At 60.8% G+C, this 53,394-nt stretch carries 37 protein-coding genes, 5 tRNA genes and 2 pseudogenes; 21 read left to right on the top strand and 23 right to left on the bottom strand.

The annotated features are described in order from the left end of the window. Positions 1 to 211: 211 nt before the first annotated feature. Entirely contained in the window at positions 212 to 2,425 is a 2,214-nt protein-coding gene (locus ACIP1G_RS26750) for a DNA internalization-related competence protein ComEC/Rec2 (protein WP_400742505.1), read from the bottom strand. 142 nt (positions 2,426 to 2,567) lie between these two features. On the opposite strand from ACIP1G_RS26750, the pseudogene ACIP1G_RS26745 reads away from it, so the two are divergent. Next, positions 2,568 to 3,074 (top strand): annotated as a pseudogene (locus tag ACIP1G_RS26745) (DUF2062 domain-containing protein); the annotation flags it as partial. A gap of 9 nt (positions 3,075 to 3,083) precedes the next feature. On the opposite strand, the gene ACIP1G_RS26740 reads toward ACIP1G_RS26745, so the two are convergent. From ACIP1G_RS26740 to ACIP1G_RS26730, 3 genes are all read right to left on the bottom strand, one after another. Then, positions 3,084 to 3,863 carry an ABC transporter permease gene (locus tag ACIP1G_RS26740; RefSeq protein ID WP_201206088.1) on the bottom strand — a complete coding sequence of 260 codons (780 nt, stop codon included), beginning with the start codon at positions 3,861 to 3,863 and terminating at the stop codon, positions 3,084 to 3,086. Beyond that, positions 3,860 to 4,792 (bottom strand): ABC transporter ATP-binding protein, encoded by a 933-nt coding sequence (locus ACIP1G_RS26735; protein ID WP_201206090.1) that lies wholly within the window; start codon positions 4,790 to 4,792, stop codon positions 3,860 to 3,862. The genes ACIP1G_RS26740 and ACIP1G_RS26735 overlap by 4 nt, the downstream gene beginning before the upstream one ends. 145 nt (positions 4,793 to 4,937) lie before the next feature. After that, the gene (locus ACIP1G_RS26730) at positions 4,938 to 5,561 is read right to left on the bottom strand and encodes a glutathione S-transferase (RefSeq protein WP_400742502.1); all 624 of its coding nucleotides are present in this window, start codon (positions 5,559 to 5,561) and stop codon (positions 4,938 to 4,940) included. A gap of 190 nt (positions 5,562 to 5,751) precedes the next feature. Here ACIP1G_RS26730 and ACIP1G_RS26725 point away from each other — a divergent pair, with 190 nt between their 5' ends. Both ACIP1G_RS26725 and ACIP1G_RS26720 read left to right on the top strand, forming a co-directional pair. Continuing rightward, entirely contained in the window at positions 5,752 to 6,561 is an 810-nt protein-coding gene (locus tag ACIP1G_RS26725; RefSeq protein ID WP_400742500.1) for a hypothetical protein, read from the top strand. 159 nt (positions 6,562 to 6,720) lie between these two features. After that, positions 6,721 to 9,165 carry an acyl-CoA dehydrogenase gene (locus ACIP1G_RS26720; protein WP_400742498.1) on the top strand — a complete coding sequence of 815 codons (2,445 nt, stop codon included), beginning with the start codon at positions 6,721 to 6,723 and terminating at the stop codon, positions 9,163 to 9,165. 58 nt (positions 9,166 to 9,223) lie between these two features. Here the strand turns inward: ACIP1G_RS26720 and ACIP1G_RS26715 are convergent, their stop codons facing one another. After that, positions 9,224 to 10,108 (bottom strand): hypothetical protein, encoded by an 885-nt coding sequence (locus ACIP1G_RS26715; protein ID WP_400742495.1) that lies wholly within the window; start codon positions 10,106 to 10,108, stop codon positions 9,224 to 9,226. On the opposite strand from ACIP1G_RS26715, the gene ACIP1G_RS26710 reads away from it, so the two are divergent. The 4 genes from ACIP1G_RS26710 (at position 10,107) to ACIP1G_RS26695 (ending at position 13,042) form a co-directional block, all read left to right on the top strand. Next, entirely contained in the window at positions 10,107 to 10,514 is a 408-nt protein-coding gene (locus ACIP1G_RS26710) for a PA2817 family protein (protein ID WP_400742492.1), read from the top strand. The genes ACIP1G_RS26715 and ACIP1G_RS26710 overlap by 2 nt on opposite strands. A gap of 502 nt (positions 10,515 to 11,016) precedes the next feature. Continuing rightward, complete coding sequence (locus tag ACIP1G_RS26705) at positions 11,017 to 11,571, top strand: fimbrial protein (protein ID WP_400742489.1); 555 nt, start codon at positions 11,017 to 11,019, stop codon at positions 11,569 to 11,571. Positions 11,572 to 11,636: 65 nt separating this feature from the next. Beyond that, positions 11,637 to 12,362, top strand: a complete 726-nt coding sequence (locus ACIP1G_RS26700) for a molecular chaperone (RefSeq protein ID WP_400742486.1) — start codon at positions 11,637 to 11,639, stop codon at positions 12,360 to 12,362. A 131-nt stretch (positions 12,363 to 12,493) separates the two neighbouring features. Next, positions 12,494 to 13,042, top strand: coding sequence for a fimbrial protein (locus ACIP1G_RS26695; RefSeq protein WP_400742483.1), 549 nt, complete (start codon positions 12,494 to 12,496; stop codon positions 13,040 to 13,042). An 89-nt stretch (positions 13,043 to 13,131) separates the two neighbouring features. Here the strand turns inward: ACIP1G_RS26695 and ACIP1G_RS26690 are convergent, their stop codons facing one another. The 4 genes from ACIP1G_RS26690 to ACIP1G_RS26675 form a co-directional block, all read right to left on the bottom strand. Continuing rightward, a complete protein-coding gene (locus tag ACIP1G_RS26690; RefSeq protein WP_400742482.1) occupies positions 13,132 to 16,695 on the bottom strand; it encodes a sugar-binding protein in 3,564 nt (1,187 codons plus the stop codon). 284 nt (positions 16,696 to 16,979) lie between these two features. Beyond that, positions 16,980 to 19,835: a hypothetical protein gene (locus ACIP1G_RS26685; protein ID WP_400742479.1), complete on the bottom strand. Its 2,856-nt coding sequence runs from the start codon at positions 19,833 to 19,835 to the stop codon at positions 16,980 to 16,982. Next, complete coding sequence (locus ACIP1G_RS26680; RefSeq protein ID WP_400742477.1) at positions 19,835 to 20,707, bottom strand: hypothetical protein; 873 nt, start codon at positions 20,705 to 20,707, stop codon at positions 19,835 to 19,837. Before ACIP1G_RS26680 ends, ACIP1G_RS26685 begins: the two co-directional genes overlap by 1 nt. Before the next feature lie 103 nt (positions 20,708 to 20,810). After that, positions 20,811 to 22,622 carry a hypothetical protein gene (locus ACIP1G_RS26675; protein WP_400742474.1) on the bottom strand — a complete coding sequence of 604 codons (1,812 nt, stop codon included), beginning with the start codon at positions 22,620 to 22,622 and terminating at the stop codon, positions 20,811 to 20,813. 329 nt (positions 22,623 to 22,951) lie between these two features. Here ACIP1G_RS26675 and ACIP1G_RS26670 point away from each other — a divergent pair, with 329 nt between their 5' ends. The 4 genes from ACIP1G_RS26670 (at position 22,952) to ACIP1G_RS26655 (ending at position 32,541) form a co-directional block, all read left to right on the top strand. Continuing rightward, complete coding sequence (locus ACIP1G_RS26670) at positions 22,952 to 23,527, top strand: hypothetical protein (RefSeq protein ID WP_400742471.1); 576 nt, start codon at positions 22,952 to 22,954, stop codon at positions 23,525 to 23,527. Between the two features lie 2 nt (positions 23,528 to 23,529). Continuing rightward, positions 23,530 to 28,659 carry an RHS repeat domain-containing protein gene (locus ACIP1G_RS26665; protein ID WP_400742468.1) on the top strand — a complete coding sequence of 1,710 codons (5,130 nt, stop codon included), beginning with the start codon at positions 23,530 to 23,532 and terminating at the stop codon, positions 28,657 to 28,659. Between the two features lie 239 nt (positions 28,660 to 28,898). Next, the gene (locus tag ACIP1G_RS26660) at positions 28,899 to 31,415 is read left to right on the top strand and encodes a fimbria/pilus outer membrane usher protein (protein ID WP_400742465.1); all 2,517 of its coding nucleotides are present in this window, start codon (positions 28,899 to 28,901) and stop codon (positions 31,413 to 31,415) included. 46 nt (positions 31,416 to 31,461) lie between these two features. After that, complete coding sequence (locus ACIP1G_RS26655) at positions 31,462 to 32,541, top strand: fimbrial protein (protein WP_400742462.1); 1,080 nt, start codon at positions 31,462 to 31,464, stop codon at positions 32,539 to 32,541. Between the two features lie 95 nt (positions 32,542 to 32,636). On the opposite strand, the gene ACIP1G_RS26650 is transcribed toward ACIP1G_RS26655, so the two are convergent. The 5 genes from ACIP1G_RS26650 to ACIP1G_RS26630 form a co-directional block, all read right to left on the bottom strand. After that, positions 32,637 to 32,712 (bottom strand) — tRNA-Gly (locus ACIP1G_RS26650). Between the two features lie 86 nt (positions 32,713 to 32,798). Next, a tRNA-Gly gene (locus tag ACIP1G_RS26645) sits at positions 32,799 to 32,874 on the bottom strand. Between the two features lie 3 nt (positions 32,875 to 32,877). Beyond that, positions 32,878 to 32,953 (bottom strand) — tRNA-Glu (locus tag ACIP1G_RS26640). 91 nt (positions 32,954 to 33,044) lie between these two features. Continuing rightward, positions 33,045 to 33,120, bottom strand: a tRNA-Gly gene (locus ACIP1G_RS26635). 4 nt (positions 33,121 to 33,124) lie between these two features. Then, a tRNA-Glu gene (locus ACIP1G_RS26630) sits at positions 33,125 to 33,200 on the bottom strand. A 328-nt stretch (positions 33,201 to 33,528) separates the two neighbouring features. On the opposite strand from ACIP1G_RS26630, the gene ACIP1G_RS26625 reads away from it, so the two are divergent. Beyond that, positions 33,529 to 34,296 (top strand): hypothetical protein, encoded by a 768-nt coding sequence (locus ACIP1G_RS26625; protein ID WP_400742459.1) that lies wholly within the window; start codon positions 33,529 to 33,531, stop codon positions 34,294 to 34,296. A gap of 129 nt (positions 34,297 to 34,425) precedes the next feature. Here the strand turns inward: ACIP1G_RS26625 and ACIP1G_RS26620 are convergent, their stop codons facing one another. Then, positions 34,426 to 34,908 (bottom strand): GAF domain-containing protein, encoded by a 483-nt coding sequence (locus tag ACIP1G_RS26620; protein WP_400742456.1) that lies wholly within the window; start codon positions 34,906 to 34,908, stop codon positions 34,426 to 34,428. Beyond that, complete coding sequence (locus tag ACIP1G_RS26615) at positions 34,909 to 35,796, bottom strand: ATP-binding protein (RefSeq protein WP_400742453.1); 888 nt, start codon at positions 35,794 to 35,796, stop codon at positions 34,909 to 34,911. A 200-nt stretch (positions 35,797 to 35,996) separates the two neighbouring features. Here ACIP1G_RS26615 and ACIP1G_RS26610 point away from each other — a divergent pair, with 200 nt between their 5' ends. After that, a complete protein-coding gene (locus ACIP1G_RS26610; protein ID WP_400742451.1) occupies positions 35,997 to 38,354 on the top strand; it encodes a response regulator in 2,358 nt (785 codons plus the stop codon). On the opposite strand, the gene ACIP1G_RS26605 is transcribed toward ACIP1G_RS26610, so the two are convergent. Both ACIP1G_RS26605 and msrB read right to left on the bottom strand, forming a co-directional pair. Beyond that, a complete protein-coding gene (locus ACIP1G_RS26605; RefSeq protein WP_400742448.1) occupies positions 38,344 to 38,832 on the bottom strand; it encodes a glutathione peroxidase in 489 nt (162 codons plus the stop codon). The genes ACIP1G_RS26610 and ACIP1G_RS26605 overlap by 11 nt on opposite strands. A 13-nt stretch (positions 38,833 to 38,845) precedes the next feature. Then, positions 38,846 to 39,241, bottom strand: coding sequence for a peptide-methionine (R)-S-oxide reductase MsrB (gene msrB / locus ACIP1G_RS26600; protein ID WP_196176839.1), 396 nt, complete (start codon positions 39,239 to 39,241; stop codon positions 38,846 to 38,848). A gap of 167 nt (positions 39,242 to 39,408) precedes the next feature. Here msrB and ACIP1G_RS26595 point away from each other — a divergent pair, with 167 nt between their 5' ends. Both ACIP1G_RS26595 and htpX read left to right on the top strand, forming a co-directional pair. Further along, positions 39,409 to 40,620 (top strand): pyridoxal phosphate-dependent aminotransferase, encoded by a 1,212-nt coding sequence (locus ACIP1G_RS26595; RefSeq protein ID WP_085675507.1) that lies wholly within the window; start codon positions 39,409 to 39,411, stop codon positions 40,618 to 40,620. A 583-nt stretch (positions 40,621 to 41,203) separates the two neighbouring features. After that, on the top strand, positions 41,204 to 42,091 hold the full coding sequence (gene htpX, locus ACIP1G_RS26590) for a protease HtpX (protein ID WP_016500929.1): 888 nt from the start codon (positions 41,204 to 41,206) through the stop codon (positions 42,089 to 42,091). Positions 42,092 to 42,245: 154 nt separating this feature from the next. Here the strand turns inward: htpX and ACIP1G_RS26585 are convergent, their stop codons facing one another. Beyond that, a complete protein-coding gene (locus ACIP1G_RS26585; protein WP_400742443.1) occupies positions 42,246 to 42,896 on the bottom strand; it encodes a thiopurine S-methyltransferase in 651 nt (216 codons plus the stop codon). Positions 42,897 to 42,997: 101 nt separating this feature from the next. Here ACIP1G_RS26585 and ACIP1G_RS26580 point away from each other — a divergent pair, with 101 nt between their 5' ends. Beyond that, a complete protein-coding gene (locus tag ACIP1G_RS26580) occupies positions 42,998 to 43,765 on the top strand; it encodes a DODA-type extradiol aromatic ring-opening family dioxygenase (protein ID WP_400742440.1) in 768 nt (255 codons plus the stop codon). Between the two features lie 152 nt (positions 43,766 to 43,917). Here the strand turns inward: ACIP1G_RS26580 and ACIP1G_RS26575 are convergent. Both ACIP1G_RS26575 and ACIP1G_RS26570 read right to left on the bottom strand, forming a co-directional pair. Beyond that, positions 43,918 to 45,631 (bottom strand): annotated as a pseudogene (locus tag ACIP1G_RS26575) (DEAD/DEAH box helicase). A gap of 458 nt (positions 45,632 to 46,089) precedes the next feature. Next, positions 46,090 to 46,845 (bottom strand): spermidine synthase, encoded by a 756-nt coding sequence (locus tag ACIP1G_RS26570; RefSeq protein ID WP_400742437.1) that lies wholly within the window; start codon positions 46,843 to 46,845, stop codon positions 46,090 to 46,092. 116 nt (positions 46,846 to 46,961) lie between these two features. On the opposite strand from ACIP1G_RS26570, the gene ACIP1G_RS26565 reads away from it, so the two are divergent. Further along, the gene (locus ACIP1G_RS26565; protein ID WP_400742435.1) at positions 46,962 to 48,308 is read left to right on the top strand and encodes a class II 3-deoxy-7-phosphoheptulonate synthase; all 1,347 of its coding nucleotides are present in this window, start codon (positions 46,962 to 46,964) and stop codon (positions 48,306 to 48,308) included. An 866-nt stretch (positions 48,309 to 49,174) separates the two neighbouring features. Here the strand turns inward: ACIP1G_RS26565 and ACIP1G_RS26560 are convergent. Continuing rightward, positions 49,175 to 49,393, bottom strand: a complete 219-nt coding sequence (locus ACIP1G_RS26560; protein ID WP_400742432.1) for a DUF1127 domain-containing protein — start codon at positions 49,391 to 49,393, stop codon at positions 49,175 to 49,177. Positions 49,394 to 49,489: 96 nt separating this feature from the next. On the opposite strand from ACIP1G_RS26560, the gene ACIP1G_RS26555 reads away from it, so the two are divergent. Continuing rightward, entirely contained in the window at positions 49,490 to 50,341 is an 852-nt protein-coding gene (locus tag ACIP1G_RS26555) for a LysR substrate-binding domain-containing protein (RefSeq protein ID WP_400742429.1), read from the top strand. Between the two features lie 28 nt (positions 50,342 to 50,369). On the opposite strand, the gene ACIP1G_RS26550 is transcribed toward ACIP1G_RS26555, so the two are convergent. Continuing rightward, on the bottom strand, positions 50,370 to 51,119 hold the full coding sequence (locus ACIP1G_RS26550; protein WP_400742508.1) for a sulfite exporter TauE/SafE family protein: 750 nt from the start codon (positions 51,117 to 51,119) through the stop codon (positions 50,370 to 50,372). Positions 51,120 to 51,232: 113 nt separating this feature from the next. On the opposite strand from ACIP1G_RS26550, the gene ACIP1G_RS26545 reads away from it, so the two are divergent. From ACIP1G_RS26545 to ACIP1G_RS26535, 3 genes are all read left to right on the top strand, one after another. Further along, positions 51,233 to 52,186, top strand: coding sequence for a LysR family transcriptional regulator (locus tag ACIP1G_RS26545; protein WP_400742426.1), 954 nt, complete (start codon positions 51,233 to 51,235; stop codon positions 52,184 to 52,186). A 58-nt stretch (positions 52,187 to 52,244) separates the two neighbouring features. After that, the gene (locus ACIP1G_RS26540; protein WP_400742423.1) at positions 52,245 to 52,700 is read left to right on the top strand and encodes a MarR family winged helix-turn-helix transcriptional regulator; all 456 of its coding nucleotides are present in this window, start codon (positions 52,245 to 52,247) and stop codon (positions 52,698 to 52,700) included. A 140-nt stretch (positions 52,701 to 52,840) separates the two neighbouring features. Then, on the top strand, positions 52,841 to 53,269 hold the full coding sequence (locus ACIP1G_RS26535; protein WP_013971531.1) for an organic hydroperoxide resistance protein: 429 nt from the start codon (positions 52,841 to 52,843) through the stop codon (positions 53,267 to 53,269). The last annotated feature ends 125 nt before the right edge of the window (positions 53,270 to 53,394 follow it).

Below are 53,394 nucleotides of genomic sequence, written 5' to 3'. Positions count from 1 at the left end.
GCGGTCGCGCGCGCTTGGCACAGGATGGACTGGCCCGAAACAAACGTAGGAGCGGCTTTAGCCGCGAAGCGCCGCGCGGGCGGCGCTCGATCTCACAGGCGCTGCAACTGTCATGGCGAACACCCGTGGGCGCTGCAACTGTCATGGCGAACACCTGTTGGCACTGCAAATGTATTGGCCAACACCTGCAAGCCACTCCACCTCACCCACCTCACTCCACCCGCCCCCGCCAGAACCGCCGCTGCCCCCTCACCCCCTCAACCTCCCCCCGCCCACCCAACACCAACCGCAAAGCCCCCTCCACCGCCGTATCATGCATCACCACCCCATACCGCCGATACCGCTCCACCACCTGCCCATGCGGGTGCCCGAAACTGTTATTGCGCCCCCGCGAAATCAGCACCCCACGCGGCGCCGTGGCCCGAATGAATGCCTCGCTGGACGAACTGCGACTGCCATGATGCGGTGACTGCAGCCAGTCAATGCGCGGCGAATAGGTAGCCGCCAGCCAAGCCCGTTCGGCCCCAACTTCAATATCACCCGCCAACAACAACCGTTCCCCCTGCGCCTCGACCAGCAACACACAGGAGCGGTCATTACTGCTCTGCCCATCAGCCCAGCGCCACAGCGAAAAACGCACGCCATCCCAGTCCCATTGCTCGCCACTGACACAAGGCTGCAACTGAACATCGTCCAGCGCTTCCCCTCCAATTACCCGCCTGACCGGCAAGCCACGCTGCATGGCCGCAGCACCACCCGCATGATCAGCATGGGCATGGCTGACCAACATCAAATCCAGGCTCCCTACCCCCAGTTTGCGCAAGGTCGGCAGTACCACCCGCTCCCCCAGGTCACTCTCTCCCCTGGCCGGCCCCGCGTCATAAAGCAGGTTGTGATGCCGGGTGCGCAACAGCACTGCCAACCCCTGGCCGACATCCAGCTGCCAGACCTCGACCTGGCCAAACGGCACAGGCTCCCTGGGCACCCACAAGGCCAGCAGCATCACCCCACCCAACCCGCGCAGCGGCACGCCACGGGGCAGCAACACCAGCAGTGCCCCCAGGCACACCAGCAGCCAGGCCCATAACGGCAAAGCTGGCGGTACCCACGCCGGGCGCTGCTGCGCCACCAGCGCCAGCCCGCCAAACAGCACATCCAACAAGCCGCCCGCCAGCCACAACAGCGCCTCCCCTACCCCACCCAGCGGCAGCAGCAATGTGCCCAGCAACGCCACCGGCAACACCGCCAGGCTGATCCACGGCACTGCCACAAGATTGGCCAGCGGCGCGCTCAGGCTCACCGGCAAACCCGTGGCCAGCAGTACCGGTAGCAAGCCGATGGCGATCACCCATTGCGCCCGCGTCCAGGCTTGCCAGGGCCGCCAGCCACCCAGTCGGGCGCTGAAGCAATAGATGAGCGTGGCCACGGCAGCAAACGACAGCCAGAAACCGGGCAACAGCGCCGCCAGCGGCTCGAACAGCAGCACCACTACCAGCGCCAGCAGCAACGGTAAAAAAGCACCAAGGTGGCGAAAACGCAGGCGCCAGAGCAACACCACGGCCAGCATCAGGCAGGCGCGCTGCACCGGCACACCACCACCGGCCAGCCAGCCGTAGGCCAGCGCCGCCGCCATGGCCAGCCCACACGCCCATGGCAACCACGGCAGCCGCGCGGGCCACAGCCCCCAGCGCGCGAGCCCGGCGACCAGGCCATACAGCAAACCGGCCACCAGGCCGATGTGCTGGCCCGAAATCACCAGCAGGTGCACCGTGCCGGTAGCCTGCAACGTCTGCCAGTCCTCCCGGGCCAGGCCTGCCCCGTCGCCAAGCACCAATGCCACCAGCGCCGCTTGCCGACCATTGGCGTCGACGGCCAACAGGCGCTGGCGTAGCGTGTCGCGCCAGCCGCCGACAACGGGCGCCAGCAGTTGCCCAGCCTTGACCGTGCCGGTGGCGCCCACCCGACGCGCCAGCAATTGCGCCTCTCGATCCGGCCCATGGGGGTTGAGCAGCCCGCTCGGGCGCTGCAAGGTCACCGCCAGCCGCCAATGCTCGCCCGCCTGCACCGGCGGCCCGTCGAACCAGCTCAGTTGCAGGCGCTGCGGCAGTTCGGCCCGCCGCGAGCGGGCGCCTTCCAGTTCAAAGCGCACACCGTGCGCCGTGCGCGTCGGCAAGCCGACCACCCGGCCCTCCAGCCACAAGGTACGGCCATCCAGCCTGGCGGCCAGGCGATCATCCAGCGCCTGCTGCGCCGACCAACAGGCCCAACACAGGCCCAGCAGAAAACAGCCCAGCGGCCAGGCGCGGGTGAACAGGCCAGCGACAGCGACAATGGCCAGCACCAACAACCATCCGACCGATGGCAAGGCAGGGAGAAAGCCCAGGCACAACAGCCCGAGCGCGAGCGCAAACATCCCTGTGCGCATGAGGTAGAGCTCCAGAAGGCAAATCACCTTCTGAGGCATAGCCCAATTGCCGGCAAGGCTTGCTCAACAATTGTCACAAACTCTAAACGAGGCTGAACGGGAATAAGGGCATACTGCCCGGATCAACGCTCCGGGAGCCTACATGCCGCGCCGACTTTTCAAACGCTACATGCCGGACCCGACCAGTATTCGGGAACACAAGTCGTTACGCTTTTTCGGCAAGTTGCTGCATGACCCGAACCTCTGGCATCTGAACCGCCATTCGGTGGCACGGGCCATGGGTGTGGGCCTGTTTGCGGCGTTGATCCCGATGCCGGCGCAGATGCTGCTCGCCGCCGCGCTGGCCATTCCGGTGCGCGGCAACCTGCCGATCGCGGTCAGCCTGGTGTGGCTGACCAACCCGCTGACCATGCCACCGGTGTTCTTCGTCACCTACATGACTGGCGCGTGGCTGATGCAGGTGCCGCCGCGCACCCTGCCCGACGAGCTGACTTTCCAGTGGATCACCGACCAGCTGTCGACGCTGTGGCAACCCTTCCTGCTCGGCTCGGTGGTGTGCGGCGTTGTGCTGGGCATCGCGGGCTACTTCACCACCATGCTCTACTGGCGCTGGTGGGTGGGCCGGCAATGGCGCCGCCGCCAATGCCGGTGCAAGGCCTCAGGCGCGCATGCCGCGGCCGCTGACCAGCAGGCGCACGCACAACGTGTAGAGCACGGCAGTGGCCACCAGCATGAAGGTGATCGCCGTACCAATGCTGATATCCGACACCCCTAGGATGCCGTAGCGGAACGAGTTGACCATGTGCAGCACCGGGTTGGCCAGCGACACGGTCTGCCAGAACGGCGGCAGCAGGTTGATCGAGTAGAACACACCGCCCAGGTAGGTCAGCGGCGTCAATACGAAGGTCGGGATGATCGAGATGTCATCGAAGTTGCGCGCGAACACCGCGTTGACGAACCCCAGCAGCGAGAAAATGGTCGCGGTCAGCAGCACCACGATCACGGTCACACCCAAGTGGTGCACCTGCAGGTCGGTGAAGAACATCGACAGGATGGTCACGATCACGCCTACCGCCAGACCGCGCAGCACGCCACCCAGCACATAGCCGACAAGGATGGTGTGCGGCGATACCGGCGACACCATCAGCTCTTCGATCGAGCGCTGAAACTTGCTGCCGAAGAAGCTCGACACCACGTTGCCGTACGAGTTGGTGATCACCGACATCATGATCAGCCCCGGCACGATGTACTGCATGTAGGTGAAGCCGCCCATGTCGCCGATCTGCCGGCCGATCAGGTTACCGAAGATGACGAAGTACAGGACCATGGTAATGGCCGGCGGCAGCAAGGTCTGCGGCCAGATGCGCAAGAAGCGCCGCACTTCACGGTAGACGATGGTGTTCAGGGCCACCCAGTTGGTGCGCAGCTCCACACTCATACAGCCACCTTCGACAGGTTTTTTTCCACCAGGGACACGAACAGCTCCTCGAGTCGGTTGGTCTTGTTGCGCAGGCTTTGCACTTCGATGTTCTGCAGCGCCAGCTGGCCAAACAGCGCGGTGATGCCGATGTCCTTGTCCACCTGCACTTCCAGGGTGTGCGGGGTCAGCAGCCGGCACGGGTAGCCTTGCAATACCGGCGCCGTGGCCAGGTCTTGCTTGATGTCGAGGACGAAGGTTTCGACATGCAGCTTGCCCAGCAGCTGGCGCATGCTGGTGTTCTCGACGATGGTGCCATGGTCGATGATGCCGATGTTACGGCACAGCTGCTCAGCCTCTTCCAGGTAATGGGTGGTGAGGATGATGGTGATGCCCTTCTGGTTCAGCTCGGTGAGGAAGCTCCACATCGAGCGGCGCAGCTCGATGTCCACCCCGGCGGTGGGCTCGTCGAGGATCAGCAGGCGCGGCTCGTGGATCAGCGCGCGGGCAATCATCAGGCGGCGCTTCATGCCGCCGGACAGCGAACGCGATGGCACGTCGCGCTTGTCCCACAGGCCCAGCTGGGTCAGGTACTGCTCGGCGCGCGCCTTGGCGATTTTCGGCGGGATACCGTAGTAGCCAGCCTGGGTCACGACGATGTCGAAGCACTTCTCGAACTGGTTGAAGTTGAACTCCTGCGGCACCACGCCCAGGCAGCGCTTGAGCGCCGAGGGCTCGCGGTCCAGATCGTGGCCGAACACGTTGACCGTGCCGCTGGTCTTGTTCACCAGGGTGGAGAGGATGCCAATGGTGGTGGACTTGCCGGCGCCGTTGGGGCCGAGCAAGGCGAAGAAGTCACCTTCGGCGACATCGAGATCGATGCCCTTGAGGGCCTGGAAGCCGTTGCCGTAGGTCTTGGTCAGCTGTCGGATGGACAGGGCGGAACTCATAGCGGGTCACTTACCGAAGAAAAAGGTGCAGGACACGCCAGGCGAAGTCACTGGCGCAGTGAGTGCGGCCAATGGTGCTTGGCCTGGCCGCACAAGTACAGTCATGTGTATTGATAGTGACTATCGAAACAGCCGCGGTGTTCGATCAGGTCAGCGCAGTCATCACCGCAGCCTGGTAGGCCGGGCGCGCCTTCAGGCGTTCGTACCAGGCCTCCAGATGGTGCATGGCCGGGCGCTCGATGGGCATTTCGAACCAGGCATAGACGAAGCTACCCAGTGGGATGTCGCCCATGCCGATCTGGTCACCGGAAAGGTACGGTTGTTTGGCCAGGGTTTCGTCGGCAATGGCCAGCAGCTGGGCGCACTGCTTGTGCGCAGCGTTGATCGCCACCCAGTCGCGCTGGTCTTCCGGGGTGCGCAGCATGCCCCAGAACAGTGGGCGGAACGGTGTGGCGAAGGACGATGTGGTCCAGTCCATCCACTTGTCGGCCAGGGCGCGCTGGCGTGGGTCTTCCAGATACCAGCCCTGCTCTGCACCGTACTCGGCGCACAGATAGCGGACGATGGTGTTGGATTCCCACAGGGTCAGGTCGCCGTCTTCCAGCATCGGCACCAGGCCGTTGGGGTTGCGGGCGCGGTAGTGCGGCTCGTTGACCACGCCGAAGGCGCCGCCGGCATCGATCGATTCGAAGTCCAGGCCCAGCTCGTGGGCGATCCACAGCGCCTTGCGCACATTGCTCGAATTCTTGCGGCCCCAGATCTTCAGCATGGCGATGTCCTTATTAGCGGAGAAGGCACACAGCATACGTCTTGGCCGCCGGTCCCGCTTGTAAAATTCAACGACACTCGGTTTCGTCAAGTGTCTATAACCTGATAATTCTGTCAGTTGTAAGCATGCCGATTACCGAGTAGGTTCAGTTGCGAAGACTTCCACTCATGTATTTTTGAAGGTAATCCCCATGAAAGGTGAACTGAACCCGCCTTGGGCCGCAAATATAGGCTGCTTGCTGGAAACTGCCAACCGGCATTGGGCTCTCTATTATGACCGCCATTGCAGGTCTAGCCGTGATAATGAAGCTGTGATCGGAGTTCGCGATCAGACACAGGAAGTCAAAGAGTATTACAGGCTGAGTTTCGGCCCTTGCAAGCTAACGTATGCGCCGGATCTCACCAAACTAACGTTCACGCGGCTGCTTGTTAAACAGAACACGATAATCACCAAGAAACAGGGAACCTATGCACCCTCCATCATCAAGGTCGGCGAAGCCGCTGTAACAAATAACCAAGTGCTGACCGTCGAAACCAGCCTGACCAATAGTCACGCAAAACTATCGAAATCAGAAAACAACGAGCTACGATGGCACTGGCAAACCGCACCCGACGTCCGCTTTACGGGAGACAGTACCTACCAGCCCGAACTAAAAAAACACTACGATCAAACCATGAGTACCCTTGTGTGCCAAATACCTTGGTCGCAAAAACTAGACCTTTGGATTTACCCCCAAAAGGGCTGGTTACCCCATGTGATGTGGCACGCGTTCACTCAGCAACAAAAACAAGGCTTTACTGCTGACCGGCCGCAAGAAATTGATACCGATCTCACGATTTCGCTTTCGAACAAGGCGTTTCCTGAAGTATCACAGGGTAAAGTGCCTGCCGACATACAGTTTTTCCCAGGTCTCTGCCTTGCGCCCGACGGCTGGCATTTTGCAAACTCTGCGCCACTGAGTTCAGATGTTGTCATGGCGGCATTCAAGAGCACCTATTAGAAAAAGCTCAAGACGGTACAGTACCATGCTACCCGATGCCGTCGCCCCTGCAGCGAACTCCTCCAGCCACACCCTGTCACTGTTCAGGCAAGCCCATCGCGCACAAGCCGTCTAAGCTGACCGCGAAGGCATGAACCTGGGGCCCATGGAGGAAAGGCTATGTTGTTGTGGATCGTAGTACTGGTGGTTGGCGCCGCGTGTCTCCTGCACCGGCGCCTGCCGCCCTTGCAGATACTTGGCATTGTCGCGGCATATGTACTAGTGATGGGCATTTTCAGCAGCGTCCCCGTCTGGCTGCTGACGCTGATCTGGGCCGTGCTGGCCCTCAAGGCCGCCCTGCTGGTGCTGCCACAGTGGCGGCAAAAAGTATTCAGCGGCCCGGTGTTCAAATGGTTCCAGCGTACCCTGCCCCCCATGTCGCAAACCGAGCGCGAGGCAATCGATGCCGGCACCGTATGGTGGGACGGCGAACTGTTCAGTGGCCGCCCTGACTGGCGCACCTTGCTTGACTACCCGGCACCAAAGCTGAGCGAAGAAGAACAGGCATTCATCGACGGCCCGACAGAAGCACTCTGCGCCATGGTCAGTGACTGGCAGATCGGCCAGGACCTGGACCTGCCGCCCGAAGCCTGGGCGCATATCAAGCAGAATGGCTTCTTCGCCCTGATCATCCCCAAGGAATACGGCGGCAAAGGTTTCTCCGCCTACGCCCACTCCCAGGTAGCGATGAAGCTGGCCACCCGCAGCGGCGACCTGGCTTCCACGGTGATGGTGCCGAACTCGCTCGGGCCGGCCGAACTGCTGTTGCACTATGGCACCGACGAACAACGCAACCACTACCTGCCAAGGCTTGCCCGCGGCGAGGAAATCCCCTGTTTCGCCCTCACCGGCCCGCTGGCCGGCTCCGACGCTGGCGCAATGCCCGATACCGGCGTGGTCTGCAAAGGCCAATGGAATGGCGAAGAGGTCATCGGCCTGCGCCTGAACTGGGAAAAGCGCTACATCACTCTCGGGCCGGTCGCCACCCTGCTAGGCCTGGCATTCAAGGCCTACGACCCGGACCACCTGCTGGGCGATGAAGAAGAACTGGGCATCAGCCTGGCCCTGATCCCCACCGACACCCCCGGCGTGGATATCGGCAAGCGCCACCTGCCGCTGGGCGCGGCCTTCATGAACGGCCCCAACAGCGGCAAGGATGTGTTCGTACCACTGGACTTTCTCATCGGCGGCCAGGCCATGCTCGGCAAAGGCTGGATGATGCTGATGAACTGCCTGTCGGTAGGCCGCTCCATCTCCCTGCCCGCAGTAGGCACCGGTGCCGCCAAGTACACCAGCCTGGTCACCGGTCAGTACGCCAACCTGCGCGAGCAGTTCAACGTGCCGCTGGCGGCCTTCGAAGGCATCCAGGAATCGCTGGCACGCATCGGCGGCAACGCCTGGCTGATGGACAGCGCCCGCCTGCTGACCGCCAAGGCTGTGGACCTGGGTGAAAAGCCCTCAGTGCTGTCGGCGATCCTCAAGTACCACCTCACCGAGCGCGGCCGCGAGTGCATCCAGCACGCCATGGACGTGCACGGTGGCAAGGCCATCATCATGGGCCCGAACAACTACCTTGGCCGCAACTGGCAAGGGGCGCCGATCTTCATCACGGTCGAGGGCGCCAATATTCTTTCACGTAACTTGATGATCTTCGGCCAGGGCGCCATCCGCTGCCACCCGTTCGTGCTCAAGGAAATGGCCCTGGCCGGTCGTGAGGACCGCGATCAGGCACTGAGGGAGTTCGACGACCTGCTGATGAAGCACATCCTGTTCACCGCTGGCAACGCGGCCAGCACACTGGTGTTGAACCTGGGGCTGGGCCATCTGCAGAAGGTACCGGGTGATGCCTTGAGTCAAGGCTACTTCCGCGCCCTCAACCGCCAGGCCGCTGCATTCGCCCTATTGGCCGACCTGTCGATGATGTTGCTGGGTGGCGCACTCAAGCGCCGCGAACGCCTGAGTGCGCGCCTGGGCGATGTGCTCAGCTATCTGTACCTGGCGTCTGCCGCGCTCAAGCGCTACCACGACCTGGGCTCGCCCGGGCACATGCAACCGCTGTTGCGTTGGGCCATGGAGGAAAGCCTTGGCCAAGCGGAAAACGCTCTGGATCGGCTGCTCGGCAACTTCCCCAATCGCTTTGCCAGTTGCGCCCTGCGGGTGCTGGTGTTCCCCTTCGGCCGGCGACACACCGGGCCGAGTGATGAACTGGATGCCGAGGTAGCCGAGTTGATTGGCCGACGTAAGGGCGACCCGGCGCTGGAGGAGTTGCTCGCCGGTTGCTTCCGGCCGCAGGCCGATGGCGACCCCGTGGCAGCGCTGCAACGGGCCGGCGATTTGCTGGAAGAGGTGGCGCCGCTGCACAAGGCCTTGCATCAGGCAATCAAGGACAACCGCGTGCGACCAGCACCTGGGCAGTCGGCAATCGATGCAGCAGCTGAACAGGGTGCACTTCAGCCAGGTGAAGCGCAGCGCCTGAAAGCAGCGGAACAGGCACGGCGCGCGGTGATCGATGTGGATGCCTTCGACAAGGCGCAACTTCTGCCTGAACAAGGGAAGGTCCGCTAACGCGACCGGCGCGAGCCTCACCGCCCGGCTGGGCGTTGAGGTCCGCACACGTACCGGTTCATTCCTGCTGCAGGCGCACCACTTCGCTTGCGGGCAAGTAAGGCAAGGGCACTATCGTCACCGCATAACGCCACTCGGTAAGGTCACGAAGGTCCTCGGCCATGACAATGGTCGTAGCGCTCGGCGCTGTCGCGTCGGGCGTGAAAACGCCTTTTTCGGAGACCGAGCCGTTACCCGCCAGGCGATGCCATTTGACGTCCTCGTCCGCCAGTTTCTTCTCTTCCTGGTCCCGGTTGAAATAATGGCAGCTTAGAGCCAAGCCTCCCGACTGCAGGGTGAACCGGATGAAATGGGTGGGTGGAACCAGCGTCGTCACAAGCTCGGTAGTTGCCGTGTCAGAACCATTTGAAGCCATGATCCTGTCAGCCTGGGCGGGCGATACAGCGAGGCTGGTCCTGAATGCAGCAGGTATGTACGTTTCGCCATTGTTATTGTAAATAGCTGCAGGTGTTGGTTCTTTCGGCGGCTTGTAGAACCAGTCCTGGCCATCCTTGTGCAAGTCCCCGCCCGCATCGCCACTTCGGGTCCATTGCGCATTGGCAATCGCGTCCCCTGCAAAAACCAGCTTTTCACGTTCAGCCCCTGCGCGCAATATCTGGGCCAGCGGCGATAGCCTGTATTTCGACATCACAATACCCTCCTCCCGGGCACTCAATGGAGCTTCCGGTATATTTAAAGGTGCCTTGGCACATGCAAGGCGCTTCACTGGTTTGCAATGACAAGTAAGCAAATTTTGGTGATTTACTGAACTGGCATATTTATCAGTAGCCGCACCTTCGGTTTCGAGGTCACCTGCACCGTTAGTGATCGCAGCATTCCCAAAGCCCCGTGCAACCGGCGTATACTCCGCCCCCGTTTCAACCACCCCCGAGGACCGCCCCATGGCCAACCCCCACCTGGCTTACCACCTGCAACTGCTTCACCACCTGCGCACCATCCTGGTGGCCCTGGGTGAAGCCGAGCAGGTACCGGAGGAAAGCCACGCCCTGTTCCTCGAACGCTTCGACGAGCTGCTGACCCTGTTACCGCAGGACCCGCTGGAAAGCCAGTACCTGGGCCAGGACCTGATCTGCCAGGTGATCCAGCGCTACCCGCAAATCGCCCACCTGGTACCCCGCGACCTGCTGTGGTTCTTTGCCGGTGACTGCCTGCACTACATGCCCGACGAGGAACTGGCCGTGTATCAGGCGCTGGAAGAGCGGCGCTATGAAGCAGAACAGAATGACGAGCCGTTCGACTGGCAACTGGAAAAGCAACTGTTCAGTGCAAACCCGCCAACCCAGCATTAAATCGATGCAGCACCCCCGGGGCGCTCACTGCAAACAGGCGGCCCGGGCGAAGGTATTGGTGATCTTCATGCGCCAATCAAAGCGCATAAAACTTGCAACTTCCCCGCATCAGAACTCCCCTACCCCAATGTCGGTTCCGCTCTTCACCGATACCTGCAATGTATTAAAAATACAAAAATAGCACCCACTCCAGCCGACTGTGAACTGACATTTTTGCCAGTAGACACGCCACCTGCTGCCAGCCATGCTCTTTACCGTGCATTAAAAGCTGGCCGGCTCAATACGCCCTGTTGAATTGAACAATGGATGAATGCAGTACCGCAAACACTTTAATCCCGGGCTGTTGTTGCTGAGGCCTGCAGCTTTGAAGCCGATTACGATAAAAGCTCAGACTTTTCCTACATATTCTACCAGGACGCGCTTTTAACATGCGCACGCCAACCAAACCCCAGAATGGTTTGGCAAACGTATAGCCGCAGCCTCATAGCCACCCGGAGTTCACATGAAAAAAGCCTTACTTGCCCTTGCCTTGGGCATCACCAGTTCCACCGCATTCGCCGCAACAGTCAGCACGGGCGCGATCCACTTCTACGGCAGAGTCGATACCGGTACCTGCCCGATCGAGATCATCGACCCGGTCACCGGCAACCCGGAGAGTGGCAACCGTGTACTCATGGGCAATGTCGACTCTTCGCTGTTCACAGCTGTCGGCTCTGAAGCCGCTGCACGCACCTTTGGCATGCGCATCACCCCAGGCGGTGGCTGCGTCGTCAACAATGGCGACGTAGCCAACGTGAGCTTCACTGGCGCCTTTGGTGGTGCCGGCACCGGCGGTACCCTGTATGCCCTCGAAGCTGGCGGCGCACAGAACCTGGCCCTGATTCTCAAGGACGACACGGGAACTCAGATCGCCAATGGCGGCACCTCCAAGGACTATCCGCTGGACGACACCAAGCCAACCATCATGCACTTCAGCGCTGCCTATAAATCGACAGCCGCGGGAGTAACTGCTGGCGCAGCCAATACCAGCGTGCAGTTCGTCGTCGATATTCCTTGAACGACGCTACTCGGGCGCACGCCCTGCGCCCGAGAGCTTGCCTCCCCCTCCAAAGGTAATGCCAGATGAAAAATCACCTGCGCCGCCTTGCCTTGGGTGCCTGCCTGGCGGCCACCTTGTCACCCGCACAGGCAGCGTTGACCGTCAACACCACCCGCATCGTTTTCGACAGCGAAAAGCGCAGCACATCCGTGGTTATCGCCAACCCCAGCCCGCGCCCTTACGCGGTGCAAACCTGGATAAACACCAGCAAGGACGATACCGATACACCGGTGCCGCTGGCCACCTCCCCCGGGCTGTTCCGGCTGGACCCTCGCAAGGAACAGATGGTGCAGATCAGCCGCTTGCCAAACACGCTGCCCCAAGACCGGGAAACCTTGTTCTATCTGAATGTGCAGGAAATACCAGAGGCGAACCCTGACCAGACGAACGTACTCAACATTGCACTGCGCACCCGCCTCAAGCTCTTCTATCGCCCCAGTGAACTCAAGGGGCGGCCCGACGAGCGTGTGGGCGAGCTGAAGTGGTCCGTGCGCCAAAACGCAGGGCGGGTACAGCTGCTAGTGGATAACCCGACACCTTATCACTACACATTTGGTCGCCTGGAAGTGACTGCCGCCGGCAAAACCGAAGCCATTCAGGCCAAGGCCATGGCTGCACCTTTTGCACAACAGGCTTACGACCTGAATCAGGTCCGGTCGGTCAATGGGCTGCAACTGACCTTTACCACCATCAATGATTACGGCGTGGCCACCACCGTGGTGCAAACGCCATTGTCACTTCGCCCTTGAATGAGGCCAGCCGTATCGGCAGTACAGTCAACACCAGATCGGGCCGCATAGGCCCGATTTGCGTTGTTGCCGCTGCGTTCGGCATCCGTGACATCGGTGCCCTGCATGACGGAACGATCATGGAGCAATTTATGAAAAACATTGTATTTGCACTGGGACTGGGCATGACCAGTTCCGCCACATTTGCCGCGCCGGTCGCCACTGGTTCGGTTCATTTCTTCGGCAACGTCGATTCTGGTACCTGCGCGGTCGAGATCATCGACCCCTTGACCTGGCAGCCCGTCAGCCGAATTTTCATGGGCAACGTCAATGCCGCCCAGTTCAAACAAGCCGACGACGAGGCGGCTAATCGGCCTTTCGGTTTGCGCCTCACCCCGGGTGCCGGCTGCATACTCATCCCCGGTGCCAGCGCCACCGTCACCTTTACCGGCAAATACGGCAGCGCAGGTGCCGCCGGTACGCTGTACGCCCTGGCGCCCGGTGGCAGCACGGGCCTGGCATTGATCATCAGGGATGACCTCGGCACCCCAATAAGCCCCACCGTCCCGTCCAGGCAATACCCGTTGCATGACAGCAAACCCACCAACATGCTGTTCTCTGCCGCTTACAAGGCCACCACTGCCAACGTTACCGCTGGTTTCGCCAACGCCGATATCGGTTTCAACGTGGACATCCCGTAGGCACTTGCAGCGCAACCTGACACCGGGTTGGCACTTTCTTCTGCAGCAAAAAAATCGGGCCTTACGGCCCGATTCTCATTTCAGCGCACTCAGGCGTCCTGGCTCGCCAACCTGTCCAGCGGGTCGTAGCCATAACCACTGCCGTCGTAACTGGCCAGGCGGCCCAAGGCATCATAAGCCAGTACCTTGCCCTTCTCATCAAGGTCCAGATTGCCGTCCTTGTCATAATGCAAGGTGAAATCCGGGTAGTCCGGATGAGTGTTCACAACGCCGGTAAGTTGTGCCGGGTCGTCTTTATTATCGAACAGGTAAGTAGCCTCGTTATCACCGGAGTCGCCCGCCTCGTCTTCAAAGGTGGTGAACAGCCAGGTGATATTGTCGACCGCATCGAATTCGAAGTACTGCTCACGAATGGTTTTACCTGCCGGGTCTTTTGGTGCGAACACTGCCTGCCCCGTGCAGTAATAGGCTTGCAGGCGACCGCGCACATCATACTCATAGGTTTCCTTGCGTACCTCAGTGCCATTGTCCTTCAGCACCCTGCTGGTCATCTGGTCCAATACACTGTACTGCTGCACGAGTTCTTGAACACTACCATCCGAGAAGGTGAAACGTCGCAGCTCTTCCCGCCCCTGGTGATCGTATTTCAGTTCGGTTGTCAGCTTCTGCCCGCCATCTTCCGTCACGTAGCGCTCCATGTTACCCACCGCATCATACGAGAACGCACTTTTGGTAGTGCCCAAGGCAGTGACTTCCAGCCGGCCGGCGTTATCGTAGCCGTAGGTCTGCTCCTGCTCCAGCACATCCTTGTAATATAACGGTCGGCCGAGCAGGCTGGTGCCATAGTGCATGGTCCAGCTTTCTTCACCGATTGTGCGGGTTTCCAGCTTTACCTCACCGGTGCTGAAATATTCGCGCGCGAGCCCCTGGTCACCTTCTTTGCAGTGCATGAGCCGTGCGTTGGCCGGGTCGTAGACGTACTCCGCATGCTTGCCGGGGATGCGCCGCTCTTGCGGGTCTTCACCCAGCTGCGGGATGTAGTCATAGTCGATTTCCCGACCAGCCGCCGTTCTGACCTTGTTCGGTTTATTCTGCCCAGGTGCATAGAACATCAATTTGCGACGCCCACCGGTAATCGACTCGACCATCCGGTTCAGCCCATCGAACACCTGCTCACCCAGCACTTTATTACCTACCGAGATCTTGATAGGCAGGTCTTCACTGCTGTGTGCTGCGTAGTCCCGATGAACCACTGACTTGTCGGCAAGCGTTTGATCGACCAGGCGGTCGAACAGGTCATAGGCAGAGCGGGTTACCGCATTGCGCGCATCAACCTCACGCACATTACGCCCAAGTCCATCATAGAAATACTGGTGCTTGCTGTAGAGTTTGCCACCCAGGTCAAAGCGGCTGACCTGCATTGGCTGCTCGAACAGGTTGAACCAGGTGGTGGTCTTGCCCAAGCGTTGCGTGCCATCTGCCGACTCGATCCAGCTGGTCTGGGTTGGCAGGTTGCCCGCCGGATCATTGCCGCTCGGGTTGGAACCAATCGGGTCGTACAACTCGTAGTGCTTGACGCCATCCGGACCGATTTCACAGCTCTGCCGGCCCCAGGCGTCATACTCATAATGGGTAGCAAGCGGTAGTTGCCGGTCTTCCATCCAGTCGTATTCGATGGCATCGATCAACTGGCCCAGTTCATCGTAGGTGAACTTGTTACGCTCGCGAAACACCTGATGGCGCGCAGCTACTTTTGCGTCGGCGTCGTGGCGCTCTTCCCAGGCCACACGGCCCAGGCCGTCAATTACCGAACGAATGGCAACCCCCTTGACGTCCACCATGGTCTGCGAGGCCTGCTCGCCCGGCGCGCTGACCATCGCATATTGATAGGTACGTGAGGCCTTGTATTTCGGCTCGTTGGGCGAAACCGTCTCACGCGTTACCCGGCGGATGGCATCGTACTCGTAGGCAATTTCCACATCGTTGTCGTCACGGTTGAGCAGCGGCTCACCAATGAGCATCGAAGTTTCAAGCGTAATTACCTTGCGTGCATGCCGAGGCTTGCCACTTTCCGGGTCATAGCGCCCATGATCGAAGCCGGTCAAGCGCTGCTGAGTGATCAACACCGGGTGCCCATCGCGGGTTTCCTTGCGGTAGACAAAACTGGTCCTGGTGTCTTTCCCTCCCTTCTGCAACAACTGCACCAGCGGGCGGCCATGGCGCAGCAGATCGTCAGGTTTGTTGACTGGACGGGTCGAGATTACCTGCAGCGGCGCCTGCTCCACGCTATTGACCACTTCACACAAGGTTTCCTGCCGCTGTACCAGCCAGGTGGTTGCAGGCTGAGTGGCCTGGTCATCGGCGTAGCGAACCCTGGCCAGCGCTTCATAAGCGTAGGTCTTGCGCCGCACCGGTGCCGCTGTATCCCCGTTCGCTGCGGGATGTTCCGTCGCATGCTTCGCGTTGCGTACGAAGTTGTCCGGGTCTGCCGGGCAGCCTTCCTCCCCTTGTGCAGGGTAGTACTCCGTAACCGTACGCTTGCCGCTGGGCAGGACTTCTTCAATCAGGTTGCCGTACAAGTCACAGGCAGTTTTGTGAACCTCCTGCCGGTACTGCGAAGGGTCCTGATCATCCGTCAACTTCTGGCTGGTTTGCAGCGGTAACTGGAAGTTGCCTGGTTGGGCATCGAAACTGTCGCCGGCGTTACCGTGATAGAGCGTTTCGCTACTACGTGCCTTGCCGGCCTTGCGAGTAACCTCACGTACCTGCAAGTGAAAACGGTTGTACCAGCGCTGAGTGGTGCGCAGCACCGCTTCCTGGCCATCGTTCGCTTTGCCCCATTGGTGGGCGGTACTGCTGTACAGGTAGCTGGAAGGCGCCCGGTACAGGTTGTCTTCACCGTCGTCACGCCAGCTGATGCCACTGCCGTTGCCGACAAAGTTGTGATAGGCCTCCACACCATTTTGCACAATGGTATAGGTATAGGTGGTTTTTTCCGTTGGCTGCCCGGCCCCCGGGTTTCTCAAGTGAGTGGTCACCCGCGGTATCGCTACACGGCTACCGCCGCCTGGCAGCAGGTGGCCGTCGTCTTCATACTTGATGTCGTCCACGGCACCAAAAGGTGTCGAAACCTGCGTCAGGCAATTCAGTTCGCGGACTGTCTGGTACTTGAAGCGCCAGTTGCCCCCCACCTCGGCAGGCAAATCCACCCGGGTCAACTGATCGTTGACCAGTGTCAAGATGTAGCGCGCCAAGGGTTGGTTGCCATCCTTGCCGGTGGGGTGCAGGTCAAGCGTGACCTTGTCACTGGCATAGCTGATTTTCAGCAGGCTCAAACCATTGCCATCTACAATACTCTCCAGCCGCTGCGTCGAACTGGTATATCCCAGCTTTATACGGTGGCCAGTCGCCCCCCTGACTTCCACCGGCAACGCCACGGCACTCGCCCCCGTGCCATGAACATGCAGTATTTCTTCCAGATAGGACTTATGTACGACCCGGTACTGTTTCTTGTCACCGGCACCGTCATCGTGAAAGTGGAAGCTGTCGAGCTTCTTTTCCCGGATCGGGGGTTGTGCACCACTGCCGGTAACTTTGTAAGCTTCACCCGTGTGCAGCCTGAGCATATTGCTGCCCGGTACAAACTGGGTCATATCCAGGTACCAGCCCTTGCCAAAGCCGTCACTTTGCTTACTGAATGGGTTGAATACCAACCTTAGCGGCAGGCTGGGCCCGACCTGGTCGTTACCGACCAGTGACAATAAGTTGATACTCAGCGTGTATTGACCGGTACGCGGATCCACACCGTTTTGTACAAAACCGTTTGCATTGAACGCATTGGAATGAAGAACTGTTTCAATCGCCATGAATAGCCACCCTGAATGAACATGCGAAATTGGTCTGGACGCACTATTGCCCCAGACCCAGCCTGCTATATCTAACGAAGGAACAACTGCAGTTTGTCGCGCTCCGAAATCCCCTTCGTTTTATCTTCGCTGTCGACACCAAATACAAAGCGCAACGGGTGAGCATTCCCTTCGGTATCAATCAACTCGACCAGCAGGGGCTTTTTCAGGGCTGAAATGTAGGGCAGACCCGACCCCGCGCCCGCGCCGTACCTGAAGTTATCGAGCCGGTGCAAACTGAATGTCAACTGACCCGGACCCGGCCTGTGATTTTCCAACAGTTTCGGTAACGTATGCGTGCGCTGTTTGGCCATTTGGTAAAGCAGCCCATCAAACAGCAGACTGTCGTTACTGCTGCCATCCGCAGCATTGAAGGTGAAACCCGTATAACTGCAGTAATGGTCATCCAGCAGATCCGAAGCCCACAGCACACTCGATTTGTTATCGCCAGACAGAATACGTAACCTGGCAAACTTGACCAGCTTGCCCTCGCGCAAGACATGCTCGAGCCGCCAGTAGTCTGTACTGTTATCGACATAGGCAAATTCATCACCATCGGACGGCGATTCATCCCCGGCCACCCGGGTGCGCACAAACGAATAAGCCTGCTGCGTGAAACTCGGTACTTTTACCCCTGTCAACTTGAGCACCCCGTGTTCACCGGCATCTTTTGACGAGGCAAACCGAAAGGTTTCAGTATTCTGGATAGTCGCATAGATGGATTTCACACCCGCCTTGCGGCAGTGCAGGAAAAACCTGCGCCTTCTGACCTGCCCCATGGGCACATCGGGCGTGCCCGCCGTCCCGGGTTGGCGCTCGATGGTGTTTCCGTTCAGGTTGACAGCCCAGTTCTTGTTCAGGAACGGGTCAAGTGCTTCTTCATCCGGCGCCAGGAATACCAGTGGCTCATTGTCAGTCAGGTCCAGGAACCGCAAGGTGGCGAGATCCTCATCGGAAATCTCGATGGGCTCCCCGCCTGGGCCATCCGCGGCGGCCACCGCCACTTCAACTTCAATTTGTTGCCAACCATTGGCGAAACACTGAGGTGCGCTGATGGCCTTGATTTCAAAGGTGCTGATAGCCGTCCACGACATCAATGATGCCGACGCCCGACGCCCCTCGCTGAACTCGACGATGGCATAGCCGGTACGTTCGTCACCGTCATCAGCCGCAACCACTGCAATGGGCATGACTGCCTCCGCCGGTGGCTGGTAAAGGCCAGTGAGCCTATCAACAATGCCTTCACCGTAAACACTCCAACTGACCGAGTTTTCAGTAATGGCCTGGAACTGCGTCGGTTGCACCGACTGCCGCTGCGGCACATGGAATGGCTCAAGGTTCAGGCTGGCAGCCCACTGGATGATCACGACCGAACACTCTGCACTTGCACCGCTCTGTCGGTTGGCCACCTTGATGCGCTGGATGCGAATGTCAGGGCGCCCCGCCGGGGGGGAATTTGGCGTAAAGCGTGCCCGCCCGTTGCCCAGGTCTTCAAGTTTGCCCAAGTCCTCGGCGATCTGTTCGGATCGCTGCGGGCCGGATAGCAGCCGCACAGCACCCACCAGGCTCCACTCCAGCTCGCCGCCATCAGCATCGGTGGCACGCAACTCGATCGGGCTGTTGCCTTGCGCCCAGGTGGCCACGCGTGGTGCAACTTGAATGGCCCGGGCGGTCTCCATCAGTAGTGCGTGCCGCTGCCCTTCACCGCCGCCTTGCGGGAAGGTGGCGGTAACCAGTACCCGCTGCTGCTCTTCTGCAAAGTGGGTGGCCGCAAGGGGGCTGTAGGTTGCCTGCTCGAATGTTCCGGTAGCACCAGGCCGGGTCAGGTTGCGAGCCGACCATTGCACCCCGGCAGGGGCGCATTTGGCGATATATGGCTGGCGCTGCCCGGAAACGATATGGGACATCGCAGGCTCCACGACCACGGTCTGCTCACTGCCCTGCCAACGGCCAAACAGCACCCGGTCGAGGGGTTTCTGGCTGTCAGCGCTGACAAACTTGTAGCCGTTGCCCAACTGCAAGGTCTTGAGGATGTCCAGCGGCTCCCCCGCCCCCAGGCTTTCGATGTCCGGGTCGCATATCAGGGTACCGGGCATGCCAGCCTCTTCTTCCGGGATCGGATAGATGAAGTCCTGGGCTGGGTCCGGCTGGCTACCTGCATACAGATCCGTGCCGAGCTTCATGAACAGCATCACCGCACCGTCCCCGTAGCGGGTGGTTTTCGGATCTCCACCCCAGGGTGCCCGCAGGGTTCGCAGCATGAACCGGTCAGGGCTAAGCGGATAGTAATCATCTAGCCTGAACCTGGCGAACACGTACTTGCGCTGGTAGGCATGCATATAGCCAAGCGGTTCCCGCAGGCGCTCGCCGATCATCTGGTTGGCATACGCGGTAGGGCCCAGGTTGCTGGAAAAGCGGGTAGCGCTCGCCAGGTCCAGCACCAGCGAGGCGAAGCGGCTGCTATTGAGCTGCTCCACCGTCAACGGTAACTGCGCCTGCACCCAGTAACCCATGCCTTCGGCAATGGAGAAGCTTTCCACTACCCGTTTGGGGCTGCCGGGCAGGTGGTTCACGCGTAAATAATCGCCAGCAATGACAGGCAACCGTACTGTCAGGTTGCTGCTGAACAGGTTTGCCGTTTCGAAACTGACTTGGGGTGCACCAAACACCAGGCCCTGAAACGAAACTTTCAGGCTCCCGCCATCATCGATGTCAGCCTCGAGGCTTACCGGCTCCAACGCACTAAGATCGCCGATTGCCTGAAGAAACTGCTCGCGAAGCATCAGGTTGATGACCGTTCGATCCAGGGCAAATAACGCACCCCATCTAGAACGTGTCGAAGCCTCTTTTAATTTTTCGAGAATGATTTCCTTGGAGTGACTGGCCATCATTCGATCTCCATGACATGTGGATCAAGAAGTTTGCTGTAACGTTTGATAGAGATGAAGGGAAGCGGCAGGATGAGAACATCAAACTTGTCGCTTGACTCCCCGTCATCGGCGAAAGCGACGATAATGGCGTACTGTTCTGACGAGCCAGACTTTGGCGTGTACACCTTATTTTCGAGTGTTCCGTCACCTTTGACCAAGGTCCATTCTACATTCCCGGTCACTGGCAACTTATTCCCTTCCCTGTCGGCCTTATAAAACTCTACTTGTACACTACCCTCTGTGCTTGAGACGGCCTCAAGCCAATAATTCTGGCTTTTTGGCCCTACTACCAACATGTCAATAATGGCCGCTGTGCCGCCTGCTGTCGGCTTGACAGTTATCGGGACATGACGAAGGCCGTAATAGTACAGCGGGTTACCACTTACCCACTTGGGCAAACTCACCGGCGCGGTGTAGATCTGCCCCTGCGGATTGGCACTGTCGCTGTCTTTAGTGACCGCCCCCAGCCCCTCTGGCGGTTGCTCCCAGGTCAAGTCAGCACCATCAGGCGTAGCTGCGCTCAGGGTTTGCTTGCTGCCCAGGTTCACCGACGCGACCAGTGGGTAGATCGAGACGTCATTTTCCACCAGGCTGACCAGCGCCTTGCTGATCAGTTTGTCGTCTTTGTCGTCCTTGGCCACCACCAGCACCCGGCCAAACGGAAATCTATTCTCGCCACCAAGGCGATCAATAAACTCTTGCCTCAGTAAAATATTGGTAGTGCCTTTATCAAATGCCAACAGCACATCCCAGCCAAAGGTCCACAACTGCGTTTCCATTTTTTTTAGCCAGTCTTCGTACAATGGCGCCTCTGTGACTTCAGGCTGCATGATATAGTTACCGTCCACAACCCTTCCTCCACACCGCTATCAATTGGGGTGGCGATGCCACCCACCCGATTTGGCAGTACAACTGTAATAAATGAGCTTTGATTTAAAGCGACTTCTTCGGTGTCAGGCGAGCAGGCTCAAGGCTGTGCCAACTGTCACCTTTATCGAAACTTACGTCACCAGATAGTGTGTGCTGCTTGTTATCCTCCATATCGCCGTACACCGTCCGGCTCAGCCACTGATCAACGGTCGCGCTGCTCATCTCTGCAGCTGTAATCGGCTTTGCATCACGCAGAACGGCAACGCCCTGAACCGCCATGGTAAAAAGCTGGTCTTTCGCGGCAAATGGCCAAAGACCGGTCCCGGTCACTCTGAGCAGCGCACCGTTGGCGGTGAGACTCGACGCATACAGTTCGCCATCGTTATTGGCTTCCCGGCAGAAGATGGTGTTACCAAGCGCCAGGGGTACGACACGCAGGTCCACAGCCGTAGAGGGCTTCGAACGAACCCCGTCCGCATTAATAACGTAGTAATACACCCTGAAGCGTCGTCCATCGGGGTCCAACGGCTGATGCATGTTCGCGGCCACTACGGCGGGGGCTATCTTGAAGCGTCGACCGCCAGCTTCTTCCGGCATGTCGGTAATTTGTTGGCCATTGTTCGGATACCCCTCCCAATGGACTTCAATTGTTTCACCTGGCAATGCCACATCGGGCACCACTACATAGGCCCCCAAGATTGCATCGCCAGCCTGCAACTGTTGCCGCCCCACCCCGTCCGCGGCAGCCCGCTCGATATCAGGCGCTGAAAGTTCTCGAGGCACCTTGAGCTCGACCGACAGCGCTTCTGCGCTCAGCGCCTGGCCACTTCGCGCAAACTGATAGAACACCGTGTGCTCACCCAACACGAGCAGGTCAGGCGGCACATGGAACACCACTTCCTTGCCCTCCAGGCTGCTGGCGTCCATGCGTGCCGTGAGCACCACAGGTTCCGGCTGTGCCGGGCCTTTCCAGTGCAACAGTACGTGATCGCCCGGCTGTACGTCCGCATACATAGGCAAACGAACCGTCAGCCCATCGGGGAAAAAACCGGGGTCTAGCGGCTCGCCGGCATAGCCGTCGATGCTGGCCTTTGGCAGGAGGTCAATGACACTTGCCACACCCGTGACAGTAAACTTCTGCACGGGTGAAACCAGCAGGTCACTGCTGCCGGCGAGGGCGACTTCGTAGTGTACTTCTGCCCGCCCTCCATCACGGATGGACACGAAACTGCCCTTGCTGAGCTGCCAATACGGAATTTGCTGCAGATTTTCTGCCGTAACCACATACTCTGCGGTCACGTCACCTTTATCTTCCCCCGTCGCAGTAAACCTGCGCATAGTCAATGTGGCCTTATCGCCAACCTGGATTGCCTGATAGCGTGGCACCAGAAACCGTGCGCCATCACTAGGCAGATCATCGAAATTGATAGTCAGATCATGGGATTCTCGTACCTGCGCCACCGCTAATGTTTCGGCGTTACTGCTGCGATCACGCAAACCCAGGTAACTAAACACACGCCTGGAATCCGGGGTCGCTTCGTCTGAACCATTTAATTTATAGGACAAGAATGCCCAACCACCCTCATACGGCTCAACAAATCGATTGGCGACTGTCACTACCAACCCGACATCTGCATCATAATCACCCGGAACTTCTACTTGTGAATCAACCTTGTCAAATGGCTCACCGTCTTCTGCGACACCGCGCCAAATGGGATAAATAATGTCGTAGGGTGCGATATGGTCACCTTTGACAATACTCTCAAGATCAGCGCCGTTGAGCGTACTGACATCAATCTCATCGTATTCATTGCGCATCGGTATCAGCGGCGCAGGATTGAACAGCTTCGCTTCTTTGCCTGTTGAACTCGCCACGGCAAATCTCCTGTCGGGGGTGATAATGCCCGCAGTTTTACGGCGTGGCAGCGACGCTGGCTACTGGTAGAAATACCAGGTAACGCCCCACAACCCGCAGGTTCGGCTGTTGCGCCCCACCTGATAAATCTACCAGGTGACAGGTCGAATTCACGCATACAAACTCGCGGGTCGACACCGTGCAACAAAGGCCCCTGCACCTGTTATTTCTGCCAGGTGTGGCCAGACGATGAGTTCAATAAGCTCTGAACAGGAAGTGCGTTCGCCAAGGCCGCTACCTCTTCGTGATGCTTATTCAATTTTCATCAGACTGATACGGAACCCCAGAAATGAAACCACGCCATTACAGCGATTTCTTTTCAATGCCCGCCAAGCAGCCGTTGCTGTGCCTGTCGCTCTTCATGAGTTGCATTGCGCCTGTTGCACTCGCCGCGAACAGCAATGAAGCACTTGCCGACCCGACACCTACCCTCGCCCTGTATCAAACGGTCGACAACAATACCGAGCCCGCTTGCGCATTCGATTTGCCGGGCTACGGCAGCGGCACATCGGTAAAACTGCTGCCTAAGAAAACCTGCCCTAAAGTAGAAGACAAGGTGATCGACCCGCACTCGCTGCGTATTCGAAACGTCCCCATCGCGACCCGTTTTTTGCTCACCAGCGTTGCAAGTTGCGACAAGAGCGAAAAAAACGCGGCCTGGATCGAGCTTGAAACCACCCGCGCAAATGCGTCGCTGGAAAAACTGGGTATCGACAAGCTCTGGACCTACTCGGGCTACGTGACCAACAGCGGCCTGGACAGCAATGCCCCAAGCCGTGGCTTCAAAGTGACCGCCAAAGGCGACCCCATCAAACAAGGCTCTCTGTCGTGCATCCAGGTCACCACGTCAGCAGGGAGTAATTGAACATGGCTGGCTCATCCGTGGTGCACAGCAACGCCACCAACTTTCAGAGTTTCGTACAGAACAACGTCGACCAACGCACCGGCCAATACACCTTGGCCATTGACCTGAAGTTACCCAACGGCAACCACCTGATCGGCCCAGGCCTGCCATTGCGCCTGTCGTTCAGCCCGTTCAACGACAAGGATTCGGGTTTCGGCAAGGGCTGGGACCTGGCCCTCACCCAGTACGTACCAGGCACCGGGATGCTTACCCTGCACAGCGGCGAACGTTACAAGGTCACCGGCAGTGGCGCGCAACCACCCATCCGCGAGAAGAAACTCGACAGTTTCCACTTTCACGATGACAGCCAGGGTGGCAAGCCACAGTACCGGGTCGTGCACAAGTCTGGCCTGGAAGAAATCCTCAGTGTGTATGGCGACGAAAACCCAGTTGCCCTGCCCTCAGAGGTGCGGGCGCCGTCCGGTCACAGCATCAAGCTCGACTACGCGCCCGACACCCGGCGGCTGATGAACATTATCGACGGCAACGGCGCGACGCTGCTCGAGCTGAAATACACCGAAGGCCGCGTTACCATTGATACCCACCCAGGGGCCAACGGCAACGGTCTGCCGTTCCTGCGCCACAGGCTGGAGCTGAAAAACGGGTCGCTTGTGGAGGTGGTGTTGCCGGCCGAACTGGGCGGCAACTGGCGCTTTGAATACACCACAGTCCGCGGCCTCAAATGCCTGGCCAAGGTTTCGACACCACTCGGCGCCATCGAAGAAATCCGCTATGGCGAAAACCAGGACCCAGGCCATGTGCTGCCAGGCTCCCAGCCGCTTCGGTCGTTACCGCGCGTCACCAGCCATGTGGTCAAGCCCCGCGCCAATCAACCAGTGATGACCACGACATTCACCTATAAACGGCTGGATCAGGACACCGGCATCGAAGTGGAAAACAGCTTTGTCGGCACCAACAGCAACCTCAGCTGGCGCGATGACGGCGAGGACAATTTGTACCGGGCCCAAGCCAACTACCGATACAGCGTCACCGCTCATTACTGGAAAGCGGGCAAAGTGGTGCGCAAGCAAACGCAAACCTTCAACCGCCACCACCTGATGACATTGCAATCACTGGAACAGGACGGCCATATCGAAGAAACCGAAACGCTGTTCCATGAACTACCTGGTGTCGAATTTGACAACCAACCGGCCTTCTTCCAGCTCCCCAGGCAGATTACCAAGCGCCGGAAGCTGCACAGTGACGCCAGCAAACTGCACGAGGAAACAGCCACCACCCTTTATGACATTTACGGCAACGTGGTTGAGGAACTGCAGCCCAGCGGGGTTCGGGTTACCTACGAGTACTACGGCAAGGATGGCGAAACCGCTGGCAGCTGGAGCTGCCCGGCCGACCCGCAAGGTTTTGTGCGCAACATCAAATGCAAAACGGTCTATCCGGTGCCTGGGCAACCGGGCAATGCCCCGGTGCAACGTACCCGGTTGAGTTACAAAGCCTACCCGGTGCTGGCCAGCCTGGACGAAAGCAGCCAATGGCTGGCCCCTACTGAAGAACACGTGGTGCAAGTCTTCGACGCAGGCCTGCCGAGCGAAACGGAACAACTGCTGATGCGCGTCGAGCGGGGCTACCTGAACACGCCAGTCAATGCACTACTGCATGGGCGCCCGGACTATCAAAGCATCACCCGCTATAGCGAAGATCCGGCGCGCCAAGCCTTCGATAACCGTACTGCCCGCACCCAATGGCGCTATGAGAAACGGCAGGATCCGCTGCACGGGCAGGAATACTGGACCCATGAGACAGCCACCGGCTTTGACAATGTGCAAAAAGCCTCAAGCCTGGCCGCCTCGGCCCTGCACGGCCAGACCGTGTACGAAGAGGATGACTTCGGCAACAGCATCCGCCGACGCTACGATGCGCTGGCCCGCCTGGTGGAAGAAGTGGTGGCGCCCGACAACCAAGAGGACAAAACCACCATCAGCCATGGCTACACACTGGTCACCCACCCAGAGACCGGCACAGCAGGCCTGGCCGCGCAGTGGGTTACCGGCAGTACCGGCGTCACCACCTTCCACACCTTCGATGGCTGCAACCGGGTCATCAGCGAAGAGCGCGAAACGGCTGGCCCCTCAGGCGCGGAACATGTACGGGTAAGAAAACGGGTTGCCGAAAGCAACTATGACGAACTGGGGCAACTCAGCGACCAGACCACGTTCGATTACTACGAGGATCGAACCCTGTCGTTGAAAAGCACCTTCGAATACGACGCTTGGGGGCAGCTAAGCAAAACCACGCTGCCAAGTGGGGTAACCACGCACAGTGAACACTCGCCTTTCGGCAAGGACGGCGACATTACCACCACCTGGATGCAAACCCCCGACCGACCCGGCGAACGCCAGCTGCAGCAGGTGGTCGAGAGCAATCGCTTCGACAAGATCAGTTATCAATACCGCCTTGACGAGACTGGCACGGTGGTTGGCCGCCACGACTACAGTTACGATGGCCTTGGCCGCTGCACCCGTGAGGAGCACAACTTCAACCGCGCCGGCAAGGCGCCCGTAAGCCGTGTCACCGGCTACGAGTACGATGCCGAAGGGCGGGTCACCCGTACCGAAAGGCCGGACCTGTCGGCAGTGCTCAGTGAATTCGCCTTGCACAGCCCCTCTGCGCTGGCAGAAAAGTTGCTGGTCCTGCCAAACAAGAGCGCCGCCCCCATCCTTGCCTGGCACCGGGAATACGACAGCCACGAACGCCTTACCTCGATGGCTGCAGGGCTGCAGCAGGAGTCTTACACCTACAAGGACAACACGTCGCTGGTAGAAACCCGCACAACCAAAGCCAAGCGTACCTTCACCTACCACTACCGGCCCACACGCTCGGCGCAACCTGAGCGCATCGAGGTTTCAACCCTCCAGACCGAGTTCGATTACGACCGCCACACCACAGCCGTCGACACCGCAAAGAACGAACAAGGCAAACGCAGCTACGCATACACCGACCAGGGTTACCTGCGTGAAGCAAACTGGGAAGACGTCGAGGGCGACCGCTACCGCTGCTCTTATCAAACCTCGCTGCAGGGCCTGCCACTAGGCTACAGCGACAGTGACGGGGTTGCGGTAGCGCATGAATACAATGACCTGGGCCAGCTGGCAAAGACCACCCAAGGCAACCTTGTAGCCACATTCGAATACGACACGGCCGGCCGACTGTGGAAAACGCAAACCACTGACCAAGCCAACAAACAGGTCCTGCTGTGCGAACAGACCTATGACAGCCTGGGCCGGGAAGATACCCGCACGCAAACCCTGACCAAGCGCGACGGTACTGAACTGACCCAGGTGATCAAACTGACCTGGCACGACGACGACCAACTGCACACGCGAACGCTCAGCCGTGACGGCCTGCAGTTGTTGCTTGAAACGTTCAACTACGACGCCCTTGATCGCCTTGAGGAACACACTTGCACTGGCAGTGCCCTGCCATGCAATGCGGCCGGCAAGCCGATCACGATGCAGTACTTCATATATGACGCACTGAACAACTTGTCCGAATGCTATACCGACTTCAAAGACGGCAACATGGAGGAGGCCGTTTACACCCATGAAGGCTTTATCCTAAAGCAGGTAAGGCGCAATCTGCTTGTTAATTTCTCGATCGACCAAGCCTTCAAACGCGATGACAACGGCATGCGGGTGAAAACGGCCGGCATGCCGAAACCCAGCGCTTCGACCAACCATCCCTTCGAGCACGATGCCGACGGCAACCTGCTGAACGATGAGCAGGGCAACCGGCTGTTCTACGATGAACACGGTCGCCTGATCGAAGTTCAACGTGCTGACGACCGCCAGCCGCTCTACCGTTACCGCTATGACGGCCACAACGACCTGATTGGCGTACGTCACGACCAGGCAGCAGAAATGCTACGCCGTTACCAGGGTTACCGGGTAAGCAGCACCCGGGAAAACGACCTGCTGACCCAGTACCTGTACGCCGGCGAACGCCCTCTGGGCCTGCAACGCCCTGCCCAGGCTGCGGACAACCGCCTGTTCATGACCGACGCGGCCAACAGCGTGGTCGGCGAGTGCAGCGGTGATGAACTGCACGACACCCAGTACACCGCGTATGGCGAAACACCCGACAACGACGCGCTGGTGGGCCTGCTCGGCTTCAACGGCGAGGCGCGCGAGCGGGCGCTGGGCTGGTCACTGCTGGGGCGCGGCTACCGCGCCTACAACCCCGGGCTGATGCGTTTCCATACCCCGGATACAGCTGCACCTGAAAGCGCCGGGATCAACCCCTATGTGTACTGTGGTGGCAACCCGGTGAACTGGCACGACCCGAGTGGCCATTACGGCATGCGGCACAGCATGGAGAACCCGTTTGTCCCACCCACGCCACAACCCAAGCCCAAGGCTAACTGGCGCTCCTGGCTGGGCGTGGCGCTGGGCGCAGTATTTGCGGTAATCAGTTTTATCATGATGCCACCGGTAGGCCTGACCATGGCCTTTGCCTTCGGCGCCGCCAGCCTGGCCCTCGACGCGGCCGCAACGGTGGTTTCCGTTGTTGCGTTGGCGACCATGAATAAAGACGTCGACAATGTAGCGTTCTGGCTGGGGATTGCCAGTGCCTTGAGTACTTTGGGGATGATAGGGTACAGCAAGTTTGCGGCGCGGGGGGCCGGGAAGGGCGTAAGCGTCGGCACGCAGGCAGCTACCGATACAGCCAGCATTGGAGTAGGTAGTCGCAGAGGATCTACAGTTGCCCGGGGTCTCAAGCGACGAGCCAGCGCACCATCGACAATGACGTCAGAAATCCCCAAATATGATAGTGTTCTGGAGATAAAACGCACCAACACTTTGGAGCTTGACTGGGACTCTCTTCCACCCGAAAAAAATGCTGTTTCGAAAAACAATTCACTACCCACCGATGACAGCATTAATCTTCAAACATCAGAATCAGGCACTAGCGCGTCTGCGACCTCTCTGCGGCCAGCCGCAGCAGCTGAACCAGCTTCTCCTACTACGAAATTGCCACTAGTAGAAACTAAATGGCCGAAAGTTATTACCACACCCGCCGGTAACTATAGCCGCCATCTGTGGCAAACTGAACCACAGAAACAATGGAAGGTATGAATATACGACAGACATCGAAGAAACAACATCTTAACGCAATCCATTTAGTGGACGCCATGTCGGAGATCTAGAAAGCCAGCGAACGCCGAAAAACCAGCAGAAAAATCCAGGGTATCTTTAGGAATTTTCTTACATTTGAATTGGAAAGTTCCAGATACCTTGGTGCCCTGCCAGCCCAATACTTGCGCTCCTGATTTCATGATCCCGCTTTTAGCACAATCACTTCACGGTGTATAAACATGCTAAGTCCCAACAGGCATCAGACATTGCCGAAGTGCGTTCGCTCAGCTTTAATGCCACCGGTTGTCGGTTGTGTTCTGTTGTATTTCAGTAGCACTCCAGTTTGGGCTGAAGAACGCCCCCTGGAATTCAACCCAAACTTCATGCGCCAAACGCCAGGCCAATCCAGCGACGCCAGCGCCGCCGCGCTGGGCACCCTGGCCACACAAGCCACCCTTGCGCCCGGCCCTTATCAGGTCGAAGTGCTGGTCAACCTGGCCCCGGCCGGGCGGTATACCATTGATTTTCGCGAGCGCAGTGACGGCAAGGGCCTGGAGCCCTGCCTGACTGCCAGCTTATTGCGCGAACTAGGCCTGCGCGAGCAAGGCCTGGCCGAGCCACTGCCCGCCGATGAGCGCTGCGTCGATCTGCCGACACTGGTACCCGAGGCCAGCTTCGATCTGGACCCCGGCCGACTGCAGCTGGCCCTGTCGATCCCGCAGATCGCCCTGCGCCGCGACGTTGCCGGCAGCGTCGCGCCCGAGCGCTGGGACGACGGTATCAACGTCGCCTACGTCAACTACCAGGCCTCCGCACAGCACTACAGCGGTGCCACCAGCAGCACCCGCAGCAGCCAGGACCTGTACCTGAACAGCGGCATCAACCTGGCTGGCTGGCGCCTGCGCAGCAGCCAGAGCTGGCGTGACGATGGCGAAGGCCGCGACTGGAGCCACTTCAACACCTACGCCCAGCACGACCTGCCCGGCCAGTGGGGCACCGCCACGCTGGGCGAAACCTTTACCAGCGGCGATGTGTTCCGCAGCCTGCCGATCAAGGGCGTGCAGCTGGCCACCGACATGGGCATGCTGCCCGACGTGATGCAAAGCTATGCACCCATCATCCGCGGCGTGGCGCAAACCCGGGCCAAGCTGGAGGTGCTGCAGAACGGCTACCCGATCTACTCCACTTACGTAGCCCCCGGCCCCTACGAGATCGACGACCTCGGCGTTGGCGGCAGCAGCGGCGACCTGGAAATCGTCCTGACCGAAGCCGATGGCCAGGTACGGCGCTTCATCCAGCCCTACTCCACGCTCAGCAACCTGCTACGCGAGGGCGTGTGGCGCTACAACCTGGTTGCCGGGCGCTACGATGGTGCCGATGACATCGACGACCCGCCACTGTGGCAAGCCACCCTGGCCCGCGGCGGCAAATGGAACACCACCCTGTATGGCGGCCTGCTGGGCAGCGAGTACTACAACGCTGCCAACCTCGGCGTGGCGCGCGATTTCGGCGAACTTGGGGCTGTATCGCTGGACGTGACCCAAGCGCGCACCGACTTGGGCAACCAGGGCGGCCAGGTGCAGGGCCAAAGTTACTCGATGCGCTACGGCAAAGCGTTCCAGACCGGTACCAGCCTGCGCTTCGCTGGCTACCGCTACTCCACCGAGGGCTATCGCGAGTTCGACGAGGCCGTGCAGCAGCGCAACGCCTCCAGCCGCTACCAGGGCAACCGCCGCAGCCGCCTGGAAAGCTCGATCTACCAGAACATCGGCAACCGCAGCTCGCTGAGCCTGACCCTGTCCCAGGATGATTACTGGCACAGCAACCAGCAGCGGCGCCAGTACCAGTTTCAGTTCAACACCCAGTTCCGGCGGGTCAGCGTCAACCTCTACGCCTCGCAATCGCTGAGCGATGACAACCAGAATGACCGTATCATCGGCCTGGGCATCACCATCCCGCTGGACTTCGCCACCGCGACCACGGCCAGTTTCGACCTGCAGGAAAGCAATGGCAAATTCAGCGAACGGGCCTCGCTCAACGGCGGCTCGGAAGACCACCGGCTCAACTACGTCGCCTCGCTGGCCAACGACGACAGGCAAAACAAGACCGCCTCGCTGGCAATGGGCTACCAGACCCAGAAGGTCAACCTGGGTGCCGGCTACACCGAGGCGAACGACTACCGCAGCGTATCGGTCAATGCCAGTGGCACAGTGCTGGCGCATACCGGCGGCATCGTGTTGGGGCAATACATGGGTGAAACCAACGCGCTGATCCATGTGCCCGATATACCCGGGGCCGGGGCCGACAACGTCCCTGGCGGCGGCACCGACAGCAACGGCTACATGCTGGCCCCGCACATGCGCCCCTACCGGGTCAACCAGGTCACCTTGCAGACCGACCAGCTCGGCCCTGACGTGGAAATCGAAAACGGTGCCACCCAGGTGGTGCCCCGCCGCGGCGCCGTTGCCCTGGCGCAGTTCAAGGCGCGCCGGGTCACCCGCCTGATTCTCACCTTGCAAGACGCCGACGGCCGTGCGCTGCCCTTCGGCACACAAGTCAATGACCAGCAGGGCAAGCACCTGGCGGTGGTCGGCCAGGCCGGCCAGGCACTGGTAGCCACCGACGCCCAGGCCCAGACCCTGGAAGCACGCTGGGGCGAGCGCGACGCGCAGCGCTGCCTGCTGGCCATCGACCCGACCACCATGCCGGAAGACCAGGGTTATCGCATGCAGACCTTGCGCTGCCCTGCCCCATGACCAAGCCCGTGCAGCCACGCTGCACGCCAGATACAGGACACCAACCATGCCGTTTTTTCCACGCCTGCACTTGAGCCTGGCCGCCCTTGCGGCGATGTTGTCATTTACCAGCCAGGCACATGCCGCACTGGGCTGCGCATGGGAAACTACCACAGGCCCGATAAACTTCGTGACCGACTACGGGACGAACTGGGTGCCGCTCGACGCCCCGGTCGGCAGCAAGATCGCCTCGTTCCCCTTGCGCAACTTGGGCGGCTCTGGGCCCGTACTCTTGTGCGACAACGACGGCTCACTCGTGCTGACCGCCAACATCACCAGCCCCCTGCCCCCTGCGCCCGGCACTTTCCCACCCATCGATGGCAAGAATGTCACCGGCAAGGTACTGCAGACCAATGTGCCAGGTGTTGGCCTGTACCTGGAACTCGGCAGCTTTATGAATGGCACGGTGAGCAACACGTTCAAGGCAACTGACGGCGGCATCGGCGCCGTGCCCTACGTTGGCGAAAACCGGGAAAACATGAATCCAACATCCATGCGCATGCAAGCTTTACAGATCAAATACGCCGCGCTGATCAAGACCGGCACCATCCCCCCTGGCCCGATGCAGGTCAACCAACAGGTAATCAGGGGGGTGATAAGCGATGTGGGAGAAGCCGTCATACTGAACCTGAGCGCTGGCATACAACAGGCACAATGTACGCTGAAAGCCGACGCGGTCAGTGCAAACCCGGTACAGCTTGGCAGGCACGACATCGCCGAGTTTATCGGGGAGCATACGACGACCAAGCCCATCGACTTCTTCATCACCCTCAGCGACTGCGAGGACGACCCGGCGGGCAGCGTTGCCCGTGCATTCATGCGCCTGGACGGTGTGGATGGCTCGGTGCCGATTGACCGCGACCTTGGCCTGTTCAGCCTGACCACCGACTCTTCTGCCACCGGCCTGGGCATCCAGGTGCTGCGCAGCGACAACACCCCGCTGAAACTGGAAGAATTCATCGACATGGCCGCCATTACCCCCGGCACCATGCGTTTCGACTTGCGTGCACGTTACTACCAGACCGCGCCTGCAGTAACCCCAGGGGAGGCCAAGGGGGCCCTGAACTTCACCATCGAATACCGCTGAACAGCCAGCCCGGGCTTTTGCCCGGGCCGGCTTTTTGTCGGGCAACGACGAAAACGCAAAAAGAGACCCGAAGGTCCCTTTTTGCGTTACATGTTTGGAGCGGGAAACGAGACTCGAACTCGCGACCCCGACCTTGGCAAGGTCGTGCTCTACCAACTGAGCTATTCCCGCAATTTTAAGCTTTACCGCTAATCGGCGTGAAGCGCCTTGACGACCTTCACCACCACTGCACCGTGCGAACGCCACAGTATTTAAACTGGAGCGGGAAACGAGACTCGAACTCGCGACCCCGACCTTGGCAAGGTCGTGCTCTACCAACTGAGCTATTCCCGCATTTGGCGTCCCCTAGGGGACTCGAACCCCTGTTACCGCCGTGAAAGGGCGGTGTCCTAGGCCACTAGACGAAGGGGACACACAACACTTTTCAGTGCACCAGAACAGAACCTCACGATTCAGCCTGGATTTTCTTTTCCTGCCCCGCCGTTAAGCGCTGCCGGAGAAACTGGAGCGGGAAACGAGACTCGAACTCGCGACCCCGACCTTGGCAAGGTCGTGCTCTACCAACTGAGCTATTCCCGCAATTTGGCGTCCCCTAGGGGACTCGAACCCCTGTTACCGCCGTGAAAGGGCGGTGTCCTAGGCCACTAGACGAAGGGGACACGCTGCTGGCATTACTACCTGCTTTCACTCCCTGCCGCGTTTCGCTGTGTGCTTTACGCTGCAAGTGGCGCGCATTCTATGGATGGTTCGAACAGGCGTCAACCCCTTTGTAGAAATTTATTTAAATCAATGACTTCCGGGTGGGTTGGGGTGCAGATGCGGGGTGGGTGGTCGATAGAGAGAGGGGGGGTTGCCTGTGCCGGCCCTTTCGCGGCTAAAGCCGCTCCTACACCGCGAAAGGGCCAGCACAGGCATATCGCCGCTATTCGCCCCCACGCAAACTCACTACACTCAAAGCTGTAATTCTTCTTAAATGAGGCATTAACGGTGACACCACTCCTGATTACCCTGCTCATCGTGGCGGGTATCGCGTTGCTGATCGTGATCGGCTACCTCAACAATGTGGTCGAGAACGGCAAGCTTGAACGCGCCCGGATGAAGATCGAGCTGGCCGACCGCCTGCGCCGCTGTGGCGAAATCACCGAGAGCTTCCCTGGCCAGTTCATGACCCCGGCGCTGAAGCTGCTGCTGACCCGCCTGGAGCTCAACCTCAACCAGCGCCAGCTGGCGGTGGACAAGCACAATGCCGAATTGAAGGCACGCATCGGCGAACTGGAAGGGCTCATTGCCCTGGGCGAAAAGATTCCGGTGAACAACCCGCCCAACCCGATCCACACCGAGGTCAAGGCCAAGGACGTGCGCTTCTTGCTGGAGGCACTGCACACCCAGGTGACCCGCGCCGCCCAGGAAGGCTTCTTGCCTGCCATCGAGGCCAAGCACTGGGTGAAGGAAATCCGGCATATCCTGGTGCTGTTGCATATCGAGTTCTTCAACAACCTTGGCCAGCAGGCCCTGCAGAAAGGCCAGCCCGGCCAGGCGCGCCTGGCGTTCGAGCGCGGCGTGCAGTACCTGCGCAAGCAGCCAGAGCCGAAAGTGTATGAAGAGCAGCTGACGTATCTGGAGAAGTTGCTGGCGCGGGCCAATGCCCAGGTGCTGGACCGCATGACACCGGCCGAAGATGAGCACAACGAACTGACTGACGGGCTCAAGACCGATGAGGAAGAGACCTGGAAGAAGAAGGTGATGTACGACTGATGCATTAACCTGTACTGGCCTCTTCGCGGCTAAAGCCGCTCCTACAAGGACCGCATCGCCCTCAGGCCTGGCGTGATCATTGTAGGAGCGGCTTTAGCCGCGAAAGGGTCGGTACAGGCGACACACCAATCAGCAGTCAGTCAATTCCAGAAAGATCGCCGCCAACCGCTCCAGCCCCACCTGGTCCACCTCGCTGAACCGCGCCAGCTTCGGGCTATCCAGGTCCAGCACCCCAATCAACCTGCCCTCCTTCACCAGCGGGATCACCAGCTCGCTGTTGGACGCGCTGTCACAGGCAATGTGCCCCGGGAATGCGTGCACGTCCTCCACCCGCTGGGTTTGCCGGGTAGCCGCCGCCGCCCCGCACACGCCCTTGCCGAATGGAATGCGCACACAAGCCACCTGGCCCTGGAACGGGCCCAGCACCAGTTGCTCGTTGCGGTTGAGGTAGAACCCCGCCCAGTTCAGGTCGTCCACCTGGTTATACAGAAACGCCGAGAACTGCGCGGCATTGGCGATGAAGTCACGCTCGTCGGCAAACAGCGCCTGCACTTGCGCCGCCAGCAGGTTGTAGCCGTCGAGGCCGGCGCCACTGGCATTGAGGTCGATCATTTACTTTTGCTCCAACAATTGCAGCCCAACCCAGTAGCGGGCGAACTGATAGGCACAACGGCCATTACGGTTACCGCGGCCGGTGGCCCAGCGCACGGCGAGAATTTCCAGCGCTTCGTCACGCTGCCAGGCCAGGCCCGCAGGGCGCGCCAACTGGCCGATCCAGTGCTCGACCACGTCGAGGAAGTGCTCCTGGCTCAAGGGGTAGAACGACAGCCACAGGCCAAAACGGTCGGACAGGGCAATCTTGTCCTCCACCGCTTCGTTGGGGTGCAGCTCGCCGTCGACCATCTTCCAGTTTTCGTTGTCGCTCTGTTTTTCCGGCACCAGGTGGCGGCGGTTGGAGGTGGCGTACAGCAATACGTTGTCCGGGGCCTGCTCCAGCGAGCCGTCAAGCACGCTCTTGAGCACCCGGTAGTCGCCCTCCCCGGCTTCGAACGACAGGTCGTCGCAGAACAGGATAAAGCGCTGCGGCAGATACTGCAGCTGCTCGACCACGCGTGGCAGGTCGGCCAGGTGGTCGCGTTCGATTTCGATCAGGCGCAGGCCGGCGCTGGCGTGCTCGGCCAGCAAGGCGCGCACCAGCGACGACTTGCCGGTGCCGCGCGAACCCCACAGCAGCGCGTGGTTGGCCGGCATGCCGTTGATGAACTGGTCGGTGTTGCGGCCCAGCTGGTCACGCTGCTTGTCGACGCCGATCAGGTCGCTCAGGCGGATGTCCAGGCTGACTTCCAGCGGCAGCAGGTAGCCGCTGCGGCCATCGCGCTGCCAGCGCGCGGCCAGGGTGGTGGCCCAGTCGATGTTCGGGCGCTGGGCCGGCAACAGGGGTTCGAGGCGTGCCAGTACCGATTCGGCACGGTCGAGGAAAGCGATCAAGCGAGCGTCCATCAGGGCTCCTAGGGATTCAGATTTGGGTTTGCTGTGCTGGCCTCTTCGCGGCTAAAGCCGCTCCTACAAGGTAATCACCGCCCTCTGGACCTGTGATGTACCTGTAGGAGCGGCTTTAGCCGCGAAGGGGCCGGCACAGCCAATCGAGCAATCAAGGCTGAATGTGTGACAAGCCCACCGTTAGCCGGGGTTGATCGGCTATGCTTGCGCAGCGCAAGGAACGTGAAACCGGCTCGGGACTCATGGATATCAAGTTCACCAATCGCCTGTCATACAAGCAAGCCCGGTTGACAGTCCTGGTCGGCTTCATCCTGGGAACATTGCTCAGTCTCATCCAGATCGGCATCGATTATGCCAGCGAAGACGCGTCCATCAACCGGGAAGTGCGCGCGTTGCTGCAAATCAGCCACAACCCGGCCTCGCGCATCGCCTACAACATCGACTCGGAGCTGGCACTGGAGCTGACCCGCGGCCTGTTGCAATCGCCAGCGATCATCCGCGCGCGGCTGATCGACAACAACGAAACCGTGCTGGCCGATGTCGAGCGCCCGCGCCTGCAGGACCGTTACCGACCACTGAGCGACTTCCTGTTCGGCGACCAGCGCCAGTTCAAGGAACGCCTGTACCTGACCCACATGCCCGAGGAATACCTCGGCACCCTGTACCTGGACGTGGACACCTACGCCTTCGGCAGCCGCTTCCTCGACCGTGCCGGCATCACATTGCTCAACGGCTTCGCCCGCAGCCTGGTGCTGACCGGCATCCTGCTGGCGCTGTTCTACATGATGCTGACCAAGCCGCTGGTCACCGTGATTGGCGCGCTCAGCGGCAGCGACCCGCGCAAGCCCCGGCAAACCCGCCTGGAATGCCCGCATGGGCACGAGCACGACGAGATCGGCGTGCTGGTGAAGGTCGCCAACCAGCAGTTCATCAGCATGGCCACCGAGATCGAACAGCGGCGCACTGCGGAAAACCGCCTGACCCAGTACCTCAACGAGCTGGAAGACATCGTTTCGGCGCGCACCGACGAGCTGAAAGCCAGCAACAGCAGCCTGAGCCTGTCCAACCAGGAGCTGGAACAAGCCCGCCGCCGCGCACTGGACATGGCCCAGGCCCGCGCCGCCTTCCTCGCCAACATGAGCCACGAGATCCGTACCCCGCTCAACGGCATGCTCGGCATGATTGCCCTGGCGCTGGACAGCCCGCTGCCCAGCGAGCAACGCCAGCAGCTGGCGATTGCCCACGATTCGGGCAAGGTGCTGGTGGAGCTGCTGAACGATATTCTCGACCTGTCCAAGTTCGATGCCGGCCAGCTGGAACTGGAGCGCATTGCCTTCGACATGGGCTCGATGGTCGAGGACACCGCCAACCTGCTGTCGCAGAACACCGCGCAAAGCGTGGAGCTGACCTGCCTGATCGCCCGCGACTTCCCCAGCAGCGTGCTCGGCGACCCCACGCGGGTGCGGCAGATCGTCAGCAACCTGCTGTCCAACGCCCTCAAGTTCACCCGTTTCGGCCGCGTCGACGTGCACCTGGTGAGCATTGTCGGCGGCGTGCGCCTGGAGGTCCGCGATACCGGCATCGGCATCCCCGAAGAAGCCCAGGCGCGTATCTTCCAGCCGTTCACCCAGGCGGGCGCCGGCATTACCCGCCAGTACGGCGGCACCGGCCTGGGCCTGGCGCTGACGCGCAACCTGTGCAAGGCCATGCACGGTCACCTGCATATTCAGTCCGAGCCGGGCTTTGGCAGCCGCTTCAGCGCCGAACTGCCGCTGGCCGTGCACACCCAGGCCATCCCGCCCGCACCGCTGCACGGGCGCGTGGCCGCCTTGAGCGCAGCCGGCAGCGGGCTCAATGAACTGCTGCAAAGCGTGCTGCCCACCTGGGGCCTGACCTACCAGCGGCATGACAGCCGCGCGACGCTGGACGCCACAGCGTTCGACCTGTTGATTACCGACGACGTGGATCACCTGTTCGAACTGCGCCCGGCGCTGAAAACCCCGATATTGCTAGTGACCGCCTATGGCAACTTCCTGCCCAACGAGCAGTCGCTTGCCCTCGCCCCCCTGCACCAACTGGCCCGGCCGCTGGCGCGCAACGCCCTGTACCAGACCCTGCGCCGCACCCTGCAAGGCCATGAGCCCGAGCACCCGCTGGCCAACCCGGTCATCACCCTGGAGGAACGCCGCGCGCGCATTCTGCTGGTAGAGGACAACCCGGTGAACCAACTGGTGGCCAAGGGCATGCTGGCCAAGCTCGGCTGCCAGGTGCAGCTGGCCACCCAAGGCGTCGAGGCTTTGGAAATGTTGGAACAGGACGAATTCGACCTGGTGCTGATGGACTGCAACATGCCGGTGATGGACGGCTACGAGGCCAGCCGGCGCATTCGCCAGAGCGGCCGCTGGCCCGAGCTGCCAATCGTCGCCCTCACCGCCAACGCCATGCCCGAGGAGCGCGAGCGCTGCCGGGCGGCGGGCATGAACGACTACCTGGCCAAGCCGTTCCGCCGCGAAGAGCTACTGGCGCTGGTCGACCACTGGGTACCGCTCAATGGCTGAGCAAACGCTCGATGTCCGCTTCCAGGGCTTGCGGCTTGGTGGTGGGGGCATAACGCTTGACCTGGCCGCTGGCCGGGTCAACCAGGAACTTGGTGAAGTTCCACTTGATCTTCTGCGAACCCAGCAGGCCCGGGGCGCGCTGCTTAAGCTCGACGTAGAGTGGGTGAGTGCCTGGGCCGTTGACCTCGATCTTGCGAAACAGCGGGAAGCTTACGCCAAAGTTGCGTTCGCAGAACTGCGCAATTTCCCGCGCATCGCCCGGCTCCTGTTTGCCAAACTGGTTGCAGGGGAAGCCCAGCACCACCAGGCCACGCTCGCGGTAGGCCTGCCACAGTTGCTCCAGGCCCTTGTACTGCGGGGTAAAGCCGCACTGGCTGGCGGTATTGACCACCAACAGCGCCTTGCCCGGAAAGTCGCCGAGCTTCTTGTGCTCGCCGCCCAGGGTTACGCAAGAGATGTCCAGCATTGATGCCGCCATGGTCAGGCTCCGGTCAGTCGCGCGGGCGCAGGTCGATGCACACCGAGTTGATGCAGTAGCGCAGGCCAGTCGGTGGCGGGCCGTCGGGGAACACGTGGCCCAGGTGCGCGTCGCAGCGGGCGCAGGTTACTTCGGTGCGGATCATGCCGTGGGAGGTGTCGCGGATCTCGATCATCGCGCTGTCCTCGATCGGTGCATAAAAGCTTGGCCAGCCACAGCCGGAATCGAACTTGGTTTGCGCGTCGAACAGCGGCAGGCCGCAGCAGATGCAGTGGTAGATGCCATCGCGGCGCTCGCTGTTGTACTTGCCGCTGAACGGCCGCTCGGTGCCCTTGAGGCGGCATACCTGGTACTGCTCGGGGTCGAGCATCGACCGCCATTCATCCAGGGTTTTTTCGATCTTTTTCATGTAGGGACCTCGGCAGGCTGAATTTCACCCCGCACCGTCTTTTCCGGGGCGCGGGTGGCACGTATATTAGTTGGCTTCGTGTGCCAGGCGTTCAGTCTGGCACCCGCTTCCTGCCCTTTCAAACGTTTCGGCGGGGCCTAGCGCGTTTTCTCAATCGGGATCCCATCATGCAGTTCAGCAAATCGAACAAGCTCGCCAATGTCTGCTACGACATTCGCGGCCCAGTGCTCAAGCACGCCAAGCGCCTGGAAGAGGAAGGCCACCGCATCCTCAAGCTGAACATCGGCAACCCGGCGCCGTTTGGCTTCGAGGCGCCTGACGAAATCCTTCAGGATGTGATCCGCAACCTGCCCACCGCGCAGGGCTACAGCGACTCCAAGGGCCTGTTCAGCGCGCGCAAGGCGGTGATGCAGTACTGCCAGCAGAAGGAAATCGAGGGCGTCACCATCGAGGACATCTACCTCGGCAACGGTGTGTCCGAGCTGATCGTGATGTCGATGCAGGCGCTGCTGAACAACGGCGACGAAGTGCTGATCCCGGCCCCCGACTACCCGCTGTGGACCGCCGCCGTGAGCCTGGCTGGCGGCAAGCCGGTGCACTACCTGTGCGACGAGCAGGCCGACTGGTTCCCGGACCTTGAAGACATCAAGGCCAAGATTACCCCGAACACCAAGGCCCTGGTGATCATCAACCCGAACAACCCGACCGGCGCGGTGTACTCCAAGGAGCTGCTGCTGGGCATGCTGGAGCTGGCCCGCCAGCACAACCTGGTGGTGTTCTCCGACGAGATCTACGACAAGATCCTGTACGACGAAGCCGTGCACATCAGCACCGCCTCGCTGGCCCCTGACCTGCTGTGCCTGACCTTCAACGGCTTGTCCAAGTCGTACCGGGTGGCGGGCTTCCGCTCTGGCTGGTTGATCATCTCCGGGCCCAAGCACCACGCGCAAAGCTACATCGAAGGCATCGACATGCTTGCCAACATGCGCCTGTGCGCCAACGTGCCGGCCCAACATGCCATCCAGACCGCGCTGGGCGGCTACCAGAGCATCAACGACCTGGTGCTGCCACCAGGGCGCCTGCTGGAACAGCGCAACCGCACCTACGAGCTGCTCAACGAAATCCCCGGCGTAAGCTGCGTGAAGCCGATGGGCGCGCTGTATGCGTTCCCGCGGATCGACCCGAAGGTGTGCCCGATCCTCAACGACGAAAAGTTCGCGCTTGACCTGCTGCTGTCGGAGAAGCTGTTGATTGTTCAGGGGACGGCGTTCAACTGGCCGTGGCCGGACCACTTCCGCGTGGTGACCTTGCCGCGGGTGGATGACCTGGAAGCGGCGATTGGGCGGATTGGTAACTTCCTGCGGACTTATTCGCAGTAAGGTTCGACGGGGGCGCCGGGGTTTGACGGGGCGCGCCGCAGGTTTTATGGGGCGCGCCGGAGGTTCGACGGAGGGTTGGTGGTGGCGCGGAGATCGAGCGCCGCCCGCGCGGCGCTTCGCGGGTAAACCCGCTCCTACGTTTGTTTCGGGCCAGTTATGCCTGTGGCATTTGCGCGCGAACGCCTTGGCGCATGCCTCGATATCGCGTCGTACAAACAAGGCGGTCGCGCGCGCCTGGCACAGGCGATACTGGCCCGAAACAAACGTAGGAGCGGCTTTAGCCGCGAAGCGCCGCGCGGGCGGCGCTCGATCTCATAGGCGCTGCAAATGTTTCGGCGAACACCTGCGGCGCTCGATCTCACAGGCACCACACCTCCTGCGCCAAACACCCGGCAGCCTCAACACAACACCAAGCCGAATGTTTCTTACATCCTGCAACGCTCTATCCCACAGCCCCCGCACCATCCTCTGCCATACTCCGCCGTACACAGTTTGAAATAGTCGCCCGATTGAATCGGCACGGCAGGCCCCTTATATACCCCGCAGTAAGCGACAACTCATCCGTCAGGAGAACGTAACAACCATGATGCGCATTCTGTTGTTTGTGGCCACCAACCTCGCGGTGGTGCTGGTTGCAAGCATTACCCTGAGCCTGTTCGGTTTCAATGGGTTCATGGCCGCCAACGGGGTCGACCTGAACCTCAGCAGCCTGCTGGTGTTCTGCGCCGTGTTCGGCTTTGCCGGCTCCCTCGTCTCGCTGTTCATCTCCAAGTGGATGGCGAAGATGACCACCGGCACCCAGATCATCAGCCAGCCGCGCACACGCCACGAGCAGTGGCTGCTGCAAACGGTCGAAGAGCTGTCCCGTGAAGCGGGTATCAAAATGCCCGAGGTGGGTATCTTCCCGGCGTACGAGGCCAATGCCTTCGCCACCGGCTGGAACCGCAACGACGCGCTGGTAGCGGTGTCCCAGGGCCTGCTGGAGCGCTTCTCGCCCGATGAAGTGCGTGCGGTACTGGCCCACGAAATCGGCCACGTGGCCAACGGCGACATGGTCACCCTGGCGCTGGTGCAGGGCGTGGTGAACACCTTCGTGATGTTCTTCGCGCGCATCATCGGCAACTTCGTCGACAAGGTCATCTTCAAGAACGAAGAAGGCCAGGGCATTGCCTACTACGTGGCGACCATCGTTGCCGAGCTGATCCTGGGCATTCTGGCCAGCATGATCGTGATGTGGTTCTCGCGCCGCCGCGAATACCGCGCCGACGAGGCCGGTGCGCAGCTGGCCGGTACCTCGGCGATGATCGGCGCGCTGCAGCGCCTGCGCGTGGAGCAAGGCCTGCCAGTGCACATGCCTGACACCATGAAGGCCTTTGGCATCAATGGCGGCCTGAAGCACGGCCTGGCCGGGCTGCTGATGAGCCACCCGCCACTGGAAGACCGCATCGAGGCCCTGCGCCGCCGCGGTTGATCCACCCTGGTAAAAAGAAAGGGCGACTTCGGTCGCCCTTTTTTGTGTTTGCCTGCACCGGCCTCTTCGCGGGTAAACCCGCTCCTACATGGGTACACATTCCCCTGTAGGAGCGGGTTTACCCGCGAAAGGGCCGGTACAGGCTACACACCTGTCAGCGGCTAACCCGGTACACCCGCTCCAACAAACTGGAAGCCCCGGCCTGCAAAAACTTCGGGCTTTCCCCAATCACCTGCACCACCTCCAGCTCATCCACCTGCCACCCGGCAAACCCCTGCCTCAGCTCTTCATCCCCCACCGAAAACGGCGGCCCGGCCAGCAGCGACTGGTCATAGTCCAGCGTCACCACCAACCCACGGCAACTTGCCGGCAGCAAAGCCGACAGCGCCTGCATGTACGCCGCACGCATCTGAGCTGGCAAGGCAATCACCGCCGCCCGGTCATACAACCCCACGCAGTCGCCGACCTCCTCCGCCCGCAAGGCAAAGAAATCACCACACCACAGCTCCACATCACCACTGCGCCATACCTCGAAGGCGCCCTGCTGCCGCACCTCGGCTTCAAGCCCATGCTCGCTAAAGAAGTCTTCCACCGCCCGCCGCGACAGCTCCACGCCCAACACGCGATAACCCTGCCCTGCCAGCCAGGCCAGGTCCAGGCTCTTGCCGCACAGCGGCACCAGCACACGGCTGCCCGGCGCCAACTGCAACGCTGGCCAATGCTGCTGCAGATAGGGGTTCACCTGTGCCTGGTGAAAGCCGATCTGGTTGTCGGCCCACCGCTGCTGCCAGAACGCTGGCTCCATGATCACTCCCGATTTTTAGATGGTTTGTCGGTAAAACTTGGTTTGGATTTCGATCTGTACTTGATCGAAGATGATTGCATCTTAACCTTCAGGACCCCGCCATGCTGCCCAGCCTGTTCATTTCCCATGGTTCCCCCATGCTTGCCCTGCAACCCGGCGCCAGCGGGCCGGCGCTGGCCGGGCTGGCCAACGCCCTGCCACGGCCTAAGGCGATCGTGGTGGTGTCGGCGCACTGGGAGAGCCGCGAGCTGCTGGTCACCGGCAGCGCGCAGCCAGAAACCTGGCATGACTTCTACGGTTTCCCGCCAGCCTTGTATGCGGTGCAGTACCCGGCGCCGGGCGAACCTGGCCTTGCCGGCCAGATCAGCGAGTTGTTGCAGGCTGCCGGGCTACCCGCGCGGCTGGACCCGCAGCGGCCGTTCGACCACGGCGCCTGGGTGCCGTTGTCGCTGATGTACCCGGATGCGAGCATTCCGGTGGTGCAGGTTTCACTGCCCAGCCATTTGGGGCCGGCGTTGCAGGTCAAGGCGGGCCAGGCGCTGACCGGGTTGCGTGGCGAGGGTGTGCTGCTGATTGGCTCGGGCAGCATTACCCATAACCTGGGCGAGCTGGACTGGCATGCCGGGCCGGACGTGATCGAACCTTGGGCGCTGGCGTTCAGGGATTGGGTGGTGGAGAAGCTGCGGGCGGATGACCGGGACGCGTTGCTGGGTTATCGGCAGCAGGCGCCGTTTGCGGTGCGTAATCATCCGAGTGATGAGCATTTGTTGCCGTTGTTCTTTGCCCTGGGGGCTGGAGGCAAGTGTGGGGTGGTGCACCAAGGGTTTACCTTGGGGGCGTTGGGGATGGACATTTATCGGTTCGACTGACGGGCCTCTTCGCGGGTAAACCCGCTCCCACAGGTTCAGCACAGGCCTTGAAGCTATGGGGTCCTCTGTGGGAGCGGGTTTACCCGCGAAGAGGCCGGCACAGGCAAAAAAAATCCCCGACCTAGGCCGGGGATTTTTTCATTACGCCAGGATCAATCCTCGCGGTAGCGACGCAGCTTCAGCTGCTTGCCAGCCACACGGGTGTCCTTGAGCTTGGACAGCAACTTCTCGAGGCCGTCTTCCGGCAGCTCGACCAGGCTGAAGCTGTCGCGCACCTGGATGCGGCCGATGGCGTCACGTGCCAGGCCACCTTCGTTGAGGATCGCGCCCAACAGGTTCTTGGCAGCGATGCCGTCACGGGCACCCAGGGCAGTACGGCAACGTACACGGCCTTCGGCCAGCGGCAGCGGCGCACGGCGCTCGCGGTCACCACGGTCAGGGCGCTCGCTACGCTCACCACGTTCGGTACGCTCGCCACGCGGGGCGAAGCTTGGTACCAGCGGCTGTTCACGCTCTACCGCGGCCAGGTCCAGCGCTTGGCCATTGGTGGCCTTGCGCAGCAGGGCCGAGGCCAGGGCGCGGGCGCTGCAACCCAGGTCGGTGGTCAGGCGGTCGAACAGGTCACCGTGGGTGGCTTCTGCTTCGGCTACCAGCGGCGCCAGGCTGTTGGTCAGCTTCTTGATGCGGGCATCCAGCACGGCCTGGGCGTTCGGCAGGCGGGCTTCGGCCACTTTCTGGCCGGTAACACGCTCGATCACCTGCAGCATGCGGCGCTCACGCGGGGTGACCAGCAGCAGCGCACGGCCATCGCGACCGGCACGGCCAGTACGGCCGATACGGTGTACGTAGGACTCTGGGTCGTACGGCATGTCAACGTTGAACACGTGAGTGATGCGCGGTACGTCCAGGCCACGGGCAGCAACGTCGGTAGCGACGACGATGTCCAGGCGGCCATCCTTGAGCGAGTCGATCACGCGCTCACGCTGGTTCTGGGCGATGTCGCCGTTCAGCGCAGCAGCCTTGTAGCCTTTGGCTTCCAGCGCGGCGGCCAGGTCCAGGGTGGCTTGCTTGGTACGCACGAAGGCGATCAGCGCGTCGAACTCTTCCACTTCCAGCAGACGCAGCACAGCCGGGATCTTCTGGTCGGCGTGGACCATCAGGTGGGCCTGCTCGATCGCGGTAACGGTCTGGGTCTTGGTCTGGATCTTGACGTGCTTCGGTTCACGCAGGTGGCGCTCGGCGATCGAACGGATCGACGACGGCAGGGTTGCGGAGAACAGTACGGTCTGACGGGTAGCCGGGATTGCGTCGAAGATCACTTCGAGGTCGTCCATGAAGCCCAGCTTCAGCATCTCGTCGGCTTCGTCCAGTACCAGGTACTGCACGGTCGACAGGACTTTTTCGTCACGACGCAGGTGGTCGCACAGGCGGCCCGGGGTAGCGACGACGATTTGCGCGCCGTTGCGGATGGCACGCAGCTGTGGGCCCATCGGGGCACCACCGTAGACAGCAACAACATTAACGCCTGGCATCTGCTTGGCGTAGGTTTCGAAAGCGGTAGCAACTTGCAGCGCCAACTCACGGGTTGGCGCCAGGATCAGGGCTTGCGGTTCGCGCTTGCTCACATCGATCTTGTTCAGGATCGGCAGGGCGAAGGCAGCGGTCTTGCCGGTGCCAGTCTGCGCCTGGCCGATCATGTCGTGACCGGCGAGGATGATCGGGATCGATTGTTGCTGAATGGCGGACGGCTCTTCGTAGCCGGTAGCCACAACAGCAGCAACAATATTCGGATTAAGATCGAGAGCGGCGAAGCCGCCGGTTTCCTGGGTCATGGGTCTGCCTCTAAGTGCATCCGCAAAGACCCATGCTGCAAAGCTGCACATGCCTTGAAAGACCGGAACGGTCACCCAGGCAGCTTTGTCGGCGGGGATTTGCGAAAACGATTGAAAAAGAAAACTTGGGAAGGTCCGCCTAGCGGACGTGCAGCCGAAGCTGGACTCGGAGGATTTGCACCACCTGATTTTGAGGTCCGCTAAAAGACCGGCGCGTACTATACCCGAAATAGTGCAGGGACGTGAGGAATATTTTCAGGGTGCAGGGCCAGTATCGGGCCATCAATGGCCGCGGGCTGAATCGATAATCCCTGACGCTGCCACAATCCCTGTAGGAGCGGCCTTGTATCGCGAAAGGGGCGCGCAGCGGCCCCACATTTTCAGCTTCGCAGCGGACATTGCCGGGGCCGCTCTGCGGCCCTTTCGCGACGCAAGGCCGCTCCTACATGGACCGCGACAGCGTTCAGGTTTCGCATAAGCCGCACCAGCCATTCAGGTAGCCGGCCGAATCTCGCGGATCAACCCTTCAAGGCTGTACCCCAGCTGCGGCGCCAAAGCCTCGGCCCGCGCTCGCAAGCCCTCCAGGTCCAGGCTCTGCTCCAGGTCCGCCGGCACCAGCAAAATCACATTGCCCTCCTTCACCGGCAGTTCCCAGTAATGCCGGTGGTACAACCCGCGCAGCAAGGCCGCACCCAGCGGCTTGCCGTCATCGGTGGCCCACTGGTTGATCACCAGCCAACCGCCCGGGTTCAGCTGCTGCTGGCAGTTCTCCAGGAAGTTCCACGCCAGGTGCCCTACCCCCGGCCCGTGGTCGGTATAAAGGTCGACAAACAACAGGTCGGCCTTCTCCGCCGTGGGCAGCAGCTCCAGGGCATCGCCGATACGCACATATAACCGCGGGTCGTCGTCCAGGCCCAGGTATTCCATAGCCAGGCGCGGCACGTCCGCGCGCAGTTCGATGGCTTCGATATCGTCCAGCGGCAGGAACTTCATGCAGGCCTGGGTCAGCGTGCCGGCGCCCAGGCCGAGAAACAGCGCGCTTTCCGGCTGTTCATGGCACAGCGCCCCCACCAGCATGGCACGGGTGTAGTCGTACTCCAGCCAGCTGGGGTCGGCCGTGAACACGCAGCTCTGCTCGATGGCATCGCCAAATTCCAGAAAGCGGTAGTCGTCTACTTCGTACACGCTGATGACGCCAAAGGCATCTTCCACCCGTGCCAGTAGCCGCTCTTCCCGTTCCGCCGCCATGCTCACCACCCACCCGCGCAAAAACGCGCATTGTCCGTCAACGCCCTTGATGCAACAAGCGCAGCGCCAACTGTTACCATGGTTTGAAGCCTACAACCAACAAGACCGAGCCCGAGATGAACCAACCGTGGAGCCCTGACAGCTGGCGCGCCCTGCCGATCCAGCAGCAACCGACCTACCCCGATGCCGCGCACTTACTGAAGGTTGAACAGACCCTGGCCAGCTACCCGCCGCTGGTGTTCGCGGGCGAGGCGCGCGAGCTGCGCCGGCAGTTTGCCGAGGTTACCGAAGGCCGCGCCTTCCTGCTGCAGGGTGGTGATTGCGCCGAGAGCTTTGCCGAATTCTCGGCGGCGAAAATCCGCGACACCTTCAAGGTGCTGCTGCAAATGGCCATTGTCATGACCTTTGCCGCCGGCTGCCCGGTGGTCAAGGTGGGCCGTATGGCCGGGCAGTTCGCCAAGCCGCGCTCGGCAGGCGATGAAACCATCGGCGACATCACCCTGCCCGCCTACCGTGGCGACATCGTCAACGGCATCGGTTTCGACGCCAAAAGCCGCATCCCCGACCCGGAACGCCTGCTGCAGGCCTACCACCAGGCCACCGCCAGCCTCAACCTGCTGCGCGCCTTTGCCCAGGGCGGGTTTGCCGACCTGCACCAGGTGCACAAGTGGAACCTGGACTTCATCGCCAACTCGGCGCTGGCCGACAAGTACCACCAGTTGGCCAACCGCATCGACGAAACCCTGGCGTTCATGCGCGCCTGCGGCCTGGACAGCGCGCCGCAACTGCGCGAAACCAGCTTCTTCACAGCCCATGAAGCCCTGCTGCTGAACTATGAAGAAGCCTTTGTGCGCGAGGACAGCCTGACCGGCGACTACTACGACTGCTCGGCGCACATGCTGTGGATCGGCGACCGCACCCGCCAGCTGGACGGCGCCCATGTGGAGTTTTTGCGGGGTGTGCACAACCCGATCGGGGTCAAGGTTGGCCCGAGCATGAACCCCGAAGAGCTGATCCGCCTGATCGACACGCTGAACCCGGCTAACGACCCAGGCCGCCTGAACCTGATCGTGCGCATGGGCGCCGGCAAGGTTGGCGAGCACCTGCCAGGGTTGATCCGCACCGTCGAGCGCGAGGGGCGCAAGGTGCTGTGGAGTTCCGACCCGATGCACGGCAACACTATCAAGGCCAGCAGCGGCTACAAGACCCGCGATTTTGCGCAGATCCTTGATGAGGTGAAGCAGTTCTTCCAGGTGCACCAGGCTGAGGGCAGCCATGCTGGCGGCATCCATATCGAGATGACCGGGCAGAACGTTACCGAGTGCATTGGCGGCGCACGGCCGATTACCGAGGATGCGTTGTCGGATCGGTATCACACCCATTGTGATCCGCGCATGAATGCCGACCAGTCGCTGGAGTTGGCGTTTTTGATTGCCGAGACGCTGAAGCAAGTAAGGCGCTAAACGCAGCACGCTGACGCTGACGCTGACGCTGTTGATCTTGATCTTGATCTTGATCTTGATCTTGATCTTGATCTTGATCTTGATCTTGATCTTGATCTTGATCTTGATCTTCGCGACTTCAGGAGGCCGAACGCAGGCCTTGCGGAGGGAGGTGACGGGCATGGATGCCCGTCAAGCGCTGAGGCCCCATGGATGGGGCCTGCAGCGCGTACTCCCGGGAGCAAGGCCGGAGAGAGGGAACCCCGGAGCGCAGCGTAGGGGCCGGATGATGGGAGCGCAGCGTTTTTTGGTTACTTTTTGTCGCGTTTGACAAAAAGTGACTCGCCGTAAGGGCGAAAAGGTGAGTAAGCGTCGCTATCGCAAACGGACTGTTCTCCGTCTTAAAGCCGCCGCATAAGCTGTTGCTGTTGCTGTTGCTGTTGCTGTTGCTGTTGCTGTTGCTGTTGCTGTTGCTGTTGCTGTTGCTGTTGCTGTTGCTGTTGGGATGTGGGCCTTCACACCGTGTAGACATTCATTCGCGCAGGTGGCGCCAAGTCACCTTTCCGCCCTTACGGCGGGTCACTTTTTGTCAAACGCGACAAAAAGTAACCAAAAAACGCTGGCTCCTATCATCCGGCCCCTACGCTTCGCTCCGGGGTCCCCTCGCTACGGGCTTGCTCCCGGGAGTACGCGCTGCAGGCCCCATCCATGGGGCCTCAGCGCTTGACGGGCATCCATGCCCGTCACCTCCCTCCGCAACCCCTTCGCTCGGCCTCCTGAAGTCGCAATCTGCGGCGCCTGGACTATCGCGCGCTTAGAAGCAAAAGCCGAAGCAAGAGCAAGAGCAAGAGCAAGAGCAAGAGCAAGAGCCACTACCACGCTTGGCGTCACTTACGCAGTGGATCATCCCAGAAATGCCGCTCGGCCTCTTGCTGGATATCCGCCCGGCTCAACCCCAGGTCGTGCAGGGTTGCATCACTGAGGCTGGCCAGTTCCTGGCGCTGGCGGTACAGCTGCAGCCAGCGCAGCGGGCGCTGCAGGGCCGCATGCCACAGGTGGTTCAGGGTAAAGGCAGGTTGCTGGATGCTGCTGACATGACCTTTCATCGTGAAGCCCTCCGTGTTGATGGCCTCAGTCTCACGCCAGGCTTAAGATCAATCCAACGAATGTTTCTGATGCCATGCATCTCGGAGATTGATGCAATGTCCCAGTACCAGAGCCTTGATGCGGACGTACTGCGCACCTTCGTCGCCATCGCCGAGCAAGGCGGTTTCACCCGCGCCGGCGAGGTGGTCAACCGCACCCAGTCGGCGGTGAGCATGCAGATGAAACGCCTGGAAGAAGACATTTTGCAGCGCCAGCTGTTTGAACGTGACGGCCGCCAAGTGCGGCTGACCGCCGAAGGCCAAGTGCTGCTGGGCTATGCCCGGCGCATCCTCAAGCTGCATGGCGAAGTGTTCAACACCCTGCGCATGCCGCACATGGTCGGGCTGGTACGCATCGGTACCCCCGACGACTACGCCATGCGTTTTCTGCCGACCATCCTGTCGAGCTTTGCCCAGGCCTACCCGCTGGTGCAGGTGGAGGTGCATTGCGACTCGTCCAAACAGCTGATGTTGCGCCAGGACCTGGACCTGACGATCGTCACCCGCGAGCCGGGCAACGAGATTGGCCAGTTGCTGCGCCAGGAGCGCCTGGTGTGGGCCGCCGCCGAGGGCTTTTGCCCGCAGGAACAGCGGCCGATGCCGGTGGCGCTGTTCAACACTGACTGCTTTTGCCGGGCCTGGACCTGCAATGCGCTGGAGGCACAGGGCATAGACTACCGCATTGCCTACACCAGCCCGAGCCTGGCGGCGATCTTTGCCATCGTTACGGCGGGGCTGGCGGTGACCGCGCAGTTGCAGAGCCTGATTGGCGGGAATATCCGCATCCTGGGTGAAAGCGACGGGCTACCGCAGTTGCCGGTGGCCAATGTGATGCTGGTGCGCAGTACCCAGAACCCTTCGCCGATTACCGACTGCATGGCTGGCTACATCGTCGAAGGGTTCAAGTGAGCCGGGGGGGCTTTGCGGCCCCAAAATCTCAAAGCTCAAACCCAAGCATCACCGCACACACCACCAAAAACACACAGAACATCGCCCGCAACACCTTCTCCGGCAACGCATGGGCCAACTTCACTCCCCAACTGATGCTGAGCAAGCCCCCCACCGCCAACGGCACCCCCACCCCCCAGTCAACGCTATGGTGCACGCCATAGGTCACCAGGGTCACCAAGGTACTTGGCGCCGCCAGCGCCAGCGACAGCCCCTGCGCTACCACCTGGGTGGTACCGAGCACACTGGTCAGGATCGGCGTGGCCACTACCGCCCCACCCACCCCGAACAAACCGCCCATGGTGCCGGAAAAGCTGCCCAGCACACCCAGCCACGGCCAGCCATAGCGCAGCTCGGCACTGGCCGGCGCAACCTTCATGAACATCCGTGCCACGTTCCACACCGCCAGGGCCACCAGAAAGCCGACAAAGCCCAGGCGCATGGAGTGCGCATCCAGCCCCACTGCCCAGATCGACCCCAGCCAGGCAAACACGAAGCTGCATGCCGACAACGGCAAGGCATGGCGCAGCTCGATGCGGTTGCGCTGGTGATAGCGCCACAACGCCAAAAGCACGTTCGGCACCACCATCACCAGCGCCGTACCCTGCGCCAATTGCTGGTCCAGGCCAAACAGCACACCCAGCGCCGGGATCGCAATCAGCCCGCCGCCAATGCCGAACAACCCGCCCATGGTCCCCAGGGCTGCGCCCAGCACGATATACAACAACCACTCGATCATCAGGGCCTCGTCCGCCTGTACAGATAATGCGAGCATGCTAACGATTGTGCGCTGGCGGGGAAACGCACAGCAGCGCACAATGGCTGTGCGTTTTTCGCAAAAGCAAGGCAGCCATGAGCCCCGACACCCTGACCGACCAATTGAGCCTGTTCCTCGATGTGCTGGAGACCGGCAGTTTTTCCGCCGCCGCCCGCCGCCACCCGCTGACCCCGTCCGCCGTGGCCCGGCGCATCGACAACCTGGAAAGCGCCGTTGGCAGCCGCCTGTTCACCCGCAGCACCCACGCTGTGCGCGCCACACCTGCAGGCAATGCCTTCGCCGAACGGGCCAGGCGCATCATCGAAGAGTTGCGCCTGGCCCGGGCCGAAGCGGTCTCGCTGAGCAATGCCCCCGAGGGCCTGATCCGCATCGACGCCCCTGCAGCGTTCGGCCGCCGCCACCTGGCCCCGGCCATCGCCGACTTCCTGGTGGCTTACCCGGGCCTGGATGTGCAACTGCGCCTGATCGACAGCTTCGTCGACCTGCATGGCAGCCACCTGGGCGAAGTCGACCTGGTACTACGCGCCGGCCCCCTGGCCGACACCCGCCTGGTCGCCACGCCGCTGGCCTACATGGTGCGCATCGCCTGCGCCAGCCCGGCCTACCTGGCCAGCCGCGGCATGCCCACCTGCCCCAGCGAACTGCCCGGGCACGACGGCCTGGACTGGGACGGCCTGGCGCCGCCATTCGCCTGGCGCTTCAACGTGGCCGGGCAAACCCGCCTGTACCGCCCCACGCGCATGCGCATGGCCGCCAACAACGCCGAAACCCTGCTGTTCGGCGCCCTGGCCGGCTTAGGCATCGCCCACTTGCCCACCTGGCTGATCAGCGAATACCTGCTGCGCGGCGAACTGATCCCGCTGTTTTGCGACGGCGGCCTGCCTGAAGCCGAGACCAGCGGCATTTACGCACTACGCCTGGAACATGAAACGAACTCTCGCAGCCGTTTGCTGCTCGAATTCCTCAAGAGCCGCTTCAGCCCGATTCCACCCTGGGACCTGGCCTTGCGCAGTGAACTGCGCGAGTAATGCGCACACTAATGATCAGCGTGCCAGACTTTCCGATTGATTACCTTCAAGGACCTGCATGAACGCCGACACCCAAGCCTCCTGTGACGAGCTGCTGCTGGACAACCAGGTCTGCTTCGCCCTGCACTCCACCTCGTTGCTGATGACCAAGGTCTACAAACCGCTGCTGCAGGCCCTGGGCCTGACCTACCCGCAGTACCTGGCCATGCTGGTGCTGTGGCAGCAAGATGGCCTGACCGTGGGCGAAATCAGCCAACACCTGCTCACCGACCCGGGCTCGCTGACCCCTCTGCTAAAACGCCTGGAAAGCGAAGGCCTGCTACAGCGCAACCGCAGCCGCGAGGACGAACGGGTGGTGCTGGTGCAACTGACCGACAAGGGCCGCGCCCTGCAACAACAGGCCAAAGAGGTGCCGCAGTGCATCCTCAAGGCCAGCGGGCGCAGCCTGGAGCAGTTGCAGCAACTGCAGGCCGATTTGCTGAGCCTGCGTGAGAGCCTGCAGAAAAACCTCTGAGGGCTATGCTGTGCAATGGCCGTTCGGATGAGCGGTGACGATTTATATTGCGCGCTAACTAATTGCGCGCTAATTTAAGTCCCACACCAACCCGCGCCCTCCTGCAAACGGGAGCGCACAGCACATTAGCGAGGCTCAAGATGCAAAAGGTCACTCCGCTGTACATCGCAGAAGCTACCTCTACCGGTGGGCGCGACGGCAAATCCCGCTCCAGCGACGGCAAGCTGGTAGTCAGCCTGAGCACCCCCAAGGAACTGGGCGGCGCTGGGGGTGACGGTACCAACCCCGAGCAGATGTTTGCTGCCGGTTACTCGGCATGTTTCATCGGCGCCTTGAAATTCGTGGCCGGGCAAGAGAAGAAAGCCCTGCCGGCAGATGCCTCTATCACCGCCAAGGTGGGCATCGGCCAGATCCCGGGTGGTTTCGGCCTGGACATCGACCTGCACATCAACCTGCCGGGCCTGGCCCAGGCCGATGCCGAAGGGCTGGTGGAAAAGGCGCACAAGGTGTGCCCGTATTCCAACGCCACCCGCGGGAATGTGGATGTGCGCCTGCATGTCACGGTTTAATTCGCAGGCATAAAAAAACCCGGCCAAGGCCTAATGCCAGTCAGTTAAGACTGACGCATTGACCTTTAGCCCATAGGCCGCAAAATCCGATGCTTGGAAACGAGCATCGGATTTTTTATGCGCCT

The organism is Pseudomonas sp. NPDC089392 (genome assembly GCF_044749595.1).
In the GTDB taxonomy this organism is placed as follows: Bacteria; Pseudomonadota; Gammaproteobacteria; order Pseudomonadales; family Pseudomonadaceae; genus Aquipseudomonas.
Note: the sequence above shows the minus strand (reverse complement) of the source record. Positions and strands in the feature narration are given on the sequence as shown.

Coding starts and splice junctions, on each gene's coding strand:
- ACIP1G_RS26750 (WP_400742505.1), bottom strand. CDS start 2,425: ATGCGCACAGGGATGTTTGCGCTCGCGCTCGGGCTGTTGTGCCTGGGC.
- ACIP1G_RS26740 (WP_201206088.1), bottom strand. CDS start 3,863: ATGAGTGTGGAGCTGCGCACCAACTGGGTGGCCCTGAACACCATCGTC.
- ACIP1G_RS26735 (WP_201206090.1), bottom strand. CDS start 4,792: ATGAGTTCCGCCCTGTCCATCCGACAGCTGACCAAGACCTACGGCAAC.
- ACIP1G_RS26730 (WP_400742502.1), bottom strand. CDS start 5,561: ATGCTGAAGATCTGGGGCCGCAAGAATTCGAGCAATGTGCGCAAGGCG.
- ACIP1G_RS26725 (WP_400742500.1), top strand. CDS start 5,752: ATGAAAGGTGAACTGAACCCGCCTTGGGCCGCAAATATAGGCTGCTTG.
- ACIP1G_RS26720 (WP_400742498.1), top strand. CDS start 6,721: ATGTTGTTGTGGATCGTAGTACTGGTGGTTGGCGCCGCGTGTCTCCTG.
- ACIP1G_RS26710 (WP_400742492.1), top strand. CDS start 10,107: ATGGCCAACCCCCACCTGGCTTACCACCTGCAACTGCTTCACCACCTG.
- ACIP1G_RS26715 (WP_400742495.1), bottom strand. CDS start 10,108: ATGGGGCGGTCCTCGGGGGTGGTTGAAACGGGGGCGGAGTATACGCCG.
- ACIP1G_RS26705 (WP_400742489.1), top strand. CDS start 11,017: ATGAAAAAAGCCTTACTTGCCCTTGCCTTGGGCATCACCAGTTCCACC.
- ACIP1G_RS26700 (WP_400742486.1), top strand. CDS start 11,637: ATGAAAAATCACCTGCGCCGCCTTGCCTTGGGTGCCTGCCTGGCGGCC.
- ACIP1G_RS26695 (WP_400742483.1), top strand. CDS start 12,494: ATGAAAAACATTGTATTTGCACTGGGACTGGGCATGACCAGTTCCGCC.
- ACIP1G_RS26690 (WP_400742482.1), bottom strand. CDS start 16,695: ATGACCCAGTTTGTACCGGGCAGCAATATGCTCAGGCTGCACACGGGT.
- ACIP1G_RS26685 (WP_400742479.1), bottom strand. CDS start 19,835: ATGGCCAGTCACTCCAAGGAAATCATTCTCGAAAAATTAAAAGAGGCT.
- ACIP1G_RS26680 (WP_400742477.1), bottom strand. CDS start 20,707: ATGCAGCCTGAAGTCACAGAGGCGCCATTGTACGAAGACTGGCTAAAA.
- ACIP1G_RS26670 (WP_400742471.1), top strand. CDS start 22,952: ATGAAACCACGCCATTACAGCGATTTCTTTTCAATGCCCGCCAAGCAG.
- ACIP1G_RS26665 (WP_400742468.1), top strand. CDS start 23,530: ATGGCTGGCTCATCCGTGGTGCACAGCAACGCCACCAACTTTCAGAGT.
- ACIP1G_RS26660 (WP_400742465.1), top strand. CDS start 28,899: ATGCTAAGTCCCAACAGGCATCAGACATTGCCGAAGTGCGTTCGCTCA.
- ACIP1G_RS26655 (WP_400742462.1), top strand. CDS start 31,462: ATGCCGTTTTTTCCACGCCTGCACTTGAGCCTGGCCGCCCTTGCGGCG.
- ACIP1G_RS26620 (WP_400742456.1), bottom strand. CDS start 34,908: ATGATCGACCTCAATGCCAGTGGCGCCGGCCTCGACGGCTACAACCTG.
- ACIP1G_RS26615 (WP_400742453.1), bottom strand. CDS start 35,796: ATGGACGCTCGCTTGATCGCTTTCCTCGACCGTGCCGAATCGGTACTG.
- ACIP1G_RS26610 (WP_400742451.1), top strand. CDS start 35,997: ATGCTTGCGCAGCGCAAGGAACGTGAAACCGGCTCGGGACTCATGGAT.
- ACIP1G_RS26605 (WP_400742448.1), bottom strand. CDS start 38,832: ATGGCGGCATCAATGCTGGACATCTCTTGCGTAACCCTGGGCGGCGAG.
- msrB (WP_196176839.1), bottom strand. CDS start 39,241: ATGAAAAAGATCGAAAAAACCCTGGATGAATGGCGGTCGATGCTCGAC.
- ACIP1G_RS26595 (WP_085675507.1), top strand. CDS start 39,409: ATGCAGTTCAGCAAATCGAACAAGCTCGCCAATGTCTGCTACGACATT.
- htpX (WP_016500929.1), top strand. CDS start 41,204: ATGATGCGCATTCTGTTGTTTGTGGCCACCAACCTCGCGGTGGTGCTG.
- ACIP1G_RS26585 (WP_400742443.1), bottom strand. CDS start 42,896: ATGGAGCCAGCGTTCTGGCAGCAGCGGTGGGCCGACAACCAGATCGGC.
- ACIP1G_RS26580 (WP_400742440.1), top strand. CDS start 42,998: ATGCTGCCCAGCCTGTTCATTTCCCATGGTTCCCCCATGCTTGCCCTG.
- ACIP1G_RS26570 (WP_400742437.1), bottom strand. CDS start 46,845: ATGGCGGCGGAACGGGAAGAGCGGCTACTGGCACGGGTGGAAGATGCC.
- ACIP1G_RS26565 (WP_400742435.1), top strand. CDS start 46,962: ATGAACCAACCGTGGAGCCCTGACAGCTGGCGCGCCCTGCCGATCCAG.
- ACIP1G_RS26560 (WP_400742432.1), bottom strand. CDS start 49,393: ATGAAAGGTCATGTCAGCAGCATCCAGCAACCTGCCTTTACCCTGAAC.
- ACIP1G_RS26555 (WP_400742429.1), top strand. CDS start 49,490: ATGTCCCAGTACCAGAGCCTTGATGCGGACGTACTGCGCACCTTCGTC.
- ACIP1G_RS26550 (WP_400742508.1), bottom strand. CDS start 51,119: ATGATCGAGTGGTTGTTGTATATCGTGCTGGGCGCAGCCCTGGGGACC.
- ACIP1G_RS26545 (WP_400742426.1), top strand. CDS start 51,233: ATGAGCCCCGACACCCTGACCGACCAATTGAGCCTGTTCCTCGATGTG.
- ACIP1G_RS26540 (WP_400742423.1), top strand. CDS start 52,245: ATGAACGCCGACACCCAAGCCTCCTGTGACGAGCTGCTGCTGGACAAC.
- ACIP1G_RS26535 (WP_013971531.1), top strand. CDS start 52,841: ATGCAAAAGGTCACTCCGCTGTACATCGCAGAAGCTACCTCTACCGGT.